This is a genomic window from Rubellimicrobium arenae (assembly GCF_017916275.1).
GTDB lineage: Bacteria > Pseudomonadota > Alphaproteobacteria > Rhodobacterales > Rhodobacteraceae > Rubellimicrobium > Rubellimicrobium arenae.
Genome location: NZ_JAFMST010000003.1, coordinates 115344 through 170791, shown reverse-complemented (window position 1 = coordinate 170791; position 55448 = coordinate 115344). Strand labels below are relative to the sequence as shown.

Below are 55448 nucleotides of genomic sequence, written 5' to 3'. Positions count from 1 at the left end.
ACTCGAGGTCGGCGCAGGCCGCGATGGGGAGAAGGGCGAAAAGGGGGAGGATGCGGGTGCTCATGCCCGGACGCTAGCCCATGCCCCCTTGCCGGCGCAACGTCCGCGAAAGCCCCGATCATCGCTTGCGGCGGAATGGTCCCAGGCCTACTTGAGAGATCATGGACGCTCTCGTCGATCCCTTCGGCCGGACGATCCGATACCTGCGGGTGTCGGTCACGGATCGTTGCGACTTCCGTTGCGTCTACTGCATGTCCGAGGACATGACCTTCCTGCCGAAGTCGGAGATCCTCACCCTCGAGGAACTCGACCGCCTGTGCTCCGCCTTCGTGCGCCATGGCGTCGAGAAGCTGCGCATCACCGGGGGCGAGCCTTTGGTCCGGCGCAACATCCTGAGCTTCTTCGAGGCGATGGGGCGGCATCTCCGGAGCGGCGCGCTTCGCGAGCTGACCCTGACGACCAATGGCAGCCAGCTGGAGCGCCATGCGGCCGACCTTGCCCGCGTGGGCGTGCGGCGGGTGAACGTCTCGCTCGACACCCTTGATCCCGAGCGGTTCCGCAGGCTCACCCGCTGGGGACGGCTGGAGCAGGTCCTTCGCGGCATCGAGGCCGCACGCGAGGCAGGCCTGCGGGTCAAGATCAACGCCGTGGCCCTGAAGGGCGACACCGAAGAGGAGATGTTCGACCTCGTCCAGTGGTGCGCGCGCGAGGGGCACGACCTGACCTTCATCGAGGTGATGCCGATGGGCGACATCGGCAACGAAATGCGCCTCGACCAGTTCTGGTCCCTGCGCGACCTGCGCGCCCGGCTGGCGGAACGCTACACCCTGACCGACCTTGCCGAGCGGACCGGCGGTCCGGCCCGTTACGTCCGGCTGGAGGAAACAGGGCAGAAGATCGGCTTCATCACGCCGCTGTCCCATAACTTCTGCGAATCCTGCAATCGCGTCCGGCTGACCTGCACGGGGCAGCTCCATACCTGCCTAGGCCAGGAAGGCGCGTCGGACCTCCGGGCGGCGCTGCGCGAATCCGGGAACGAGGATCTTCTGGACGACGCGATCCGGGCTGCGATCCGGCTCAAGCCCAAGGGGCATGACTTCGACTATTCGCGCGGGGTCGGCGGCCGCATCTCGCGCCACATGAGCCATACGGGCGGCTGACCTTGTCCGGATCACGGCCCTGGCCCGCCCCCTTGCGGCTCTACGGCTGGGCCGCCAACCTGCTGCAGGGCCAAGCCTTCCGTCGCGTGTCGGAGCGGCTTGGCTCGCAAGGGGTGGAGCCGGTGCGCCAGCGCGAACGCCTGGGCCATCCGACGCTGGTCCGCCCGCCCGGGCGGCTGGTCTGGTTCCATGCGGCCAGCGTGGGGGAAAGCCTGTCGATCCTGCCCCTCGTGCGGCTGCTCGCCCCCCGGGTCCAGGTGCTCGTGACCACCGTGACCGCAAGCTCGGCCGGGATCATGGCGCGGCGACTTCCCGCAGGCGTGCTGCACCAGTTCGCCCCGATTGATTCGGGACCGGCGGTGCGGCGGTTCCTCGATCACTGGCAGCCCGACCTGGCGGTCGTCGTCGAAAGCGAGATCTGGCCGCAGATGCTTCGGATGTCGGCGCACCGGGGCGTGCCGCTCGTCCTGATGAACGCGCGCTTCTCGCCCCGCTCGCTCCGGAACTGGGCCCGGGCGCCCCGGAGCGCGCGGGCGGTGCTGGGCCTGTTCGCGCGCATTGTGACCCAGACCGAGGGAATGCGCGAGGCGTTGGTCAGCCTGGGCGCCGACCCCACCCGTACGGTCGTCGGCGGCAACATGAAGGCCTCGGCCCCGCCCCCGCCCGACAACCCCGAGGAGCGGGCGCGCATTGCGGGCCTTCTGCAGGACGCTCCGGTATGGGCCGCCGTCTCCACCCATCCGGGCGAGGAGGAAGCCGTCCTGGCCGCGCACCTGCATCTGCGCGAACGGCTTCCCGGGACGCGGCTGATCCTCGTGCCGCGCCATCCGGAGCGGGCCGCGGAGATCGGAGCGCTGATCGACCGGACAGGACTGGCCTGGACCCGGCGCAGTGCCGGCGAATCGCCGGCCACCGCGGTCCATCTCGCGGATACGCTGGGCGAGACGGGCCTCTGGTTCCGGCTCGCGCCATTGGTATTCCTGGGCGGGTCCTTCGTGCCCGTCGGCGGTCACAACCCATGGGAGGCCGCGCAGTGCGGCGCGGCGCTGCTGATAGGCCCCTTGCGGGACACGGTGGCCGGCGACGTGGCAGCGCTCGAGGCGGTGGGGGCGGCGATGACCGTGCAGCGGCCCGAGGATCTGGGCCCGGTCGCGATGGACCTCCTCGGGCGGGCCGACCGTCTGGACGCGATGCGGGCCGCGGGACTCGGCCTCGCATCGGCGCAGATCGGGCGGACCGAGGCGATCGCGCGCGACCTCCTTGGGATGCTGGCCGATGCGTGACGCCAAGGACCCGGCGACGGTCCAGGTCATTGCCCCGAACTTCAAGCGCCGCCTGTCGGGAGTCACCTCGACGGTGTTCCGGCTGGTGCCGTTCCAGGCCCGCGACCTGAACGTGGTGGTGGCCGGACCGGTCGTGCCCGAGGGCATCCCGCAGATCCGGTTGCGCGACCTCGTCCTGATGCCGCGCCACGGCCCCGACGGCCCGCGTGTCTGGCACGCCCGGCGCAATGTCGAGATGCTGGGCGGGCTTGCCCTTCGCGCCCTGGGCAAGGACCTGCGGCTGCTGTTCACCTCGGCGTCGCAGAGGCGGCACACCGGGTTCACGAAATGGCTGATCCGGCGGATGGATGAGGTGGTCTCGACCTCGGCCCGGACCGCCGCCTATCTGGAGCGGCCTTCCGTGGTCGTGCATCATGGGATCGATACGGCGACGTTCCAGCCCCCGGCCGACCGTGCCGCGCTGCGGTCCGAGTTGGGCATGCCCGAAGGACCGATCGTGGGGTGCTTTGGCCGCATCCGCGCCCAGAAAGGGACGGACCTGTTCGTCGACGCCATGATCGGGGTCCTGTCGGAGCGGCCGGACGGCGGAGCGATCCTGCTTGGCCGCGCCACGTCCGAGCATCGAAGCTTCCAGCAAGGCCTTGAGACCCGGATTGCCGCAGCCGGGCTGTCGGACCGGATCCGCTTCCTGGGCGAGGTGCCGGTGGGCGACATGGCCCGCTGGTACCAGGCACTGGACCTATTCGTCGCGCCGCAGCGCTGGGAGGGGTTCGGCGTCACCCCCATCGAGGCCATGGCCTGCGGCGTGCCTGTCATCGCCACGCGCGTCGGCGCCTTCGAGGATCAGGTGGCGGACGGCGTTACGGGGCGGCTGATCCCTGCCGACGACCTGCCGGCCATGGCCCAGGCAATCCGCGACGCCCTGTCGGACCGGCCGCGGCTCGCCCGGTGGGGCGAGGCCGCGCGCGCGCATGTCCTGGGCCGATTCCGCATCGAGGACGAGGCCGCGGCGCTGAACGCGCTCTACCGAGACCTCCTCAGGCGCTGATCGGCATCCGCGTCTCGGCCACGCCCGCGAGCCAGGAGCATCCGGCCGGGATCGCTTCGTCGTTGAAGTCGTATTCCGGGTGGTGGACCGGCGCGGTCGCGCCATTGCCCAACAGGATATAGGCCCCCGGCCGCTCCTCGAGCATGTAGGCGAAGTCCTCGCCGCCCATGACCAGGGGGGCTTCGTCGCAGGAGCCCGAGACCATGCGGGCCACCTCGCGGGCGAACTCGGTCTGCGCCTCGTGGTTCGCCATCACCGGATAGCCGCGCATGTAGTTGACCCTGGCCGAGGCGCCGTAGGCCAGCGCCGTCGCCTCGGAGATGGCCTTGAGCCGTGCCTCGGCCATGTCGCGGTTTTCGCGGGACATGGTGCGGATGGTGCCCCGCAGGGTGACGCGGCTGGGGATGACGTTGAAGGCCTTGGACGAGGATTCGATGGAGGTGACCGAGACCACCACCTGCGACACGGGGTCCGAGTTGCGGCTCACGATGCTCTGGAGGGCGACGACCGTATGGCTCGCGGCCAGGGTCGGGTCCACGACCTCCTGCGGCTTGGCGGCGTGGCCGCCCTTACCTTCCACCACGATCTCGAACTGGTCCGTGGCGGCGAAGAAGGTTCCCGCCCGGATCGAGAAGCTGCCCAAAGGCCGCCCGGGCCAGTTGTGGAGCCCGTAGACCTCGGTCACGCGCCAGCGGTCCATGAGTCCGTCGGCGCACATCTCGCGTCCGCCGCCGCCGCCCTCCTCCGCGGGCTGGAAGATGACGATCACGGTGCCGTCGAAGTTGCGCGTCTCGCAGAGATATTTGGCGGTGCCGAGCAGCATCGCGGTGTGGCCGTCGTGGCCGCAGGCGTGCATCGCGCCCGGAGTCTTGGAGGCGTAGGCGACGCCGGTGGCCTCGTGGATGGGCAACGCGTCCATGTCGGCGCGCAGGCCGATCACCTTGCCGGAGGTCGTCGCCCTGCCCCTGATGACCCCCACGACGCCGGTGCGGCCGATGCCGGTGACCACCTCGTCGCAGCCGAACTCGCGCAGGCGGTCGGCCACCAGGGCCGAGGTCCGGTGGGTTTCGAACAGGATCTCAGGGTGTTCGTGGATGTCGCGGCGCCAGGCGGCGATCTCGGGCAGAAGCTCTGCGAAACGGTTCTTGGGCGGCATGGAGGACACTCTCGCTGGATGACCGATTGTTGCCCCAAGCCGGAGCCGGGGCAACCCCGGCTTCGACGAGGCCGAAGCCGATGCCCGGCCCTGTTCGGTTGCACTGAGGACTCGCCCCCCGAACCCCCACCGCAGATCCAACCCGAAGCTGGCCAGCCGTCGTGGCGCGTGCCGGATCCGGGCACTCAGGCATCGGGATGGCGCCACTTCGCAATCGTGTTCCTTCGTGGTCTGGCGCGTCGCATCATTTTGCCGTCGGCCCGACCAAAGATGCGGCGACCCGATCCCGAGCACGATGGAGGACGCCTGCCGGACCTTAAGGGGGCGATTGGCCGATGTCGTGCGTCTGAGGCCAGCCCGATGGATCGCCCACAAACCTTGCAGGGCGGATGCCCGGCCTTGGCTCCGGTGACGTCACTACCTCTCTTGGGTGAACGCGACGCTTGTTCCGTCTGTCGCCTTCGAGCCCCGGAAACGAAAAGGCCCGCCGTGAAGCGGGCCCTCCGGTCGTCAGATCGCCACGACGTCCAGTGGAGGAAAGCCGTTGAAGCAGACCGACGAATAGGTCGAGGTGTAGGCGCCCGTGTTGCGGATCAGCACCCGGTCCCCGGCCTTGAGAGCCAGCGGAAGCTGCATCGGACGCTTTTCGTAGAGCACGTCGGCCGAGTCGCAGGACGGGCCGGCAACGATGCAGGGCCCCGTGGCGTCACCGTCGTGGGGAGTCACGAACTGGTAACGGATCGCCTCGCCTTCGGTCTCGGCCAGACCGGAGAAGCGGCCGATCGACAGGTAGACCCAGCGGTGCAGGTCGCGCTCGCTCTTGCGGGAGGTCAGCACCACCTCGGCCACGATCATGCCAGCCTCGGCGACCAGGCCACGGCCCGGCTCCGCCATCAGGCGGGGCACATTGCCAAAGCGCTCGGTCACCATCGCCATGACGCCGGCCGCGTAATCGGTCGGAGCTTCGATGGCCTCGCCGTAGAAGGCCGGGAAGCCGCCGCCGATGTTGAGAAGCGTCAGCTCATGCCCGGCAACCTTGGCATCCGCCCAAAGCTGCGCCACGGCGTCCAGCGTGGGGCGCCACATCTCGGCCTTGCGGGTCTGCGAACCCACGTGGAACGAGAAGCCCACCGGGTCGAGACCCAGCTCCTTGGCGCGGTCCAGCAGGCGAAGCGCGGTATCGCGGTCGCAGCCGAACTTGCGGGTGAGCGGCCAATCGGCCATCGACACCTCGACGATCACGCGGATGTAGACCTGCGCGCCGGGGGCGTGTTCGGCGATCTTCTCCAGCTCCTCGTCGGCATCGGCCGCGAACAGGGTGATGCCGGCCTGATGCGCCCAGGCAATGTCGCCCACGCGCTTGATGGTGTTGCCGTACGAGATCTGGTGCGGCTGCGCGCCCTGGGCAAAGCACATCTCGATCTCCCCACGCGAGGCGGCGTCGAAATGCGCGCCAAGCCGGACGAGACGGCCCAGGATGGCCGGATGGGGGTTCGCCTTCACGGCATAGTGGATGTCGGCATGGCCCAGGCCCGCCTTGAGCGCATGGTATTGCGCTTCCATGCGGTCCACGTCGATGACCAGCGTCGGGCGGTCGAACTCCGCCGTGGCGCAGAACGCCTCGAGGCGGTTCTCGTCGAAAGCGCGGACGGCAAGAGATTGCGACGGGGCCATCGCCCCCGCGAATTGGACAGTCATCGGTCATCTCCGACAGAACAAAGAGGCCCCTTTCGGGGCCAGGCGATTCCAAGGGAGACGTTACCGTCGCTACGTAAACACGTGGGCGCGAAGCTGTCCGGCCAGAGGCGCGTGCGTTGGCGTCTATGGCCCCCATGTGGGGCATTTGCGGATTCGGATCAAGACCCTTTTTCGGCTGAGCCGACGGTTTTTTACAGAGCGGGCCAGCAGACCTAAGTTCTTGGCAAGTCTGAGGTTTGTTCCCGGACTCAGTGGATCGTTCCCCTTTGACGCCGGACCTTGGGCGTGGGAGCCTGGGGCACATGGCCCGTCTGATCCTTCTCAACAAACCTTACGGCGTTCTGTCACAATTCACCGACGCCAGGAGCCCGTCGCCCCGTCCGACCCTGTCCGGTCTCGTCGATCGGCCGGGCGTGTATCCGGCCGGGCGACTGGACCGTGACAGCGAAGGCCTGCTCCTTCTCACGGATGACGGCCGCCTGCAGGCGCGCATCGCGGATCCGCGTCACAAGATGGAGAAGACCTACCTGGCCCAGGTCGAGGGTGATCCCACCGAGGCGGACCTCGAGACGCTCCGCCGTGGCGTCACGCTCAACGACGGCCCCACCCGGCCCGCCACGGTGCGCCGGGTCGACCCGCCCGATCTCTGGCCCCGGGATCCGCCAATCCGGGTGCGGCAGAGCGTGCCGGACACCTGGCTGGAGATCACGATCACGGAAGGGCGCAACCGGCAGGTGCGCCGCATGACGGCTGCCGTGGGCCTGCCGACGCTGCGGCTGGTGCGATGGAGAATCGGCCCGTGGACCGTCGGGGATCTTGCTCCCGGGCAGTGGCGGGAGGTTCCGGTGCCCGATCCACGGATACGGTAGGGGGGCCGAAGCCCCCCGCCCCTTATGCCGCCAGCTTGGGCAGCAGGTCGTCCAGCGACTTCTTGGCGTCGCCGTAGAACATCCGCGTGTTGTCCTTGTAGAAGAGCGGGTTCTCGATCCCCGAATAGCCGGTGCCCTGCCCGCGCTTGGAGACGATGACGTGCTTGGCCTTCCAGACCTCGAGCACCGGCATCCCGGCGATGGGGGAGTTCGGGTCCTCCTGCGCGGCCGGGTTCACGATGTCGTTGGACCCGATGACGATGGCGACGTCCGTCTCGGGGAAGTCGTCGTTGATCTCGTCCATCTCCATCACGATGTCATAGGGGACCTTCGCCTCGGCGAGGAGCACGTTCATGTGGCCCGGCAGCCGCCCCGCGACGGGGTGGATCGCGAAGCGGACGTTCTTGCCCCGGGCGCGGAGCCGCTTGGTCAGTTCCGACACGGATTGCTGCGCCTGCGCGACGGCCATGCCGTAGCCGGGGATGATGACGATGTTCTGCGCATCGTCCAGCAGGGCCGCCACCCCGTCCGAGTCTATGGCCACCTGCTCGCCCGTGATCTCCATGGCCGGACCGGTCGTGGTGCCGAAGCCGCCCAGGATCACGCTGACGAAGCTGCGGTTCATCGCCTTGCACATGATGTAGCTCAGGATCGCCCCCGAGGAGCCCACGAGCGCGCCCGTCACGATCAGCAGGTCGTTCGACAGCGTGAAGCCGATCGCCGCCGCCGCCCAGCCCGAATAGCTGTTGAGCATCGACACCACCACCGGCATGTCGGCGCCGCCGATCCCCATGACGAGGTGGTAGCCGATGAACAGCGCCGCCGCCGTCATCAGCAGCAGCCAGATGAACCAGCCGGTGGAGACGTAGAGCACCAGCATCAGCAGCGAAAAGACCGCCGCCCCCGCGTTCAGCATGTGCCCGCCGGGCAGCTTCTCGGCCTTGCCGGTGATGCGGCCCGCCAGCTTGCCGAAGGCCACCACCGAGCCGGTGAAGGTCACCGCGCCGATGAACACGCCCAGGAACAGCTCCACGAGGAAGATGTTCACCTCCACGGGCGTCTTGTGCGCCAGCACGGCGGCAAAGCCGGTCAGGCCGGCGCGCGCTGTTTCGTCCATGGCCTGCACGCGGCCCAGTTCGATATGGCCGTTGAAGCCGATGAACACGGCGGCCAGGCCCACGAAGCTGTGGAGCGCCGCGACCAACTGCGGCATCTCGGTCATCTGGACGCGCTTGGCAACCATGGCGCCCGCGACCGAGCCGATGGCGACCATCAGGATCACCACCCACAGGTGCTGCACGTCCGGCCCGAAGACCGTGGCCAGCACGGCCAGGGCCATGCCCGCGATGCCGTACCAAACGGCGCGCTTGGCGCTTTCCTGCCCCGAAAGGCCGCCCAGCGACAGGATGAAGAGAATGGCAGCCGCGACATAGGCCGCGCCGACGAGTCCGATGGCCATGGCTCAGGACCTCTGGAACATGGCGAGCATCCGGCGCGTGACCAGGAAGCCGCCCACGATGTTGATGGTGGCGATCAGGATGGACAGCGCCGCCAGGATCACGATCAGCCAGTGGCCCGACCCGACCTGCAGCAGCGCGCCGAGGATGATGATCCCCGAGATCGCGTTCGTCACGGCCATCAGCGGCGTGTGCAGCGAATGCGACACGCTCCAGATCACCTGGAAGCCCACGAAGCAGGCCAGCGCGAAGACGATGAAGTGGCTCATGAATGAGGCGGGCGCGTAAAGGCCGATCAGGCCCAGCAGCACCGTCCCGGCCACCAGCAGGGCGACATGCCGGCGCGTCTCGCCCTTGAAGGCCAGAACCTCCTGTTCCCGCTTCTCGGCGGGCGTGAGCTCCCGGGGCTTGGGCTTGGCCGCGACGCTCGCGATGGCCTGGATCTTGGGCGGTGGCGGCGGCCAGGTGACGGCGCCCGCATGGACCACGGTCGCCCCCCGGATCACGTCGTCCTCCATGTTGTGGACCAGCACGCCGTCCTTGCCGGGCGTCAGGTCCGTCAGCATGTGCCGGATGTTGGTTGAATACAGCGTGGACGCCTGCGCCGCCATGCGCGAGGGGAAGTCGGTGTAGCCCACCACCGTGACGCCGTTGGGCGTCGTGACCTTCTGGTCGGGCACCGTCAGCTCGCAGTTGCCGCCCCGTTCCGCCGCGAGGTCCACGATGACCGAGCCGGGCTTCATCATCTCGACCATGTCGCGCGTCCAGAGCACCGGCGCGGGCCGGCCCGGGATCAGCGCGGTGGTGATGACGATGTCCATCTGCGGAGCCAGTTCGCGGAACTTGGCCAGCTGCTTCTCGCGGAACTCCGGCGAGGAGGGCGCGGCGTAGCCGCCGGTCGCGGCGCCGTCCTGGCCCGCCTCGAACTCCAGGAACACGAAGGACGCGCCCATGGATTCGATCTGCTCGGCCACCTCGGGCCGCACGTCGAAGGCGTGGACCACGGCGCCGAGGCTCACCGCCGTGCCGATGGCGGCAAGTCCCGCGACGCCCGCGCCGACCACGAGCACCTGCGCCGGGGGCACCTTGCCCGCCGCCGTGACCTGGCCCGTAAAGAAGCGGCCGAAGTTCGCGCCCGCCTCGATCACCGCGCGGTAGCCCGCGATGTTGGCCATGGACGACAGCGCATCCATCTTCTGCGCGCGGCTGATGCGGGGCACCATGTCCATCGCGATCACCGAGGCCCCCGTCGCCCGCGCCTGCTCGAGCAGGTCGGCGTTCTGGCCGGGGTAGAAGAAGGAGATGAGCGTCTGCCCCTCGCGCAGGAGCGCGACCTCGCCCGGCTCGGGCGGGCGAACCTTGGCGACCACATCGGCGCCCTCGACCAGCGCCCGCGCATCCGGGACGACCTCGACCCCCGCCGCGCGGTACATGTCGTCCGAAAAGCCCGACGCCTCGCCCGCGCCGGCCTCGACCAGGCAGGTGTGCCCCAGTTTGTGAATGTCCTGCGCCGAGGCCGGGGTCATCGCCACCCGTGCCTCGCCCGGCTGCACCTCGCGCAGAGCGCCGATCCTCATGGGCTGTCCCCTCCCCTTTTTGCGGCTGCAGAGAGGCATAACCCGGACATCTGCGCCTTCACAAGCGCAAGGGACCTAAGCCTTTCCGCTCAGATCCAGCGGCGGGTGTCCCGGCAGTACCGCACGAAGGCCGCCGGGAACCGTCGGGCCAGGGCCGCTTCCTCCGGAACGATGTAGCGGCGCTCGATCCACCAGGCGTAGATCGGAACCAGCGGCAGCGCGGAGGGCGACCCCAACCGGAGCGCCCAGCCCAGGAGCACCAGGACGAAGCCGAGGTAGATCGGATTGCGCGACAGCGCGAAGAGGCCCGAGGTGACGAGCTGGCTGGCCTCCCGGCGCGGCATGACGGCGGTGCGGGCGCGGCGCAGTTGCAGGACGGCCAGCAGTCCGACCAAGACTCCGCCGCCGACCAGGAGCCCCGCGAGCAGGTCGGTCTCCGGGCAGCTGAAGCTCAGGTTCCAGGGATCGCCGCGAGCGATCACCCAGGCCACGGCGCCGAACAGCACGAGCCAGAGCGGAGGAAGGTCGAGACGACGCATGAGCCCAGCCTGCCCCGGCTTCCGGAACCTGTCCATCCCTCGCCCTCGCCCGCGGGCTGGCCTATGCTGCGCCCGAGGGAGACGCATGATGACCGACTTCGCCGCCACCAAGGCACTCTTCGACCTGCCCGCGGGACTTGTATATCTCGACGGCAATTCGCTGGGCCCGCTGCCCAAGGCCGCTCCCGCCCGGATGGAGCAGGCGATGCGCGCGGAATGGGGCACGATGCTGATCGGCGGATGGAACCAGGCCAACTGGATGGCGCAGCCCCGGCGCCTGGGGGACCGCATCGGCCGCCTGATCGGGGCCGAGCCCGGCCATACGGTGATCGGCGACACCCTGTCGATCAAGGTGTTCCAGGCCCTGTCGGCATGCCTGGCCCTGCGGCCCGACCGCCTCGTGATCCTGTCGGACACCGGCAACTTTCCATCGGACCTTTACATGGCCGAGGGGCTCGTCCGGATGCTCGGCGGCCGGCACGAACTGCGGCTCGCGGAGCCGGAGGACCTCGAAGACGCGATCACCGAGGAGGTCGCCGTCCTCCTCGTGACCGAGGTGGACTACCGCACCGGGCGACGCCACGACATGGCTCGGCTGACGGCCCGGGCTCATGCGATGGGGGCGCTCGTCGTCTGGGACCTGGCCCATTCGGCGGGGGCGCTGCCCGTCGATGTGGCCGGGGGCGGGGCCGATTTCGCCGTCGGCTGCACCTACAAGTATCTCAATGGCGGCCCCGGCGCGCCCGCCTTCATCTACGTGGCGCCGCGCCATGCCCATGACGCCCCCCCGGCCCTCTCGGGCTGGCTCGGGCATCGCGCGCCCTTCGCCTTCGAGCTTTCCTATACGGCGGGTGACGGCATCGACCGGATGAGGGTCGGCACGCCGCCGGTTCTCGCGATGGCCTCGCTCGAGGCCGCGCTCGACATCTGGGACGCGGTCGAGATGGACGACCTTCGGCGCGCCTCTCTGGCGCTGACCGACCGGTTCATCGACGGGGTGGAGGCCGCCTGCCCCGACCTCGTCCTTGCCACCCCGCGCGACCACGAACGGCGCGGCAGTCAGGTCAGCTTCCGCCATCCCGACGGCTATGCCGCGATGCAGGCACTGATCGCCCGAGGGGTCGTCGGGGACTTCCGGGCCCCCGACATCATGCGCTTTGGCTTTGCCCCGCTCTATATCGGGTCGGCCGAGGTGGATCGCGCGATCGAGATCATCGCGGAGGTCATGAATGGCCGCCATTACGACGATGCGGCCTACCGCCAACGCGCCGCGGTGACCTGACGCGGGCGGGCCAAGGCCCGCCCTGCCATATTACATGAGCCACTGCCGGTAGTCGCTCACCAGGAGCCGCAGGGGCGCTTCGTCTTCCTCGATGTCGGCAAAGCGGCCGATCGGCTCACGGAAGACGTTGTCCGTCTCGTCGTCGTTCACGGTGGAGACCTCGCCGATCAGCACCGTCCCGCCCTGGCCCCAGAAGGCGTGCCAGTCCCCCGGCAGGAGGGTGATGCTCTCGCCCGGAGCGAGCAGGATCCGCTCCCCCGGCCCGTAGGGGCGCGGAAGGCCATCGGTGTAGACGGTGCCGCCGTGATTCTCGCTGAACCGCCCTTCCTCGTCCGAGCCGAAGAGCTCGATCACCAGCGTCGCGCCACCGCGATTGATGATGTCCTCGGCCTTGATGACATGGGTGTGGTGAGGAGACAGCTGATCCTCGTGGGAGATGAGCAGTTTCTCGGCGTAGCACATGCCCCGGCCCTGCTGGAGGTCGGCCAGGCGACCATTCCGCAGCGTGAACAGGAACAGGCCCATCCGGTCGTATTCGCCGCGCCCGTAATCCGTGATGTCCCACCCGCAGCGGGCATCGATGATGGCCTTCGCCTCGTCCTTGCGGGCCTTGAACTCCTCGGGCGTCCAGTTGGCGAAGGGCGGGAGGACGAAGCCATGGGAGCGGATGAACGCCTCCGACTCACGGATGATCTCGTTGATGCGGCTGCGCTTCATGGCTCCCCCCTTGGTTTGGAGCCCGACTATATCGCCAGCGCAGCCCCCCTCAAGCCCATGCGCTTCCGGAATCGGAAAGAACGAGACGGAGGGACGCGCGGTCGCGCGGCGCCTCCGAACCGGAGACCGGATCGCCCGGGCAGGCTCGGCCTCGGAAGCGCCTGGAGCCGGCCGCCGGCCGCGTGGCCGATCCGCTCGGCCGGAAGCTCGTCCGTGGCTGGCCGCTGCCGGTGAGTTGCCGGACCAAGTCCATGGAGGGCGGACCTGCTCCCGCCCGGCCCGCGCGCCGGTCTGCCCCCGGGCCATTGAAGAGTCAGCTCCCAAGGCCCGGCTGCGCGAAGGCCTCGACGCGCTACCCGCTGCAACCAAGGCTTCGACGCAAGCCGCCGTGAAGGTGATCAGCCCCCGGACTGAAGAGACGGGCGGCTGCGCCGGCTCACCAGGAGCCCAGTGTCGAACAGACCGGTCTTTGGGATCCTGGGCGAAGGGCCAACGATCGGCCACGATCACGCAGGCGATGCCGTTTCAGGCCTTGGCATCAGCCTTTCGATCACGCCAACGGGCTGATAGCGGCCAGGCCAACCACAACCGGCACCGCCAAACCGGCGCTGCCATTCAACTTGGAAACCAAGGCCCGGCCGCCCAACTCGGTAACCTGTCCCGCACATGAACGAGAGTAGGTTAACACGAATCGGGCGATTCGCCTAACGTTAGATTAAGCTCGATCAGGCTCGTCTGAGCGTCCTCTGCCGCCCCGCCGCCCAGTCGTGCACCGCGGCTCCGAAGGCCTGGAACAAGGGGCGCGAGACCGGGTCGTTCGCGGCATTCCACTCGGGGTGCCATTGCACGGCCAGCGTGAAGCCTGGCGCGCCCCGGACATAGATCGCCTCGGGCGTGCCATCGGGCGCGACGCCGTCGACGACGATGCGCGGCCCGGGGTTCTTGATGCCCTGGCCATGAAGCGTATTCGTCATCACCTCCCGCGCGCCCATGAGCCGGTGAAAGGGCCCCCCCTCGGTGAAGGACACCTTGTGACGAAGCGCGAACTTCTCCTCGAGGGTGCCGTTCGGGGGCATCCTGTGATTGTCGCGGCCCGGGAGGTCGCGGATCTCGGCATAGAGCGTGCCGCCGAGCGCGACGTTGACCTCCTGGAAGCCGCGGCACACGCCCAGGAAGGGCTGCCCCCGCTCCACGCAGGCGCGGATCAGCGGCAAGGTGACGGCATCGCGGGACCGGTCGAAGCTGCCGTGGGCCGGGGTCTCCTCCTCGCCATACTCCTCCGGGTGGACGTTGGGACGCCCGCCCGTCAGGAGGAAGCCGTCGCAGACGTCGAGCAGTTCCTCGACCGTGACCAGGGATGGATCGGCCGGGATGAGGAGCGGCAGGCAGTCGGAGACATGGGCCACCGCCGACGAGTTCATCGCCCCTCCGGCGTGCGCCGGGTATTCGTCGTTGATGAGGTGGCTGTTGGAGATGATCCCGACAACGGACCTGTGACGTGGCATGGCATGCATCCTGCTATCCTCCGGGAAGGTAAGCGCCCGGCCAGCCGTTAGGAAGACCATGGTGCCATCTTTGTCGCGCCCCGGCGCGTGCGGCACCCCTTTGACCAGAGCCAGGGCAGGATGCCGCGCCGATAGGCGTCCTAGCCCGGCACCAGCGCGCGGAAGCGCCGCATGGCCCCATGAGCCTTTCGGTTCAGCACCGCCAAGGCGTTCCGCCGGCGGACGTCGAGAGGGTTGAGCCGGGGGCTGACCTCGTCAGGGCCAAGGATCTGCTGGAACTGACGATCCAAGTAGCTGCCCCGCGGAGGCATGCGATTCACGTCGACACGCGCCCGCCGGAACAGCTCGTTGTACAGGTGGACCCCCAGGCTGCCGGCGCATTGGGCCTCGGCCTGGCGAAGGCGCGACGGCAGGAGGAGATCGGTGACCACCCGGCTCCAGTGAACCGGATAGAAGGCGCTGGGGTCCATGACGCGCACATCGAACTTCCCCGACGTCGCGAGGCTGGTGAGCAGAACCGGCCCGGCCAGTCCCCACGGCGCGTCGGGGCCCATGTCCCGGGCCCGTTCGTAGGCGTGCAGGAACATGGGGTCGCCGGCAGGCGCATAGATCACCGCATTATTGAGCCGGATCGCATCTTCCCGCCCGACCGTGACCGTATCGAAGGCCGGGAAGGGCTGCAGGCAAAGGACGTCGGTATCGACCCAGTAGCCGCCCCTCTCATGGAGCATCCGGTATCGGAACCAGTCGGAGAAGACAGCCACGCTGCCTTTCCCCAATCCCCGGTTGTAGATGAAGAGTTCGGACTTCGGGAGAATGGCATCTGCAGGCTCGACGCGAATGCCGTCCGGAACTTCCAGATCCCGATCGTAGGAGAACACGACGACATCATGGCGTTGATTGACGAATGACTTGAGACAGGCAGCGGCCCAGGCACTCAGACGCGGGCCGTGCCAGAAAGTCTGGATCGACGGGAGTTGACCAAACATGTTCCTAGTACTTTTGAACTGACGCCCAGATAATTTGGAGCGGGTTCAAGCCTATATCTTTTGTCCAGGATAGCACGTCGGTCGAAAACGCGACTCACCGTTTCTGGAATCACTGTTGCAGTTCGCCCCCCGAGGGCTCTGGAAGGCCGAACTGCGGATTATTCCAAGGCAGGAGTCGCCCGGGTTATGACCCGGCGAGTTTCCGTTCTGCGCGGCGCCGATGCAGCACCGGTTCCGTATAACCCGAAGGCTGGATCCGGCCCTTGAAGATCAGGTCGCAGGCTGCCTGGAACGCCACGCCGTCGAAATTCGGCGACATGGGCCGATACAGCGGATCACCCTCGTTCTGCCGGTCCACCACCACCGCCATTCGGCGCAGCGCCACCATGACACGCGGCTCGTCCACGAGGCCATGGTGAAGCCAGTTCGCCAGGGCCTGCGAGGAGATGCGGCAGGTTGCGCGGTCCTCCATCAGGCCGATGTCATGGATGTCCGGCACCTTGGAGCAACCGATGCCCTGGTCGATCCAGCGCACCACATAGCCCAGGATCCCTTGGACGTTGTTGTCGACCTCGGAGTCGACCTCGGCCTCGGACAGGTTGCGGCCGCCCAGGACGGGGATCGTCAGCAGATCGCGCAGCGTGCCCCGCGCGCCGCCTGCTGCGATCTCCTCCTGACGGGCGGCGACATCCACGATGTGATAGTGGGTCGCGTGCAGCGTCGCGGCCGTGGGCGACGGCACCCAGGCGCAATTCGCCCCGGCCTTCGGATGCGCGATCTTGTCCCGGAGCATCGCGGCCATGAGATCGGGCGCCGCCCACATGCCCTTGCCGATCTGCGCCTTGCCGCGCAAGCCGCAGGCCAGCCCGATATCGACGTTCCGCTCCTCGTAGGACCGGATCCAGGGCTGGGCCTTCATGTCCCCCTTGGGCACCATCGGGCCGGCTTCCATGGAGGTGTGGATCTCGTCCCCGGTGCGATCGAGGAAGCCCGTGTTGATGAAGGCCACGCGCTCCTTCGCGGCGCGGATGCACTCCTTGAGGTTGGCCGAGGTGCGGCGCTCCTCGTCCATGATGCCGAGCTTCACGGTCAGCCGCGGCAGGTCCAGCGTGGACTCGACCCGGTCGAAGATCTCGCAGGCGAAGGCGACCTCCTCGGGCCCGTGCATCTTGGGCTTCACCACGTAGACCGAGCCCGTCGACGTGTTGCGGGGCCCACCCTCGCGGCGGAGGTCGTGCAGCGCGCAAAGCACCGTCACCATCGCATCCATGAGACCCTCGTGGGCCTCCTGCCCGTCGCGGTCCAGGATCGCGGGCGTGGTCATGAGGTGGCCCACGTTCCGCACCAAAAGCAGCGAACGCCCCTTGGCCCGAAGCGGCTGTCCGTCCGCGCCGGTCCAGTGGCGATCGGGGTTCATCCGGCGGGTCATCATGCGCCCGCCCTTCTCGAAGGTTTCCTCGAGGTCACCGCGCATCAGGCCCAACCAGTTGCCATAGGCCAGGACCTTGTCCTCGGCGTCCACGCAGGCGACCGAGTCCTCGCAGTCCATGATGGTGGACAGCGCGGATTCGAGCACGACGTCGGACAGGCCCGCCGGGTCCGAAGCCCCGATCGGGGTCGCGGGGTCGACGACCAGCTCGATCAGGAGGCCGTTGGCCCGCAGGACCACCCGAACCGCGCCCTGATCCCCGGACCAGCCCGCGAACTGGCCCGGATCGGACAGGCCCACCGGGCGGCGCTGCCCGCCGTCGCCGGCCACCTCGATCCGCAGGCCCTGCGGATCCACGCCGAGGTGGACGACGTCGCGCCACGATGCGCCGGCCAGCGGCACGACACGGTCGAGGTGGTCCTTGGCCCAGGCCATCACCCGCGCGCCGCGTTCCGGGTCATAGGCCCCCTTGGCGGGCAGATCCCCAAGAGCGTCGGTCCCGTAGAGCGCATCATAGAGCGAGCCCCAGCGCGCATTGGCGGCGTTCAGGGCGAACCGCGCGTTGGTCACCGGCACCACGAGTTGCGGGCCCGCGACGCGGGCGATCTCGGGATCGGTCGGCGGGGTCTCGATCGTGAAGTCCGGTCCCTCGGGCACCAAGTAGCCGATCTCGCGGAGGAAGGTTTCGTAGTCCACAGGGTCGTGCTCGGCGCCGCCCTGGGCGATGTGCCAGTCGTCGATCTGCGACTGAAGCTGCTCCCGGCGGGCCAGCAGAGCCCGGTTTCGCGGCCCGAGTTCGTGAATCAGCCCTGACAGGCCGGCCCAGAACGCATCAGGCGAAACCTCTGTCCCGGGCAGAGCACGCTCCTCGATGAAGCGCGCCAGCACCTCGTCCACGCGAAGACCGGACCGTTCGACACGCTGCCCCATCGCTTCCCCCTGAGCCAATTCCCGCCGAATGGGTAGATCAGGACGGGCGGTCAGGCAACCTCGCGTCGAAACTTAGGCATACACCTCAGTTTCGGCTTGATCGCTTTTGGCCGGCATGATAGTTAGTCTCATGGCTAACAATCAGGAGCTCGACGCCCTTTTCCAGAACCTCGCCGATCCCACCCGGCGGGCGATCCTGGCCCGGCTGGCCCATGGGCCGGCGACGGTGACCGACCTGGCAGCTCCGTTCGACATGGCGCTGCCCTCCTTCCTTCAGCATCTTCGCAAGCTGGAGGATGGCGGCCTGATCGAGACGACCAAGCAGGGCCGGATCCGGACCTGCACGCTCAGGGTCGGGGCACTGGCCCCGGCACGCACCTGGATGGAGGAGCAGCGGCTCCTCTGGGAGGGCCGGCACGACCGGCTCGAAGACTACCTGGCCACCCTCACCAAAGGACCTGACGACCATGGCTGACCTGACCCTCACCCGCATCTTCAAGGCTCCACGCGCCAAGGTATGGGAGTGCTGGACCCAAGCCGAGCATCTCAAGAAGTGGTTCACCCCGCCCCCGGCCGAGACGGTCGAGGCGATCATCGATCCCCGCCCCGGCGGACGCTTCTTCACCGTGATCCGGTACATGGGCCAGGACATGCCCGGGGACGGCGTCATCCTCGAGGCCGTGCCGGGCGAACGCCTGGCCTTCACCAACCTCCTGATGGAGGGCTGGCGGCCCGCCACCGACGTGGACCTGCCCTTCACCGCGACGATCACCCTGCGCGATCACCCGGACGGCACGGAGTATCACGTCGTGGCCCGCCACCCGAACGAGGAGATCGCCCGCCGGCACGAGGAAATGGGCTTCTCCCAGGGCTGGGGAACCGCCGCCGACCAGCTCGGCCGGCTTGCAGAGACGCTCTGATGACGGCCGAGGACCTGAGCGTCACGCTCACCCGTCATTTCCGCGCCGGTCCTGTCCAGGTCTATGAGGCCTGGACGAATCCCGACGCGCTCCCCCGCTGGTTCGGCCCCGAGGGCTACTCCTGCCGGACCCATTCCATCGACGTGCGCGAGGGAGGCGAATGGCTGTTCGACATGATCGGCCACGGGATGACCTTTGCCAACCGCCATCGCTGGACCGAGCTTCGCCCCCATTCCCGGATCGCCTTCCTGATGGATGCCGGCGAAGGCTCTGGCGATCCTCTGGAGGTGGTGGTCACGCTGGATCCCGAAGGGGACGGCACGCGTCTTCGGCAGACCATGCGGTTCCCCTCGCCGGAACGTCTCGCGGAGGCCCGCAGCTATCAGTTCGAGGACCGGGGCCAGGAAACCTTGGCCAAGCTTGCCGCTAGCTTGGGCGAGTGACCTTCGACCGCCGCGACCGGCATCGGTCCGAGCAATAGACGACCTCCTCCCAGACCTTTTCCCACGCCTTGCGCCAGGTGAAGGGCCGTCCGCAGACCGGGCAGACCTTGCTGGGAAGGTCGGATTTCCTGCGCATCTTCGGCATCATGTCCCCATGCGGAAAGGGGCGGCACGGCGCCGCCCCTTCAGGATCGTCTCTTACGATTGCCTTATTGGTTCTGCGACTCTTCTTCGCTCGCGGCGCCGCCCTGGGCATCCACGGGGTTCGTGGGCTCGGCCGCCTGGCTTTCGCCCGGATCGGTGTCGGCCGGGTTGCCGGCCCCGGTGTCGGGCGAGGTCACGGTCTCGGGGGCGACCGTCACGGCCGAGGGGTCGGGCTGCGTCGTCGCCGTGCCGGCATTGGCGTCGTCATTGGCGAAATCGTTCGCGCTGGGTCCCGCCGTATCGGCCCCGGCCGGCGCCACGGTTCCGGTCGTGTCGTTCACCTGCGCCTCGGGCCCCTCGGGATCGCCCCCGCGCCCGAAGGCCCAGAAGGCCAAAAGGGCCAGCAGGATCAGGGCGAACAGCACCACGGCGAACATCCCCTGGAGCGGCCCCCGGTGATGCCGGGCTTGTTTCTCGAGATCTCCGTCGGGTGCGGACATCCTTGAATCCTCCTTCGCGAGCCCGCCTTGCGGGCCGGTTTCAAGCCCCCTAACGTCCGAGCCCTCGGATTTGTTCACCCGGAAGGGAGCGCAGCATGGCGGACGGCACGGCGGATCCACGCACGATCCACCTGAAGGACTACACTCCGTTCCCCTGGAGCATAGACGGCGTAGAACTGACCTTTGCGCTGGCCCCACGGGGAACGCGCGTCACCTCGCGCATCCGATTTCGTCCGAACGAAGGTGCCCAGCCCGCGCCCTTCTTCCTGCACGGCGAGGATCTTCGACTGGTCGAGGCCCGGATCGACGGCCGCGCCGTGACGCCGGCCGTCACCCCCGAGGGCCTGACCTGCGAGGTCCCCGCCGGGGCCTTCACCTGGGAGGCGGTGGTCGAGATCGACCCCGAGGACAACACACGCCTGGAAGGGCTTTATCTGTCCAGGGGCATGTACTGCACGCAATGCGAGGCCGAGGGCTTTCGCCGCATCACCTACTATCCCGACCGCCCCGACGTGATGGCCGTCTTCACCGTCCGGATCGAGAGCGACCTGCCGGTGCTGCTGTCGAACGGCAACCCAGGCCCCTCCGGCCCGGGCTTCGCCGAATGGCACGACCCCTGGCCCAAGCCGTCCTACCTGTTCGCCCTGGTGGCCGGGGAGCTTCTGGCCCATCGCGACAGCTTCACCACCATGTCCGGCCGCCCCGTGGACCTCGCCATCTGGGTTCGCCCCGGCGACGAGGGCAAGTGCGCCTGGGCCATGGAGTCGCTCAAGACCTCGATGCGCTGGGACGAGACGGCCTATGGGCGGGAGTACGACCTCGATGTCTTCAACATCGTGGCCGTGGACGACTTCAACATGGGCGCCATGGAGAACAAGGGGCTGAACATCTTCAACAGCTCCGCCGTCCTGGCCTCCCCCGATACCGCGACCGACGCCAATTACGAACGGATCGAGGCGATCGTCGCCCACGAGTACTTCCACAACTGGACGGGCAACCGGATCACCTGCCGCGACTGGTTCCAGCTGTCGCTGAAGGAAGGGCTGACCGTCTTCCGGGACGCGCAGTTCACCGGAGACCTGCGCGGCCGTGGCGTGAAGCGGATCCACGACGCGGCCTTCCTCCGGTCCGCCCAGTTCCGCGAGGACAACGGCCCCCTCGCCCATCCCGTCCGGCCCGAGAGCTTCGTCGAGATCAACAACTTCTATACCCTGACCGTCTATGAGAAGGGCGCCGAGGTCATCGGGATGCTCAGGCGCCTCGTGGGCGAGGACGGCTACCGCAAGGCGCTGGACCTCTACTTCGAGCGGCACGACGGCCAGGCCGCCACCATCGAGGACTGGCTCAGGGTGTTCGAGGACGCCACGGGCCGCGACCTTGCGCAGTTCAAGCTCTGGTACTCCCAGGCCGGCACGCCGCGCGTCAGGGTCGAGGAGTCCTACGAGAACGGCACCTACCGGCTCGATCTGACGCAGACCCTTCCTCCGAGCCCGGGCCAGCCCGGCAAGCAGCCGATGGTGATCCCGGTCGCCGTCGGGCTGCTGAACCCGAACGGCGACGAGGTCGTGCCCACCACGGTCCTCGAGCTGACCGAGCCCCGGCAGAGCTTTACCTTCAAAGGCCTGGCGGCTCGGCCCGTGCTGTCGATCCTGCGCGATTTCTCGGCTCCGGTCATGCTCGACCGACAGGCGTCCGAGGGGGAAGCCGCCTTCCTCCTCGCCCACGACACCGACGAGTTCAATCGCTGGGAGGCGGGCCAGACCCTTGCCCGCCGGGCGATCCGGGCGGCGCTAGACGGGCGGAGCATCGATGCGGCCTGGGCCGAGTCGCTCCGTGCCGTCCTGCGGGACACGACTCTCTCCCCAGCCTATCGGGCGACCATCCTGGCCCGGCCCTCCCAGGAGGAAACGGCCCAAGCCCTCTTCGATGAGGGTCAGACCCCCGACCCTGTCGCCATCTTCCACGCCCACGAGGCGGTCGACCTGCATCTCGCGCGGTCCCTGCCCGATCTGCTGCCCGCGCTCTTCGAGGAAGGGCAGGTCCCGGGCCCCTATTCGCCGGACCCGGACGCGGTCGGCCGGCGGTCGCTGGCCAACGCCGCCCTGGCGCTCTTGTCCCGCGTGGACGACGGCGCCCGCGCCCGCGCGCAGTTCGCGGCGGCCGACAACATGACCCAGAGCGTGGCCGCGCTCGCTTCGCTTCTGGCCATCGGCAAGGGAGCGGAGGAGCTTCGGATCTTCCACGACCGCTGGGGTCATGACCGGCTGGTCATGGACAAGTGGTTCGCGCTGCAGGTGGGCCAGGCCCGGCCCGAGGTGGCGGTCGCGACGGCAGAGCGGCTGACCCGGCACCCGGCCTTCGACTGGAAGAACCCGAACCGCTTCCGTTCGGTCTTTGGCGCGCTGTCCGGGAACCCCGCCGGGTTCCACGATCCCACGGGCGCGGGCTACCGGCTTCTGGCCGACTGGCTGATCCGGCTGGACGGAGCCAACCCGCTGTCCGCCGCGCGGATGTCCTCGGCCTTCAGCACCTGGCGTCGGCTTGACGCAGCCCGTCAGGGCCTTATCGCCGCGGAACTCCAGCGAATTCAGGCCACCCCCGGCCTGTCGCGGGACCTGTCCGAGATGGTCGGCCGCATGATCGCCTGACGGAACTCGGCAAGCTCCTGCCTCATTTCCGGGCAGGGCTTGCCGAAGTTCGCCGGCCAGAATACCTGTGCAATCACAGATACGTGGGCCGGCCCTGTCACGGGTGAGCCACTTCATCACTCGGTGACAAGGCATGAGAGACCGCATCGACCCCCTCATCGAGGAACGCGCGCCGTGGCTCGCCAAAGGGAGTCCCCTGGTCAAGCCGGCCAGGTTCCTGCTCGACAAGGCGCTGTCCTACGACAAGACCATCGCCATCGGCGAGAAGTTCGAGGACAAGACGACCGCCGAGCTGATGGGTGAGCTCGGCCGCATGCTCGCGCGCGAGGTGACGGTCTCGGGGCTCCACAACATCCCGCGCCACGGCCCGGCGATGATCGTGGCCAACCACCCGACCGGCATCGCCGACGGCATCGTGCTCTGGCATCTGCTGCACCCGATCCGGCCCGACCTGTACGTGTTCGCCAACCGGGACATCCTCCGCGTCCTCCCGCAGATGGAGGACTCGATCGCGCCGGTGGAATGGCGGCTGGAGAAGCGCAGCCACGCCAAGACGCGCGAGACGATGGCCTACACCAAGAAGGCCGTCGAGGAAGGGCGCCTCGGCATCATCTTCCCCTCGGGCCGCCTCGCCAAGCGCGAGGGACTGCGCCTGCACGAACGGCCCTGGATGGCCTCGGCGGCGATGCTCGCGCGCAAGTTCGACCTGCCGGTGATCCCGGTGAACATCCGGGCGCGCAATTCGGTGCTGTTCTACCTGTTCGACCTGATCCACCCGACGCTGCGCGACATCACCCTGTTCCACGAGATGCTGAACAAGGCCAAGCAGCCCTATGTCGTCACCGTGGGCGAGGAAATCTCCCCTGCCGCCATCCCCGCCTCGTCCGAGGAGGGCATCGAGATGCTGCGCCGCGCCACGCTCGCGCTCGGGGGCCGCGAGGATCAGACGGTCAGCATGCTGTCGGCGACGCGAAAGCCCGCTCTACGGTTCTGACACCTCCGGACGGCCCAGCCGCGGCAGAGCCCCGGGAGTGATAGGGGGACGTCGGCGCGTTGGGCGGGCCCAGCGCGCCGAAGCTCATTTCTCTTGCGACCCCCGGCCTCAATCGGGATGACGGCAGGCGTCTTGCCCAGGCTTGCCCGGCAGAACAAGCTCGTGGCGTTCGGTTCCTTCCTGTCTCGGCCCTGCGATTGGCTCGCCTTGGCCGGACCGCGGCCTGCCGTTCGATCGGCGAAACGCTGGGACGAAGTCCCGGCAGGCGTCTTCGGCAGCCGGGATCGCGCCCGGGGTCCGGGGCTGGTAGGAAGGCCGTGCCGGTGACATCCGCATCGGGGGAGGACGTCATGACCATCACCATCTACCACAATCCCGCATGCAGCACCTCCCGCAACGTGCTGGCCATCATCCGTGCCAGCGGCGAGGAGCCGCGGATCGTCGAATATCTGAAGGATCCGCCTGACCGGGAGCGCTTACGATCGCTCATCGCGGCCGCCGGCCTGAGCGTGCGCGAGGCCATGCGGCAGAGCGGGACGCCCTACGCAGAGCTGGGCCTGGACGACCCGGGCCTTGGCGATGAGCAGCTCCTCGACGCCATGATGGCACATCCCATCCTGATCAATCGACCCTTCGTCGAGACGCCCAAGGGCGTGCGCCTCGCCCGCCCGTCGGAGGTCGTGTTGGAGATCCTGCCCAACATCGACATCGGAGATGTCCGCAAGGAGGATGGCCAAGCGGTCCGCCGAACTGGCCCACGTCCCGAATAGACCGGCGGTCGCCAGAGCCCCAGCCCGGACCTGCCCAGAGCATCTTACGGCGGTTGATCGCACGGATGGCCCGACCTCGTCGGAATCCGCTCGATCCACCTGAATGCACTGGCCTTGGTCCGCAAACCTTTCTTGTGGATCAGGCGACAGGAACGCCCATCCAGAATGATCGGGGGGCGGCGCTGCTGCGCCGCCCCTCTGTCAGTCCGGTAGGGTCGCTTGTCAGGCCTGCCACAACGTCCGGGTCGGCCCGGGCTTCTGGCGGGTCAGCGAACCGGCGAGCTTTCCAATCGGGGATCGAGCGCCAGAGACGCCACGGCATAGGACTGCTCGGGGGGCAGCGTGCCCGGCCGAACCGGCGGGATCAACGAAGCCATGACGGCCAGCACAGGCTTGCAGTAGCTCTGGTCCTGCACCCATTCACGGATGTTCTCACGCAGTTCCGGGTTGGACATGGGTCCCCAGTCGGCGGCGATGCCCCGATCGTTCGCGGCGACGACGCCATCGCGGCTCACGGTGCGGGACATGATCCGGATGGCGCACTGGAGGTTGGCCTCGCCATCCCGCAAGGCCTCAGCCGAGGTGGCGTCGCAGCCGTAATGCCGCGCTGTCGCCGGCGAGATCTGGAGCAGTCCCTGCCAGGCTCCGCCGCCGCCCTGGGCGCGAGGGTTGAAGTTGCTTTCGTAGCGGGCCAGCGCGGAGACCGTGCCCACCCAGAAGGCCGCCCGCAGATGAGCCGGGTTCCGTTCGTAACCCGGGCACCAGCTCTCGATGTCGGCAGGCACCAGGTCGGTCAGGTTGTGCGGGGCCGAGTCGATGGCCTTCATGGCCGCCTCGCTCCAGGCGTCGGCCTCACCATGACCATCCCATCGTGCGGCTGCCGTGAACACGGGCCGGGGCTCGGGACGGATCTTGGCGCCGCTCTGGACGGTGATCTCGACCGGGATGCTGCCCAGCGCACGAACCGGCGGCCGTTCGGGCACCTGGGCGGCCGGTGCCGTCGTCCGTTCCAGATCCGCGTGAACAGGCCCGGTAAGGTCCGCCTGGAACGAGACGGGTTGCAGGCCGGGTCCTGTCGGGGCCAGCGGCTCGGCAGAAGCCGCCAGCCCCGCGATCACGGCGAAGGTCCCCCCCAGGGTCCAACGTGCCACGTGCAGCGCACTCAACATGTCAAACACCTCCCGATTCGCCAAACCGATATTTGTTTAGCATTTACAGAGACTTGGATGCCAAGCCTCACCTGGATTGGAAAGTCATCCGCGGCAGTAGCTCTGGCTTGACACCCATCCGGCCATCTGCTGGCGCTTGTCGGCCGAGGCGAACGGCCCCCAGTCGGCGGCGAATCCCCCGCCTCCGGCAGCCACCACGCCATCGCGCGTCACCGTCCGCGCGGCGATCTGCACCGCGCATTCCAAGTTTGCCGCGCCATCCGTCAGTTCGGACCCCGAGTCGGCATCGCAGCCGTAGCTCCGGGCGGTTCCGGGCGCGATCTGCACGAGACCGAACCATTGCCCTCCCCCGCCGACCGCATGGGGGTTCCAGGTGCTTTCGAAGCGGGCCAGCGCCGAGAGGAGCCCCGCCCAGAAGGCCGCGCGCTCCTGCGGAGCGGCCTCCGCATAGCCCGGGCACCAGGTTCCGATGTCCCCTGGAACCTCGGACAGCAGAGCCACGCCCTTTGTATGGATCGCGTCCAGCGTGGCCTCGGTCCATTGGTCCGTTTGCGGCCCCTGCTGGTCCCAGGCCATCGCCGGAAGGACCTCGGGCGCTGGCGCAACTACCGGTTGCGACGCACAGGCCCCCAGAAGTGAAAGGGCAAGGAACGGAACCGCAACGCCAAGCGTTGCACATCTGACACGTGGTGTGTTTTCTTCGTCTTGCATGGCTGCATGACGAACCCTGTGCGTGGCCGGGGTAAACCCATGCTGACGCCAGACCCCGACTCTCGGCAGATTCCGGCCAGAGTCGCGGGGTCGTGATAAGCGGACTGTCGCCGGTCGAGGCCGAAAACCGGTCCTGCTTGCAGATTCCCGGCCATCCTCCTACGACGCTTGACGATTCTCGGAGGGAGGCTCCCGATGCTTGATCTGTCGTCCGTTCCGGCGCCCAAGGCCAAAGTCATCGAAGGCGTGACAGGCCCGTGGGAAATCGTGATCGGCCTTGAGGTGCACGCTCAGGTTGCGACGGCCGCCAAGTTGTTCTCGGGCGCGTCGACCGCGGTGGGGGCCGAACCGAACTCCCAGGTGTCGTTCATCGACGCTGGGATGCCCGGGATGCTGCCCGTCATCAACGAAGGCTGCGTGGCGCAGGCCGTCCGCACCGGGCTGGGCCTCAGGGCTCAGATCAACCTGGTCTCGGCCTTCGACCGGAAGAACTACTTCTATCCGGACCTGCCGCAGGGCTACCAGATCAGCCAACTGTACCACCCGCTGGTCGGAGAGGGCGAGGTGATCGTCGAGATGCCGGGCGGCACGGCCCGCCGTGTCCGGATCGAGCGCATCCATCTCGAACAGGATGCGGGCAAGTCGATCCACGACATGGACCCGACCATGTCCTTCGTGGACCTCAACCGGACGGGCGTCGCCCTCATGGAGATCGTCTCGCGCCCCGACATCCGGGGCCCTGAGGAGGCCGCCGCCTACGTCTCCAAGCTGCGGCAGATCATGCGGTACCTCGGCACCTGCGACGGCGACATGCAGCACGGCAACCTGCGGGCCGACGTGAACGTGTCCGTCTGCCGCCCCGGCGCCTGGGAGGCGTTCATGGCCGGCGACCCCTCGGGCCTCGGCACCCGTTGCGAGATCAAGAACATGAACTCGCTCCGCTTCATCCAGGCCGCCATCGACCACGAGGCGCGTCGCCAGATCGCGATCCTCGAGGATGGCGGGTCCGTCGTGCAGGAAACGCGACTTTACGATCCCGACAGGGGCGAGACCCGCTCGATGCGCTCCAAGGAAGAGGCGCATGACTACCGCTACTTCCCGGACCCCGACCTCCTGCCGCTCGAGATCGAGCAGGCCTGGGTGGACGATCTCGCGGCCAACCTGCCGGAACTTCCCGACGAGAAGAAGGCCCGCTTCATCCGCGACTTCGGGCTGTCGGACTACGACGCCTCGGTCCTGACCGCCGACACCTCCGACGCCGCCTTCTTCGAGGCGGTGGCGCAAGGGCGCGACGGCAAGATGGCCGCGAACTGGGTCATCAACGACCTCTTCGGCCGCCTCAAGAAGGAAGGGCACGAACTGTCCGACAGCCCGGTCTCGCCCGCGCAGCTCGGCGGCATCATCGACCTGATCGCCAGCGGCGACATCTCGGGCAAGATCGCCAAGGACCTCTTCGAGATCATCTACACCGAAGGTGGCGACCCGCGGGAGATCGTCGAGTCGCGCGGCATGCGGCAGGTCACCGACGCCGGCGCCATCGAGAAGGCCGTCGACGAGGTCATCGCGGCCAATCCCGCGCAGGTCGAGAAGGCCAAGGCCAATCCCAAGCTGGCCGGATGGTTCGTAGGCCAGGTCATGAAGGTGACCGGCGGCAAGGCCAATCCGGCGGCCGTCAACGCGCTGGTCAACGCAAGGCTCGGCCTCTGAACTGCTGATCTCGTTGGACGAACCCCGACGGCCCGCTATCCTTTGGCGGGTCCAGGGGGTGCGACCGATGCAGAGCCATGAATACCGTGTCATCCCGGCTCCGCGCCGCGGCGTGAAGGTCAAGGGCGCAAGGACGCCCGAGGACCGGTTCGCCCGCGCGGTCGAGGCCGAGATGAACCGCATGGCGCAGGACGGATGGGAGTTCGTCCGTTCGGACACCCTTCCCTGCGAACAGCGTCAGGGCTGGTTCGGAGGTCGCGTGACGGTGTTCCAGACCATGCTGGTGTTCCGCCGCGTGGCGCACGAGGCGGACCGCCTTGGCGCGGGGCAGCCGGTTCCGTTGCCTGCGCTGGTGCACTCCGTCCCCACGGCTCCAGTCTCGCCCATGGTGGCGCAACGGACGCCGCCCTTGGTGCGCGAAGCTGTCGTGGCCTCGCCCCTTGGGGCCGAGCCGGCCCTGTCCGAATCGGTGCGCGACTCCCGCCTCGCGGCCGAGTAGCCGTCAGGCCTCCACCTCGATCGCGAGGGCATGGATCCGGTCCATCACCTCGGACCCCAGCGCGGCGTGGATCGCGCGGTGGCGCTGGACCCGGCTCATGGAGGCGAAGGCAGGTGCGCCGATGCGGATGCGCCAATGAGTCTCGCCCCCTTCCCGCCAGCCGCCATGCCCCCTATGTCCCTCGCTCTCGTCGAGAACATCGAGCCGGGTGGGCTGGAAGGCGTCCACCAATCGTTGGCGCATTTCGTCTCCGATCCGCATCTTTTTCCTCAAGCCCCCTTCTATCCGCCGTCCCGATGACTAAACTCGCGCGTCCGGGACGGAAAGAGCAGGACAGCGAGCGAGCGTTACGTGAGCATGGCAAAGAACGATCCCTTCGGCTTCGACATGTCAGTGTCGGCCTCCAAGAAGAAGAACCCGCGGGGCCGTCGCGGCATGACCGGGGCGTCGGAGACGTCGACCCGGGTCTGCGACCACGCCGGCTGCCAGGAGCGCGGTGCATTCCGCGCACCCAAGTCACCGGATTCACTCGACGACTTCTGGTGGTTCTGCAAGGACCACGTCCGCGAGTACAATCTCAAGTGGAACTTCTTCCAGGGTGCTACCGAGCAGGAGTTCATCGACCAGGTCCAGAGCGACCGCGTCTGGGGCCGGGAAACCAAGCCCTTCGGCAAGAAGAGCGAGGAGCAGCGCGCCTGGGCCCGGCTCGGCATCGACGACCCCCATCAGGTCCTGGGGGAGAACGCGACCCGCAACGCCGGTCGGGCGGCCACGGCCGGCAGCCGCCGCCTTCCTCCGACCGAGCGCCGCGCCTGCGAGATTCTCGACGTGCGAGACACCGCGACCAAGACCGAGATCCGCAAGGCTTACAAAGCCCTGGTGAAGGTCCTGCACCCCGACATGAACGGCGGGGACCGAAGCCAGGAGGAGCAGCTCTCCGAAGTGGTCTGGGCCTGGGATCAGATCAAGGAAAGCCGCAACTTCAAGGACTGACGCCCGTCAGGAGGCGGCCGGGAGAGGTGCGAGCCGTAGGGCTCAAGCCTCCTTCCCGACCGCAGGCCGCCCCGTCCGACCGGGGCCGCCCAGCCAAGGATAAGGCGAAGCGAGCTGGAGTCCCGCGCCGGTCCGTCACAGGCCTGTGATCGGTCCGATCGCAACGACGGGTCCGGTGGCCTGCCCGGTCGGAGAGCCTCCGAGCGGCTCGATCGAGACCGCGAGGGCATTGTCCTCGAACTGCGGGATCAGATCGGCACGCACTTCGATGACGCCCGCCGCGTCGCGCGGCAGGACGCCCAAGGAGGTGGTCGAGTTGTCGTCGACATGAACCAGCCAGAGTTCGAGATCCCGTCCTTCGGGCACGGTTCCTGCCGTGCGCTCGACCTCGAGGCGACCGGTCTCGCGGTCGAAGGCGGCCTGCACGACCAAGGAGTCATCCTCGGCCGCGATCCGGGCGGTCAGGTCGGGGGTCCCCTGTGCCGTCCACAGGTTGGGCCCGAGGGCCAGGATGGCCAGCCCGGCCGCGGCGAGCCCGCCCAGCAGCCAGGGCCAAACGCCAAGGCGCTGCAGCAGGCCAGCCGGTCTTTCGTCCGGGAACAGCCTTCGGGTGACGCGTTCCTGCAGGTCCCTGGGGGGCGTCACGGGCGCGATGTCCTCGGCCAGGGCCGCGAAGTGCTCGGTCCAGTCCCGCACCATCTCCCGGAAGGCAGGATCCTCGACAAGCCGGTCCTCGGCCGCGGACCGCTCCGCGGGATCGAGGAGGCCCAGGACGTATTCGGCAGCCAGACCGACGTCGTCCTCCCGTTCCGCATCCCATCCGCTCATGACGCCAGACACTCCCGAAGCTTCAGGAGACCGCGCCGGAGCCAGGTGCGGATGGTGTTCAACGGCACGTCGTACCGATGGGCGAGGTCGACATAGGCTTCGCCCCCCAGATAGCAGCGGCGGATGGCGTCCGCCCGGTCTGGTGGCAACGTCCGAAGGCAATCTCCGATCCGTCCGCGGACCGAAGCGGCGACCACGGCCTCCTCGGGGTTCGGCGCGCCGTCCGCAACCTCGATCACCTCGTCGATGGGGGCGGCCCGCTGACTGCGCCGGGCCCGCAGGCGGTCGATGGCATGGTTCCGCGCGACCGTGATCAGCCAGGTCATGGGGCTCAGCCCATTCGACCTGTAGCGGTCCGCGTTGTGCCAAAGCTTCACGAAGATCTCCTGGAGTGCGTCCTCGGCCTCTGCCCGATCATCCAAGACACGCAGGACCACTCCGAAGAGTTTCGCGGACGTGGCTTCATAGAGCGCCGTCAGCGCCCGCCGGTCGCCGATCGCCATGCGGGCGATCATGTTCTCGATCTCCGTCAGGCTGTTCATGTCGCCTCCCCGCGCCACATTGCCCATGACGCCGCGCAAGGCAATCATCTCCTGAGCGAAGCGGACAGGATGCGGCGTTCAGGCCGCCCGATGGGGTGACATCCACGCTGGCCTGACGAACGATGCCGTCCAACGCAGGACCATCTGAGCCCGGGCATCCGGCCATCGCCCTGAGGGGATCGGCTGGGTCGCCCATGAACAGTCCCAGGTTCCCCGCCCCCTTGCGGCGGGGGAGGAACAGAATAAGAAAGCCCTGACCCGCAACGTCGCCGCGCTATGTCGGCAGACGACTGAGGAGATGGGAAACGATGACCGATCCGAACGCCAGGCCCACCGAGGAAATCTCCGTCCGGGAGGTCTTCGGCATCGAAACCGACATGAAGGCCAAGGGCTTTGCGGAACGGACCGACCGCGTTCCCGAGATCGACCCGACCTACAAGTTCGACCCTGACACGACGCTCGCCATCCTGGCGGGGTTTGCCTACAACCGGCGCGTCATGATCCAGGGCTACCACGGCACCGGGAAGTCCACGCATATCGAACAGGTGGCCGCACGGCTCAACTGGCCCACGGTGCGCGTGAACCTCGACAGCCACATCAGCCGGATCGACCTGATCGGCAAGGACGCGATCCGACTGCATGACGGCAAGCAGGTCACCGAGTTCCAGGAAGGCATCCTGCCCTGGGCGCTGCGGAACCCCTGCGCCATCGTCTTTGACGAATACGACGCCGGCCGCCCCGACGTGATGTTCGTGATCCAGCGCGTGCTGGAAACCGACGGCAAGCTCACGCTCATGGACCAGAACCAGATCCTGAACCCGCACCCGTCCTTCCGCCTGTTCGCGACCGCGAACACGGTCGGCCTGGGCGACACGACGGGCCTTTACCACGGTACGCAGCAGATCAACCAGGCGCAGATGGACCGCTGGTCCCTGGTCGCCACGCTCAACTACCTCAGCCATGACGCAGAAGCCGCGATCGTGCTGGCCAAGAACCCGCATTACAACACCGACAAGGGCCGCAAGGTCATCAACCAGATGGTGACCGTCGCGGACCTGACCCGGACGGCCTTCATGAACGGCGACCTGTCCACCGTGATGTCCCCCCGGACCGTGATCAACTGGGCCCAGAACGCCGAGATCTTCCGCAACGTGGGCTACGCGTTCCGGCTCTCGTTCCTCAACAAATGCGACGAACTCGAACGCCAGACGGTGGCCGAGTTCTACCAGCGCTGCTTTGCCGAGGAGCTTCCCGAAAGCGCCGTCGCCATGGCGATGCGGTGACCCCTCGGGCGTCCCTCTGCGGGGCGCCCCTGGCCGGCCTGATGGTCGGCCTCCTTGCTGCTGGCGACGGACGCGCGGACACCATCCCGCCCTACCCTCCCTCGACCTGCGCGGCACTGTGGGAGGGCTATGCCGACGTGCTGGGCGACGAGGGAGAACGCGCCCTGGCCGCGCGGTTCAGGGCCGCATCGGTCAAGCTGATCGGCGCGACCGAAACCGATGCCCTGATCGACGAACGTAGGCCGTGGATGCGCGATCTGCTGGCCGCTTACGTCTATGATCAGGATGACCAGAGCCGGGACCTCTTCGAACGGCTCGTCACGGGCTGCGGACGGCTCGAAGCCGACCTGCCCTACCTCGGCCCCTGACGCCGCCATCCAGCGACCAGTCCGCCCAGGATCAGCACGCCGCCATAGAGCGGCAATCCTGCCGGGAGCGGCACGGGCGCGACATCGTCCCCTCTGGGCGCGTCGGGAATGGCCTGAAAGTTGTCGATCCTGCCGTCGATGCAGCTGGAGGACTCGAACAGCTCGTAGCCACAGGCGTAGACGAACCCATCCTCGCGCAGAGCCGGAAATTCGAACTCCTCCCCCAGAAGCAGGATGTTGAGGCTCGAGATCCCGGCGAAGTCGGACGAGACCTCGTATACGCCCGAGAAGGAGGGCGTATCGGCCCCGAACAGCGCCTGGGCGACAAGGGCGCCGTCGCGGTATCCCGTAATGCGGACATGGTTGTAGGCGAAAGGTTCGAAGCCGACGTCCTGTCCTCTGGCAGCCGCCGTGACCAGCGCCTCGACCTCGTCGGACGTGCAAGCGGGACAAGGTGCCCTGACCACGCTCCGGCTGGCCGAAAGCTCGAACGCCAATGGCGTGAAATAGGTGCCGGGGTCCGCGGTGAAGGTGGTTTCGGGAACAAAGTCCCAGTTGTCCAGCGTGAGGTAGGGCCGGATCAGGCCATAGAGGCCCCAGTTCCGATCCTGGTAGGCGATATTGCCCACCTGTCCGTAGCCGAAGCTGTCCGGATCGAGCAGATCGTCGAAGTTGATCGTCACGGTGGCGGCCTGGGCCAGACCTGGCCCCAGCAGCATCGCGGCGAGAAGCGTGACCGTCCAGGCCATGGCATCCTCCTGCGCGTGAGCATGGCTGATGCTCGGGCGACCGGGACGCTGACGCAACGGTTACGATGTAGAACGGCAACCTCGGCCGAGTTCCGCCGACCCATAGGTTCAACTGCGGACTGGCCCCAGAGCCAGGCCGCCCGGAATGGACCCGGGCGGCCTGTCAGCCCTCCGACCTGGGCCGGATAGCCGAGAGAGGGCTCAGGCCTCGGCGCGCGCGGTCTTGAGAACCTTGGCGTACCAGGTCACCTGATCCAGCATGTCGTTGAGCGAGCCGCCGATGACCGGCTCCAGCGCTTCCATGGGTTCGGCATTCGGGTTGTAGGCGCTGACCCGGTAGAAGTCCGAGCCGCCGATATGCACGCCGGCGCGAACCGGAACCATCTGCAGTTCGACCGCGATCAGGCGGAGATGCTCGACGGCGCGCGCGCCGCCGACCGAACCGTAGGCGACCACGCCCATCGGCTTGCGGCCCCAGTTCACATAGTCCTGGTCGAGCGCGTTCTTGAGCGCCCCGGTGATCGAGCGGTTGTATTCGGCCACCAGGAAGACATAGCCGTCGAAGCCTGCGACCGTTTCCTGCCAGCGGACGGCGTGGGGGTCCTGCGACGGGACATAGGCGTTCGAGGCAACCTCGTTGAAGAAGGGGAGGTCGAAGTCGCGCAGGTCCACGAGCTCGACATCGATGTCGCCCCGTTCCTGCATCTTCTTGAGCGCCCACTGCGCGGGCTTGTCGGCCCAGCGGGCCTGGCGGGTCGAACCGATGATGAGGGCGATCTTGGGCTTGTCGGCCATGGCGGGCTCTCCGGAGTTGGCAATCGCGCGGAACCTGGGGCCAACCCGCGCCAAGAGCAAGCCAGGGCGTCGCGCGCCGCTGCACAGGGCCTGCGCGATGGGGCAAGGGCAGCACGGGAATGGCCCCTGCCCTTGCCGTGCCCCCCTCTCGGTGCTTTATCAGGCTCATGCCCCAGCCGACCCCCAGATCCCGCTGCCCGGCGCTCGCCGCAACGCCCCGGGTCTCCGACCGGCATGGCACGCCCGGTCAAGCGTCCAGCCAGGACGGGCATCGTTCGGCGGCAGGCTGCGGCCCTTGGGGCCGCTTCTCGGGGCCGCCTCCCCTCTCCCAGGTCGGCGCCATGCGTGGCGACGTCCAGATCAGCGCCTGGTGACGTCCATGTCCAAACCCACCGACAACCCCGCCGACCCGTTCAAGAAGGCCCTGGCGGAGGCCACCAAGGTCATGGCCGACGATCCGGAGCTGACGGTCAGCTATTCCGTCGATCCGCCGGGGCTTTCGGCGGATACGATGCGCCTGCCGCAGGTGTCGCGCCGCCTTACCAAGGACGAGATCCTGCTGGCCCGCGGCACGGCGGACAGCCTCGCGCTGAGGCGGAGGCTTCACGATCCCACGGTGGCGGACCGCTATCGGCCGCAGGGCCAGATGGCTCGCGACCTGATGGACGCCATGGAAACCGCCCGCGTCGAGGCGCTCGGGGCCGAGCACATGCCCGGCACGGCCGGGAACATCGACGCCCGCATCGCGAGCGAGGCCCGGCGCAAGGGTTACGACCAGATCCGGCAGCCCCAGGACGCGCCTCTGGCCATCGCGGCCGGCTACCTCATCCGTCACCTTGCCACCGGGCGGCCGCTGCCGCCGGGGGCCGACAATGTCATGGGGCTTTGGCGCGGCTTCATCGAGAACATGGCCGGCGAGCGCCTGAACGACATCCCCGACCTCCTGTCGGACCAGAAGGCCTTTGCCCGCTTTGCCCGCGACGTGATCCGTGACCTGGGTTACGGCGACCAGTTGGGCGACGACCCCGACGACATGGAGGACCAGTCCGAGGAGGACGCCCAGCAGGACCCGGACGAGGATCAGGAGGACGCGGGCGGCGAGCAGGAGAGCGAGAGCGAGGAGGCCGAGGCCTCGCCGGAGCGCTCCCAGGAGCAGGAGCAGGACGCCTCTCAGGCCCAGGTCTCGATGGAGGCCGACTCCGACGCCGAGGAGATGGACGCCGAGGAGCTGCCCGAAGGCGAAGCGCCGCATGAGCCGCCGCCCCCCGCGCCCTACAGCGACGCCGACCCGACCTACAAGGTCTTCATCACCCAGTTCGACGAGATCATCGGCGCCGAGGAGCTGGCCGAGCCTGCCGAGCTCGACCGCCTGCGGGCCTACCTCGACCAGCAGCTCGAACCTCTGAAGGGCGCGGTGTCGCGGCTCGCCAACAAGCTGCAGCGCCGCCTTCAGGCCCAGCAGAACCGGAGCTGGGAGTTCGACCGCGAGGAGGGCATCCTCGACGCCGGACGCCTTGCCCGGGTGGTCGCGAACCCGACGACGCCGCTGTCGTTCAAGGTCGAGAAGGACACCGAATTCCGCGACACCGTGGTGACGCTTCTCCTCGACAACTCCGGATCCATGCGCGGGCGGCCCATTTCCATCGCCGCCATCTGCGCCGACGTGCTGGCCCGGACGCTGGAGCGCTGCCAGGTCAAGGTGGAGATCCTGGGCTTTACCACCCGCGCCTGGAAGGGCGGGCAGAGCCGGGAGAAATGGCTGGCCGAGGGGCGCCCGCCGATGCCCGGCCGCCTGAACGACCTGCGCCACATCGTCTACAAGTCCGCCGACGCCCCTTGGCGGCGGGTGCGGCCGAACCTCGGGCTGATGATGAAGGAGGGCCTCCTGAAGGAGAACATCGACGGCGAGGCGCTGGAATGGGCGCACCGCCGGATGGTGGGCCGCCCCGAGGCGCGCAAGATCCTCATGGTCATCTCGGACGGCGCGCCGGTGGACGACTCGACGCTCTCCGTGAACCCGGCGAATACGCTGGAGAAGCACCTGCGCGACGTGATCGCCATGGTGGAGCGGCGCAAGGCAGTGGAGCTCATTGCCATTGGCATCGGCCACGACGTCACGCGCTACTACCAGCGCGCCGTCACGATCACCGACGTGGAGCAGCTGGCCGGCGCCATCACAGAGCAACTCGCGAGCCTCTTCGAGCCCGACCCCCGGAAGCGCGCGCGGATCGAGCGGAGACGGGCCTGATGTTCCAAAGCTTCGATGTGACAGCCGATCCGTCGCACGGTCCCGCCCGTCTGGCCGCCCTGCGCGAATTGATGAGCCGCGAAGGAGTGGATGCCGTGCTGGTGCCGCGTTCGGACCGGTTCCAGGGCGAGTATGTCGCCCCGAGCGATGAGCGTCTGGCCTGGCTCACCGGATTCACCGGATCGGCGGGCTTCTGCGCCGTCACCCGCGACGAGGCGGGGGTCTTCATCGACGGACGCTACCGGGTCCAGGTCCGGTCGCAGGTCGCGCCCGTCTTCACCCCGGTCCCCTGGCCCGAGACCAAGCTGGCCGACTGGCTGCTGGATCGCCTCGGAACCGGGCAGGCCGTCGGTTTCGATCCCTGGCTCCATACCGTCGAGGAGATCGAGAAACTTCGCGAAAGGCTTGGCCCCAAGGGCGTGGGACTCGTGCCCATCGACAATCCCATCGACCGGCTCTGGGCCGATCGTCCCGCATCACCGACGGTGCCCTTCACGACCTTCCCCGAGGAGATCGCGGGCGAGAGCCATGCCAGCAAGCGTGGCCGCATCGCCGCCGCTCTTCGCGAGGCGGGGGAACGGGCCTGCGTCCTGACCCTTCCCGACTCCATCGCCTGGCTCCTCAACATCCGGGGCGGCGACGTGGCGTGCAACCCCGTCCCCCAGGCCTATGCCGTCCTGCACGAGGATGGAACCTGCGACCTTTACTGCCCGCCCGGCAAGGCCGAGTCGGTCCGGGATGACCTGGGCCAGGACGTCCGCGTCCACCCCGAGACCTCGTTCGTGCCCGGCCTCGACTTTCTGCCTTCACCGACCCGGATCGACCCCAAGAGCTGTCCGGAGGCGGTGCACGCGTTCCTGGTAGCCCGAGGGATCACCGTCTCGCGGGGGGTGGATCCTTGCATCCTGCCCAAGGCCCGCAAGACCGCGGCCGAGATCGCCGCCACGGTCGAGGCCCATCTGCGCGACGGCGCGGCAATGGCGAACTTCCTGGCCTGGCTGGACCGGGAGGCGCCCCAGGGCGGCCTGACCGAGATCGCCGTGGTGAAGGCCCTCGAAGGCTTCCGGCGGGCCACCAACGCGCTGCGTGACATCAGCTTCGACACGATCTGCGGCGCGGGGGCGCATGGCGCCATCGTCCATTACCGCGTGACCGAGGCCACCGATGCGCCCGTGCGGCCAGGGGAGCTGCTGCTCGTGGATTCGGGCGGGCAGTACCTCGATGGGACGACCGACATCACCCGAACGGTCGCGATCGGTCCGGCCCCCGACGGGGCCGCCGAGGCCTACACCCGGGTCCTCCAGGGCATGATCGCGATCAGCCGGGCGCGCTTTCCCAGGGGGGTCGCGGGCCAGCATCTCGATGCGCTCGCGCGTTATCCGCTGTGGCTCGCGGGGCAGGACTACGATCATGGCACCGGTCACGGCGTGGGCGTCTATCTCAGCGTTCATGAGGGACCGCAGCGGCTGTCGCGCCTGTCGGACGTGCCGCTCGAGCCCGGCATGATCCTGTCCAACGAGCCCGGCTACTACCGCGAAGGGGCGTTCGGCATCCGGATCGAGAACCTGATCCTCGTCGAGGACGCGCCGCCGGTTCCGGGCGGCGACAGCCGGGCGATGCTGTCCTTCCGGACCCTGACCTGGGTCCCGTTCGACCGGCGGCTGATCGTCGGGACAATGCTGTCCCAGGATGAACGCGCCTGGATCGACGCCTATCATGCGGGCGTGCTGGACCGGATCGGTCCCCGAACCGAGGGCGAAACGCTCGCCTGGCTTCGGTCAGCCTGCGCGCCGCTCTGACGGGCTTGCCTGGCATCCCTTGGCGCGGCCATGATCCAGCTGGGACACGCAAGGGAACACGCCATGTCAGAGCACATCACGATCCGTCCGTCCGGCGGCACCTGGGTCGTCCGCGCAGGAGGGGCGGTGCTGGCCGAGACCGGCCGGGCGCTGGAGCTCCGGGAGGGAGGCTACCCTCCCGTCATCTACATCCCGCGCGAGGATGTCGCGATGGCCTTCTTCGAACCGTCGGCCACGCGCTCGGTCTGCCCCCACAAGGGGGAGGCCAGCTACTTTTCCTTCGTCGGCAAGAGCGGAACGGTAAAGGACGCGGCCTGGATCTATGAGACGCCCAAGGCCGACGTGACGCCGATCGCCGGCCACCTCGCCTTCTACCTGACCAAGGTGACGCTGGAGCACGTCTGAGCGACAGCCTCCCGGGGCTCCTGGAAGGCGGCGCAGCGGACCTGCGTCAGGCCGCGTCCGCACCCTCCAGGAGGACCCGGGCCGCGCCCCGGGCTGCCTCGGTCACGGTCTCGCCCGCCAGCATCCGGGCGATCTCGTCGACCCGATCCGAGGGACCGAGCGGAACCACACGCGACGTCGTCGTGCCGTCGCGGACCGCCTTCTCCACCCGCCAGTGATGCGAGCCCAGCGCCGCCACCTGCGGCGAATGGGTGACGACCAGCACCTGCCCCCCATGCGCGAGGTCGGCCAGACGCCGCCCCACGGCCGCCGCGGTGGCCCCACCGACGCCGCGGTCGATCTCGTCGAAGATCATGGTCTTGGCGTCGCCCTCGCGCACGAGGCAGACCTTGAGAGCGAGAAGGAAGCGCGACAGCTCCCCGCCCGACGCGATGCGGTCGAGAGGACCGGCCGGCGCCCCCGGGTTGGTGGCCGCCACGAAGCGCACCTCGTCCTGGCCCTCGGGACCGGGGTCGCCGGACGTGACCTCGACCGAGAAGACCGCCCGCTCCATCCGAAGCGGAGGAAGCTCGGCCGCCATGGCCGCGGAGAGGCGCCCCGCCGCGCTTTGCCGGAAGGCCGACAGCTCGTCCGCTGCCTCCTGGTAGGTCGCGTCCGCGGCGCGGACGGCCGACTGCAGGCGGCCCTGGTCCGCTTCGGAAGCGTCGAGCGTCGCAAGCCGCCGGCCCATGTCCTCGGCCAGCGCCGGAAGGTCGTCGGGCAGGACGTTGTGCTTGCGGGCCAGCGCCCGGATGGCAAAAAGGCGTTCCTCGGTCTCTTCCAGCGCGCGGGGATCGAACGTCAGCGCATCCAGGAAGTCCCGCACCCCGGCTTCGGCCTCGGAAAGCGCCTCCTGCGAGCGTTCGAGCGCGGCCAGCGGCTCGTCCAGGCGACCCTCGGCCTGATCGACGGCGGCATCCAGGCGGCGCATCGCCTCGGAGATCAGGCCTTCGGCCCCTTGGGACGAAATGGCATTGAGGGCCTTGGCGATCCCCTCGCGGATCTTCTCGCCCGCCTGCATCAGACGGCGCTGGGCGTCGAGCTGCGCTTCCTCCCCCGGCTGGGGATCAAGCTTGGACATCTCCTCCACGGCGTGGCGGAGGAAGTCCTCTTCGGTCTTCAGCTTCTCGCGGGCCGCGTCCGCCTCGGCCAAAGCGCGGCGGGCCTCGCGCCGGGCGGTCCAGGCCTCCCTCACGCGGACCAGCAGCGGCTCGGCCCCGGCGAAATCGTCAAGCAGCGACCGGTGCACGCGGGGGTTCAGCAGGCCCTTGTCGTCCTGCTGTCCGTGAAGCTCCACGAGCGTGTCGGACAGCGCCCGCAGCGTCTCGCCCGAGGCGCGGCGGTCGTTGATCCAGGCGGTCTTGCGGCCGTCGGTGTAGTTCACCCGGCGCAGGATCAGTTCGGACGGATCGTCCTCGTTGGGCTCGATGCCGGCTTCGGCCAGGACGGCATGGGCCGGATGGCCGGGGGGCAGCTCGAAGACAGCCGTGACCTCGCCCCGGTCGGCCCCCGTGCGCACCAGCTCGGCCCGGCCCCGCCAGCCCAGCACGAAGCCCAATGAGTCGAGCAGGATCGACTTGCCCGCCCCCGTCTCTCCGGTCAGGACGTTCAGCCCGGGCCGGAAGGCGAGATCAAGTCGCTCAATGATCAGCATGTCGCGTATCTCGAGCGCGCGCAGCATCCCCGTCTCCCGCCTGTCCCGCTCAGGATGTGGCTCCTGTTCCGGAAGGGGTCAACCCTCCTCCGGAGGGATGAGGCCCTGCGACGCAAGGTCGGACCAGAGCGCCTCGGGGAGGGTCGCACGGGCCGCCTGCAGGTTGTCCTCCATCTCCTCGACCGTCTGGCTTCCCGGGATCACCGACAGCACGGCCGGGTGGCGCAGGGGATAGCGGAACGCGGCATGGACAAGCCGCACGCCGTGGCTGTCGCAGACGGCCCGGAGCCGTCGCGCGCGGTCGGCCACCTCGGGAGGGACCCGGTCGTAGTCGTAGTGCTCCTGCCCGGCGAGGACCCCGGAATTGTAGGGGCCGCCGATGATGACGCCGATCCCCTTCTGGACGCAGAGCGGCAGGAACGATGCGGCCGCCTCCTGTTCCAGCAGCGTGTAGCGCCCCGCCAGGAGGATGACGTCCAGGTCCGCGCGCTCGGCCAGCCATTGGGCGATGCGCCAGTCGTTGACGCCCAAGCCGATGGCGCGGATCATCCCTTGGGCGCGCATCTCGTGCAGCGCCCGATGCCCGCCCGAGATGAACTGGTCGAGCCAGCCATCCAGCGCCTCCTGCGAGCCGTGGGTCCACACATCGAGATCATGGGCGTGCAGGATGTCGATCCGGTCCACGCCCAACCGCTCGAGCGAGAACTCCACCGAGCGCCTCACGCCATCATAGGAGTAGTCGTAGACGCCCGTCCGGGACGGAACCTCGAACCATCTGCCGTGGCCTTCGCGCTGGTCGTAGGTCGTGGGGCGCAGCCAGCGCCCGACCTTGCTGGCCAGGACGAACTCCTCGCGCGGCTTGCCCCGGAGGAATGGATTGAGACGGGTTTCGGCCAGACCGGGCCCGTAGAGCGGCGCCGTGTCGAAGTGGCGCACGCCACCGGCCCAGGCGGTCTCCATGACGGCGCGCGCATCCTCGTCGGGGATGGCGCGGTACAGGTTGGCAAGGGGCGCGGTGCCCAGCCCCAGTTCGGTGAAGGTCAGTCCGCTCTTGGCGTGGTGTCGCGTGGTCAGTTGCATCCCGTCCCCCCTCATGCTGACATGCTAGTCACCGCAGGGGAGGCGAGTAAAGCATATGACCGAAACGTTCCGCCGGGTCTTTGGTCCGGGCAAGCCGGTGATCGCCATGGTGCATCTGGGCGCGTTGCCGGGCGCTCCCCTCCACGATGAATCGCGCGGGGTCGAGGGCCTGATCGAGGATGCCCGGGCCGACCTTCAGGCCCTGCAGGCGGCAGGCGTGGACGCGGTGATGTTCGGCAACGAGAACGACCGCCCCTACGAGTTCAAGGTGGACACCGCATCGACCGCCACCATGGCCTATGTCATCGGCCGCCTGAGGCCCGAGATCACGGTGCCTTTCGGCGTGAACGTGCTCTGGGATCCGATGTCGACGGTCGCGCTCGCCGCCGCGACGGGGGCCTCCTTCGTGCGCGAGATCTTCACCGGCACCTATGCCTCGGACATGGGCGTCTGGGCGCCCGACGCCGGCCAAGCCATGCGCTACCGCAACCGCCTGGGCCGGCCTGACTGCGCCATGCTCTACAACGTCAGCGCCGAGTTCGCCGACAGCCAGGACCGCCGTCCCCTGCCCGACCGGGCGCGGTCCGCGGTGTTCTCCTCCATCCCCGACGCGGTGCTCGTGTCCGGCCAGATCACCGGCGAGGCCGCGCGGATGGAGGACCTCGAGGGCGTGAAGCGCGTGCTGCCGACCACCCCCGTCCTGGCCAACACGGGCGTCAGGCACGACACCGTGGCCGAGGTGCTGCGGATCGCCGACGGCTGCGTCGTGGGCTCCGCGCTCAAGGTGGACGGGCACACCTGGAACGCGGTGGATCCCGACCGCGCCCGGGCCTTCATGGACCGTGCCCGGGCCGCCCGATGAGCCCGGCGCCCTCGACCCTGCGCGAGGACGTGACGGCGCTCTGCCTCCTGCCTGGCCTGTCAGGGCATGAAGAGCGGGTGGCGGCCTGGCTGCGGGAACGGCTCGGGGCGCTGCACATGGCGTCGCACACCGACCGCCTGGGCAACCTCATCGTCACGCTGGAGGGGGACCCGACGCTGCCGTCGGTCATGGTCTTCACCCACATGGATCAGCTCGGGTTCTTCGTTCGCAAGGTCGAACCCGACGGGATGATCCGGGTGGAGCGGATGGGCGGCGTCGCCGAGAAGGCCATGCTGGCGCAGGCCGTCCTTCTTTGTCCTGCCGGCCACCCGGACGTGCCGGGGGTCATCACGGTCAAATCCCACCACGCCACCCCGCCCGGCGAAAAGTACGCCGTCCCCACGACGCCCGAGATCCGCATCGACACCGGGCACGGGTCCAAGGCGGCGGTCGAGGCCGCGGGCATCCGCATCGGCACCCCAGTGGTCTACCTGCCGCGCGTCCTGCCGCTGGCCAACGATCGCCTCGCCGGGACGGCGGTGGACGACCGCGCCGGCTGCGCCGTCCTCCTCGATGTGACGCGGGTCCTGAAGGATCGGCGGGGCGGTCCCACCGTCCATCTGGTCTGGTCCGTGCAGGAGGAGTTCAACCTCCGCGGCGCCGTGGTCGCGGCGCAGGTCCTTCAGCCCGATATCGCCATCCAGATCGACCTCATGCTCGCCACCGACACCCCCGACATGGCCGACCGGGGCGAGATGGCGCTGGGCGGCGGCCCGGGCATGTCGCTCTATTCCTTCCATGGGCGCGGGACGCTGAACGGAGTCATCCCGCACCCGGCGCTGGTGCGGCTGATGGAGCGGACGGCCGAGGCCGAGGGGATGCCTCTCCAGCGGTCGGCGCAGGTCGGGGTGCTGACGGACCTGAGCTACGTCCAGACCGTCGGCGGGGGCGTGGCGTCGATCGACTTGGGCTTTCCCATGCGGCATTCCCATTCGGCGCTGGAGGTCTGCGACCTGCGCGATCTCGACGCGCTGGCCCGGCTGATCGTGGCGGCGCTGGGCCGCATCGATCCCGACCTCAGGCTGGAGCGCGACGCATGACCGTCACCATGGGCATCGATATCGGCACCTTCGAATCGAAGGGCGTGCTGGTCGAGGACGGGCGCATCCTTGCCCAGGCCCGGCGCCCTCACGACATGCTGGTTCCCCGCCCGGGGTGGGCCGAGCATCGGGCCGAGGAGGATTGGTGGGGCGATACGGTGGCCCTGTCGCGCGCGCTTCTTGCCCAGGCTCCGGACGCGCGGGTGGCGGCTCTGGCGATCAGCGCCATCGGCCCCTGCTGCCTGCCCGTGGATGCGGGGGGCGTCCCGCTCCGCAACGGCATCCTTTATGGTGTCGACACACGAGCCAGCGCCGAGATCGACGAACTGACCGCTCGGATCGGGGCCGAGGCCATCCTGTCCCGCGCGGGAACCTCCCTCACGTCGCAGGCGGTCGGCCCCAAAGTCCTGTGGCTTCAAAGGAACGAGCCCGAAACCTGGGTCCGCACCGCGCGCCTCCACACCTCGACCTCGTTCATCTTGGAGCGCCTGACCGGCGTCCATGCCATGGATCGCTATTCGGCGGCCAGTTGGGCGCCTCTTTACGACATGGAGGCTGGCGACTGGGGCGAGGACCTGTTCGGCATCTGCCACCGAAGACAGTTGCCGCGGCTTCTCTGGACGACCGAGATCGCGGGCGGCGTGAGGCGCGACGCGGCCGAAGCCACGGGACTTCCCGAAGGCACTCCGGTCACCGTGGGAACCATCGATGCCGCCGCCGAGGCCGTTTCGGTCGGGGTGACCCGTCCGGGCGACCTGATGCTGATGTACGGCTCGACCGTCTATGTCATCGAGATCACGGCGGAACGGGTCCGGGACGCCCGGCTCTGGACGTCGCCCTGGCTGTTCCCGGGCCCGTGGGCCGCTCAGGCCGGATTGGCCACCTCCGGCACCCTGACCCAATGGTTTCGCGAGGTCATCGCACCCGGCCTTCCCCGCGACGAAGCCTTCACCACCCTGGCGGCGGAGGCCGAAGCCTCGCCGCCCGGCGCGCGGGGGCTCATCTGCCTGCCCTACTTCTCGGGCGAGCGGACTCCGATCCATGACCCAAGGGCGCGTGGCGTGTTCTTCGGGATGGACCTGACGCATACGCGCGGCGATTTGTACCGCGCCTGCCTCGAGGGGATCGCTGCGGCGACCCGGCATATCGTGGACACCTATCGCGAGGCCGGAGCCGCCCCGTCGCGCGTCATGGCCGTGGGTGGCGGCACCAGGACGGGCGTCTGGCTCCAGGCGACCTCGGACCTGACCGGCCTTCCGCAGGACCTTCGCGCCGTGACCACCGGGGCGGCTTATGGCGATGCGTTCCTGGCTGCCCTGGCCATCGGCGCGGCCGAGCCGGCGGACATCGACCTCTGGAATCCGGCCGAGCGCGTGGTGCAGCCGCGCGATCTTCCGGAGTACGCGAGGCTCTATCCGCTGTTCCGTCGCCTTTACGACCAGACCAAGGACATCATGAGGGACCTCAGCGCCTGACTCCGGCAGGTCGCACACCCCAAGACGTCAGCCCCGCAGACGTCAGCTGCCCAAAGGGCGGGGGCGCTGGCGGATGCGGGAACCGGCACGCACCTGTTCGCCTGCCTTGCGGAGAATGGCTCCCGCAGCGACCCGTCCCCCGAGAGGACGGGCGAACTCCGCAGGGCCGGATCCGCCCGGGCTCAGGCGAACAGGTCCGACCGCTCCGACACGAGTGATTCCAACCGTGTGACGAGCTGGTTCAGGTGCACGCGCGTGGCCTCGCGCGCGGCCACCGGATCGCGCGCCTCGAGGGCCGCGACGATGGCGCGGTGCTCCTCGAGGGTCTCCTGGACACGCCCGGGCGTCGGCAGCAGGAGCCGACGCGCGCGGTCCACGTGAACCCAGGCCGTCCGGGACAGCGCCGGCAACCTCCGATGTCCGGTGAAGGACAGGATCAGTTCATGGAACTGCGCGTCTGCAACGTAGAATCCCTTGAAGTCGCCGTCCTCGACGGCGCCCTCCTGAAGACGCAGGTTCCGACGGAGCAGGATGAGTTGCTCCTCGGTCGCGGTGCGGGCCACCAGTTCGATGGCGGCCAGTTCAAAGGCTTCGCGGAGGAAGGCTCCCTCGCGCACCTCCTCCATGGACAGCTTCGCCACGAAGGTCCCCGCCTGCGGCACGACATCCACAAGCGCCTCGGTCGCCAGGCGGGCCACGGCCTCGGAAACCGGGCTGCGCGACACGCCCAGCACGTCGCAGACCTCTCCCTTCCGCAGGATCGCGCCCGGACGCAGCGAGAGATCGAGGATCGCCTCCTTGAGCGAGGCGTAGACCTTCTGTGACAACGACCCTGGAAAGGCATCCAGGGGACGAAGGAGCGGGGCTTCCTTGCGAAGCGGCGTTTCAAGGACGACTTGCGGCATGCTAGCATGTTAGCTACAGGCCGAATCAAGTCAACGTTCCGGCTCCAGAGGGGGAGGACCCATGCTCGACCAGATGACATCCGCCACGATCCGCCTTCATCCGGCCGACAACGTGGTGATCGCGCTTGCCGACCTCGCAGCCGGAACGGTCCTGCCCGAACTGGGCCTGCCCCTCCCCGGCCCGGTGCCGCGCGGCCACAAGATCGCGGTCGCGCCTATCGCGCCCGGGGGCAATGTGATCCGCTACGGCCAGATCATCGGCGCGGCCACGCAGCCCATCCATCCCGGCGAGCATGTGCATAGCCACAACCTCGGCATGGGGGCGCACGACACCGATTACGCCTTTGGCACCGACATCCGCCCCCTCCCCCTTGTGACCGAAACACGGACCTTCGACGGCTATCATCGCGCCGACGGGCAGGTGGGCACGCGGAACTACCTGGGCGTCATCACCTCTGTGAACTGCTCTGGCTCGGTCGCCCGCTTCATCGCCGAAGCCTGCGAGCGGGAGCCGTGGCTGCGCGACAACCCGGCCATCGACGGCGTCGTGCCGATCGTCCACGGCACCGGCTGCGGGATGAGCGGCAAGGACGAAGGTTACGAGACGCTGTTCCGCACGCTGCAGGGCTATTCGAGGAACCCGAACTTCGCGGGCATCCTCCTGGTCGGCCTGGGCTGCGAGGTGATGCAGGTGCCGGACCTCATCGGCAAGGGCCGGATGCGGGGCGATGGGGCCTTCCGCTATATGACGATCCAGCAGACCGGCGGCACCCGCCGCACCGTCGAGAAGGGCGTGGCGATCCTGCGCGAGATGGCCGAGTCGGCGGCCAAGGCCGTGCGCGAGCCCGCGGGGCTGGAGCACCTCGTGATCGGGATGCAGTGCGGCGGATCGGACGGCTATTCCGGCATCACCGCGAACCCGGCGCTGGGCGCGGCCTCGGACCTGCTGGTGGCCCATGGCGGCACCACGATCCTGAGCGAGACGCCCGAGATCTACGGGGCCGAGCACCTGCTGACCCGCCGCGCCGTCTCCCGCGAGGTGGGCGAGAAGATCGTCGAACGCATCAAGTGGTGGGAGGACTACACCGCCCGCAACGGCGGCGAGATGGACAACAACCCCTCCCCCGGCAACAAGAAGGGCGGCCTGACCACGATCCTTGAAAAATCGCTGGGCGCCGTCGCCAAGGGCGGCACGGCCCCGCTGACCGAGGTCTACAAGTTCGGCGAGCCCATCACCAAGCGCGGCTTCGTCTACATGGATTCGCCCGGCTACGACCCTTGCTCGGTCACCGGGCAGATCGCCTCGGGCGCGAACCTGATCGTGTTCACGACAGGACGCGGCTCGGTGTCGGGCTACAAACCGGTGCCCTGCATCAAGCTCGCCACCAACAGCGAGATGTACGGCCGGATGAGCGAGGACATGGACGTCAACTGCGGCGACATCGTCTCTGAAGGCGTGTCGCTGGAGGAGAAGGGCCGCGAGATCTTCGAAAAGTTCATCGCGACGGCCAGCGGCCAGCACACCAAGTCCGAGGAGCTGGGCTTTGGCGGAGCCGAGTTCGTGCCGTGGCAGATGGGCGCCGTAATGTAGCGCAGGCTGGAGCGGTCGAACCGAAAGGTCCAGGAGGTCCGAGCCATATTGGCCCGGACCTTTGTTCCATCACGACCGACCTCCGTCCCCAAGGCGGTCCGGGTGTTCGGCGCGGCTGCTCGTAATCTCCGGGCCGTCCTATGACGCCGGAGCCATGACGGCCCAATTTCTGCTGATGCCGGAACGTTCGCCGTCCCGTCCGCCCGGACGACAGGTGCTCCTGTCGCCCGATCCGGTTCGCATCTCAGATCCAGTTGCCTTGGACGACCTGCCGGTAGATGGCTGACAGCCAGTTGTCGCCAGCGGCTTCGGGGCGCAGGCCGCGCCCGGTCAACAGGGCATAGCTGTCACGATACCAGTCCGTATCCTGATAGTTGTAGCCCAGGATTGCCCCGGCCGACTGTGCCTCGTCCGTCAGGCCAAGGGCCAGATAGGCCTCGACCAGGCGGTGCAACGCTTCGGGCGTGTGGCGGGTCGTCTGATAATCCTCAACGACGACACGGAACCGGTTGATGGCCGCCGTATAATGTTCGCGGCCAAGGTAGTAGCGGCCGATCTCCATCTCCTTGGCCGCCAAGTGGTCGAACGCCAGGTCGAACTTGACCATCGCATCCGCGGCATAAGGGCTGTCCGGATAGACCTCGATCAGGGTGCGGAGCGCCTGAAGCGCCTGGAATGTCAGGCCTTGGTCACGACCCACGTCATCGATCTGGTCATAGTAGCTGAGCGCGAGGAGATACTGCGCATAAGCCGCGTCCTCCTCGGCCGGATAGAAGTCGAGGTATCGTTGCGCGGCGGCCCTCGCCTCCTCGTAGTCGCGGTCGCGGTGAAAGGAGAACGCCGCCATGATGAGCCCGCGTTTGGCCCATTCAGAGTACGGATAAAGGCGTTCGATCTCCGAGAAATAGAACGCCGCATCATCCTCGCGCCCGTCCTCGAGCATCGATTCCCCGCGCAGGTAGATCTGCTCGGGAGTCAGCGAGTCGAGCGCGCCAGATTCACGAAAGCCATCACCTGCCGTCTTGCCGCACGCCGACAGGCCGACCGCCATCGCGATCCACAATGCTGCCCGTCCCCACCCTCTCGCCATCCCGCGCCTCGCCGCAGTTTGTGATTGGAGGACCGCCAGAGTCCCCGTCCCGGCTCGATTAGCACGCTTTCAGAGGGGGCAAAATCCACATTCGCCCACGACCGTGCGACTCACGCCACGGCTTGCAAGTCGGCCAGTCCCGCATCGACGACGCCCGCGCCCAGAATCCGGCTGCGCGTAGCCTCGTCGCAGGGGACCCGCCGCCAAGCCTCGGGCCTGGAGAACAGAGCCCGCAGAAGACGGTTGGTGATCGCATGACCAGCCCGCACGCCGACATAGCGTCCCAGGATCGGAGACCCGGCCGTGTAAAGGTCCCCCACGGCATCCAGCATCTTGTGCCGCACGGCTTCGTCCGGGTGGCGCAGCCCCCCTGGCGTCAGGACCCGAGCTCCGTCGACGACGACCGCATTGAGGAAGGTGCCGCCCAGCGCCAGACCCTGCTTGCGCATAGCTTCCACGTCCGAGGCCCTGCAGAAGGTCCGGCTGTCGGACAGTTCGCGCAGGAAGGCGTTGCCGATCAGGTCGAGTGTCCGTTCCTGATGGCCGATGGCGGCGTCCGGGAAATCGATGACGAAGGCCATGCTCTGGTGGTCCGAGGGCTCCAGCCGGGCCATCGCGGCTCCGTCCCGCACCTCGACCGGCTCCAGAACCTCGATCAGTTCCAGCGGCTCACTCGACGCGATGAGGCCTGCCCGGAGAATCGCCTGGACCCAAGGCGCCGCGGATCCATCGAGGATCGGCACCTCGGGCGCATCGATCTCGACCAAGGCATTCGTCACCCCCGTCCCCGCGAAGGCCGCCATCAGATGCTCGATGGTCGAGATGCTGACGCCGTCGGCGTTGATGATCCGCGTGTTGAGAGGAGAGACCTGCACACGATCCCAGCTGGCCGGGATCACCGCGACCCTGTCCGTGATGTCCACGCGACGGAACGTGATGCCGGTCCCGGGCGTTGCCGCCCGGAGTGTGACGCGCACCGGCGCGCCGGAATGAAGCCCGATTCCCGCAACGGTGACGGGCTGGAGGAGAGTCGTCTGCACGGCCTTGGCCTTCGTTCTGCTCGGATCCATGAGATAAGAACCCGGCCCCGAGTCGCCAATTCACGTATTCTGACTCTTTGAAACAGTCCGCTGGCCCGGAATCCCAAAGGGCCGCCCTTGCGGACGGCCCTTCAGATCTTGCTGGGCCAAAGGCTCAGTTCGCCTGGCGACGAAGGAAGGCGGGAATGTCGGCCCGCTCCTGCTCGGCCTCGGGCTGCGCCTCGTAGGACGGGCGCGGCGCACGCTGGACGGCGGATCCGCCGTTGCCTTCGGCCGCGGGCTGCCCCGTCATGCGGTTGATGAGGGAGTTGATCCCGAAACGCGCCTTGTCGGCCTGCGGCGCGCTGGGCGCGGCACGGGAGTCGGACTGACGCGGATCGGCGGCGCGGGCCTCGGCGGCGCGCGTCGCCATGTTGCGCAGACGGGCAAGCGCCTCGGGCGTCGGCGTCCCGGCCGGAGCGCGGGATGTGGCCTGGGGCAGCGGGGCCTGAGCCGCGGGTTCCGGGCGCGGCCGGTAGGCCGGGGGCGGAAGATCGTCGGCTTCGGGCGCGTCGTACTGCTCGACAGCCGGGGTCGGCTGGACGAAGGAACGCGCCTCGTAGTCCGGTTCCTCGGCGACGGGCTGCACCGGCGCGGGGATCGGCCGGGCCGTGGGGGCCGGCGCCGTCCGGGCAACGACCGGCTGCGGCTGGGGCGCAGGCCGGGCGGCGGGCGGGGCCGCGGCGGGCGCTTCGCTCCGCAGCGGTTCCTTCATCGAACGACGGGGCATCGGCGGCTCGAGACGGCTGGCCGAGGCGTCGATCCCGGTCGCCACGACGGACACGCGCATCTTGCCGCCCATGTCGGTATCGAGCGTGGAGCCCACGATGATGTTGGCGTCTTCGTCGACCATCTCGCGGATCTTGTTCGCGGCCTCGTCGAGCTCGAAGAGGGTCATGTCGTAGCCGCCGGTGATGTTGATCAGCACGCCCTTGGCGCCCTTGAGGCTGATCTCGTCGAGGAGCGGGTTCGCGATGGCCTTTTCGGCGGCATGGGTGGCGCGGTCCGGCCCCTCGGCCTCGCCGGTGCCCATCATCGCCTTGCCCATCTCGTCCATCACGGCGCGGACATCCGCGAAGTCGAGGTTGATGAGACCCGGACGGACCATCAGGTCGGTCACGCCCTTCACGCCCTGGTACAGGACGTCGTCGGCCAGCGCGAAGGCCTCGGTGAAGGTCGTGTTCTCGGTGGCGAGGCGGAACAGGTTCTGGTTCGGGATGATGATCAGCGTATCCACGACCTTCTGGAGGGCTTCGAGCCCGTCCTCGGCCTGGCGCATCCGCTTGGCGCCCTCGAACTGGAAGGGCTTGGTCACGACGCCGACGGTCAGCACGCCCATCTCGCGGGCGGCCTGCGCGATGATCGGCGCGGCGCCGGTGCCGGTGCCGCCGCCCATGCCGGCGGTGATGAAGCACATATGCGCCCCGGCGAGGTGGTCCACGATCTGCTGGATCGATTCCTCGGCGGCGGCGGCGCCGACGGAGGGACGCGCGCCCGCGCCCAAGCCCTCGGTGACCTTCACGCCCATCTGGATCTTGGCGGGCGCGTTGGACTGCTTGAGCGCCTGCGCATCCGTGTTGGCGACGACGAACTCGACCCCTTCGAGCTGCTTGTCGATCATGTTGTTCACCGCGTTTCCGCCGGCGCCGCCCACGCCGAACACGGTGATCCGGGGCTTGAGGTCTTCCTGCCCTGGCAGGGAGAGGTTGAGTGCCATCGCGCTGTCCGCCTGTTTGATTCGTGTTATCGAGCCGCTGTCCGAACGGCCGCCGCCCTGTTCCGATCCGGTCCCGTTCCGGACTTCGCTGACGGTGCCCACCATCCTACTGGGGCCCTCTCGCGCCGTCACGCCAAAAACACACTCGCCGTACAATCTCCATGGGGATAATCATACGCATCCCGCGTGTCGCTGGCGCATCGGCGGGAACTTGCCCGTCACCAGTTATCCTTGAACCACTTCACGGCACGGCGGAAGGATCGGGCGGACTGGCGGTCGGGCGGGATCTCGAAGTCCCACCATTCGTCCTGTGGATTCGCCGCGAACAGCGTGAGCCCGACGGACGCGGAAAAGGCCGCCCCGGTTGCGGCCTGCGGAAGGCCCTGCACGCGCAGCGGCCGCCCCAGCCTGACCTTGCGGCCCAGGATCCGCGCGGCGAGCCCGTCCAGCCCCGGAATGAGGCTGCCGCCCCCCGTGAGGACGATGCTCTGCGACGGAAGCTTGTCGAAGCCCGCCACGTCGAGCCGCGCCCGGACTTCCTCCAGGATCTCCTCGACGCGCGGGCGCATGATGCCGATCAGCTCGGTGCGCGAGACCACGCGGCGGTCATGCTCCCAGTCGCCGGTGTCGCCGCCGATGGGGATGAGCTCCCGGTCGTCCTTGCCGGTGGCCACGACCCCGCCGTAGAGGGTCTTGATCCGCTCCGCCATCGCCATGGGGATCTGGAGACCCATGGAGATGTCCGCCGTGACATGCTCCCCGCCCATGCGGACCGAGTCGGCGTAGACCATGTGCTTGCGCATGAAGACCGACAGCCCGGTCGTCCCGCCGCCCATGTCGATGCAGACCGCGCCCAGCTCCTGCTCGTCCTCGACAAGGCTCGCGATGCCGGACACGTAGGCGGACGAGGCGATCCCCGCGCATTCCAGGTCGCACCGCTTGAGGCAGAGGAGCAGCGTCTCGATCGCGGCGCCGTCGACGGCGAGCAGATGGAGATCCGAGGACAGTCGCTGCCCGACCTGCCCGCGCGGATCGGCCAAGCCGGACCGGTGATCCAGCGACCAGTTCACGGGTTGCGCGTGCAGCACCTCGCGGCCATGGCCGATGTCCGGCGCGTCGCAGGATGCGAGGACACGCCCGATGTCCCAGCCGTCCACCGTCGCCCCTTCGACCTCGGCCTCGCCGAAGAGGCCAAAGCTTTCGGGCCGCGCGCCGGAGAAGCAGACGATGACATGGTCCACCCGCACCTGCGCGTCCTTCTGCGCGGCCTGCACGGCGGTGCGGATCGCCCGCTCGGTCTCGCCCATCGAGTCGACTTCGCCATAGCGCACGCCGCGGGACCGGGTCACGGCGTGGCCGATCACCTTGAACTGCGATTGCCCGGCCATCGGCCCGACCCCGTCGACGGGCTGCGACCGCTGCGGCCCGTCGAACCGAAGCACCAGGCACGCCGTCTTGGAAGTTCCAAGGTCAAGGATGGCGATGACGCCCCGCTGGAGCGCGGCCCGCCGAATGCCGCGCATGAGTCGCTGGGTTTCGTAAAGGGGGCGCATCAGTGATCCTCGAAGACGGGCGCGGCGGCGGCGGTGGTTGCGACGGCTGCCGCAGCGGCGCGGAGCGTCGCCAAGGCAGGGGGGTTCAGGCGGACGGTCGGGCGGTCGCCCAGCCGCATGTCCACGACCGCGACGTCGCGGTCGAGCAGTTCCTGCGCCTGGTGCAGCGCGATCACCCGCTCGAGTGCCTGGACGGGCTGCTCGGTCGGGAGGAGGATCCGGAGATCGTTGTCGAGCACCATGTCCCAGCGCCGTTCGCCCATGCGGACGAGCCCCCGGACCCTCGGCGCGATCGGGGCGGCGGCGGCAAAGAGCGCCAGCGCCTCGTCGATGGCGTCCTTGGCCCCGTCCCCGGCGATCAGCGGCAGGTCGGACCGGTCGGCCCGCTCGGCGATCATGCCGGTCATGACGCCCTCGGCGTCGATCAGGCGAAGGCCGTCGGCATAGCGCCAGACCGCGACGGGGTTGCGCTGCGCCACCGCGATCTCGAGGGTGCCGCCGGGATTCACGCGGACCTGGGCCGATCGCACGGCGGTCAGGTCGGTGATCCGCAGCCGCAGAGCATCCACGTCCAGATCGAAGGAGGACAGCGGCAGGTCGAGCCGGGCCACCTCCCGGATGGCGGCCATGAGCGCACGGTCCGCGCCGGTCACCTCGATCTTCGTGACCATGAACTCGGGGCGGTCTTGGACGGCGTCCTTCCAGGCCTCGAACCGCGCCGAGAGCGCAGCCCGATTGTCAGCCGAGGCGAGCCACAGAAGTGCGATCAGCGTCACGAGGCCGGCGGGCAGCCCCACATGGAACAGGCGCCGGTAGAACGGCGTGAGCATCAGCCGCTGGTAACGGTAGGACCAGACCGAGGGGGCGGGATCGCGGCGTCCGCCCGACGGGGGCACCATGGGCACCCGCAGGAGCGATGGAAGCGTCAGACGCCAGAGCAGGATCAGCGTCCGCATGACGCATCCTCCACCAGCCAGCGGCACAGATCCGGGAAGCTCATGCCGATCGCCTGGGCCTGCTCGGGCGCCAGCGACGTGGGCGTCATGCCGGGCTGGGTGTTCAACTCCAGGACGACGAGCCCGTCCCGGCCCTTGCGCTCATCCCAGCGGAAGTCGGTGCGGGACAGGCCCCGGCAGCCCAGCGCGCGATGGGCCCGCAAGGCAACGTCCAGACAGGCGTCGAAGATGTCCCGAGGCACCTCGGCCGGCACCACATGGCGGGAGCCGCCCGGCGCATACTTGGCGTCGTAGTCGTACCAGCCGTCCGTCAGGATGTCGGTCACGGTCAGGGCCCGGTCGCCAAGGACGGCGGTCGTCAACTCGCGCCCGGGGGCGAATGCCTCGACCATGACGGTGTCCGGCATCGACGTGGACAGCCGTGGAGGAGAGTTCGCCCCTTCCGGCACGATATAGACGCCGACCGACGAGCCCTCGTTGTTGGGTTTCACCACGTAGGGCGGCGGCATGAGGTGACGCGACGCCGCCTCGTCCCGGGGGGCGAGCCTGCTTTCCACGACCGGCAGCCCGGCCGCGCGGAACGCATCCTTGGCGCGCTGCTTGTCCATGGCAAGGGCCGAGGCCAGCACGCCCGAGTGGGTGTAGGGAATGCGGAGCCATTCCAGCAGGCCCTGGACGCAGCCATCCTCGCCCCAGCGGCCGTGAAGCGCGTTGAACGCGACCTCCGGCCGCAGCTCCATGAGCTGCCGCGCCAGGTCGAGCCCGGCGTCCACCTCGACGGCATCGTATCCTGCGTCCCGCAGCGCCGCGGCGCATTGCCGCCCGGACGAGAGCGAAACTTCGCGCTCGGCCGATGGGCCGCCCATAAGGACGGCGACTCTGGGACCTGTCCTGCCCGACATGCCCGCTTCTGCCCCATTCGCGGACTCTTCGGTCCGTCTTGTTACACTTTGGCCCCTATCCGGAGCCGCACCGCCTTGCCGTCCAAACACGTGTCACGCGGGCTCGCCGACCCGCATGATTTCCCACTCTAGCCTCACTCCGGCGTGATCGTAAACCGCTTTCCGCACATCCTCGCCCAAGGCTTCGAGCTCGGCGGCGGTCGCGCCGCCGGCGTTGGTGAGAAAGTTGGCGTGCATCGGGTTCATGATGGCCCCGCCCCGCCGCGCGCCCCGCATCCCGGCGTCGTCGATCAGCTTCCAGGCCTTCAGGTCGTGCCTGTCGTCGGCGCGGCCGGTGCTGGAATATCCGGCCGGATTCCGGAACGTGGAGCCTGCGGTCCGGTCCCGCGTGGGCTGCGTCGCGTCCCTCTTGCCGATCTGGTCCTCCATGCGGGCGGCCAGCATCGCCGGATCGCCCACCCCAGCCTCGAACAGGGCTTCGACGATCACGGCGCCTTCGGGAAGCTGGCTGGACCTGTAGGCCAGACCAAGCGCGGCGGCGGGCAGGGTCACAACTTCCCCGCTCCGCAGAACGGCCGTCACCTCGACAAGCACGTCGGCGACATAGGCTCCGTAGCAGCCGGCATTCATCCGCACGGCCCCGCCCACCGTGCCCGGGATGGTCCGCAGGAAGGTCAGATCGCGGCCGCCCTCTGCCGCCTTGCGGGCGACGTGGGCGTCCAGGGCTGCCGCCCCTGCCCTGATCCGTCCGCCTTCGACGGAGATGGCGTTGAACCCCCGGCCCAGCCGGATCACCACGCCACGCACCCCGCCGTCCCGGACGATCAGGTTCGAACCCACGCCCATCGGGAAGACCGGCACTTCGACCGGGAGAGCCGCCAGGAACGTGCTCAGGTCAGCGACATCGGCCGGCTGCACGAGGGCGTCTGCCGGGCCACCGACGCGCAGCCAGGTGAGGTCAGCCAGAGGCCGATCCTCGGTCAGGGTGCCGCGCAAACCGGGCCAGTGCCTCATTCGGCAGGGTCCCGGTGCAGCGCGTGACCAGGATGACGCGACCGCAGCATCAGGCCAAGGAAGGGCCAGCGCAGGATCGCCGCTCCGGCGGCCAAGGTCATCATCCCCAGCACAGGCCCATGCTCCACGGTGAGCCATCCCAGAAGCGGTACGCCGCAGGCCACCAGCAGCGCATCGGCCTTCCACTGGGCGGGACGCGTGGGCATCATGACCGCCAGATTGGCCGCCAGGAACCAGAAGGCCGCCAGGATCAGGGCACCGCTCACGATAACCTCCT

The 55448-nt window shown here is 68.5% G+C and carries 53 protein-coding genes (1 of these 53 only partly in view); 23 read left to right on the top strand and 30 right to left on the bottom strand.

Annotated elements, in window-relative coordinates; translation table 11 throughout:
• Positions 1-64 carry the 5' end (the start) of a D-galactarate dehydratase gene (locus J3P31_RS21815; RefSeq protein ID WP_210527415.1) on the bottom strand. 458 nt of this gene lie to the left of the window's left edge, so 64 of the gene's 522 nt are visible here — the first part of the coding sequence; its start codon is at positions 62-64; the stop codon falls past the left edge of the window.
• 97 nt (positions 65-161) lie between these two features.
• On the opposite strand from J3P31_RS21815, the gene moaA reads away from it, so the two are divergent.
• From moaA to J3P31_RS05540, 3 genes are read left to right on the top strand one after another with little or no spacing between them, the layout of a single operon-like run.
• A complete protein-coding gene (gene moaA, locus J3P31_RS05550; RefSeq protein WP_210527414.1) occupies positions 162-1160 on the top strand; it encodes a GTP 3',8-cyclase MoaA in 999 nt (332 codons plus the stop codon).
• Positions 1161-1162: 2 nt separating this feature from the next.
• Entirely contained in the window at positions 1163-2443 is a 1281-nt protein-coding gene (locus J3P31_RS05545; protein WP_210527413.1) for a 3-deoxy-D-manno-octulosonic acid transferase, read from the top strand.
• Positions 2436-3491 (top strand): glycosyltransferase family 4 protein, encoded by a 1056-nt coding sequence (locus J3P31_RS05540; RefSeq protein WP_210527412.1) that lies wholly within the window; start codon positions 2436-2438, stop codon positions 3489-3491. The genes J3P31_RS05545 and J3P31_RS05540 overlap by 8 nt, the downstream gene beginning before the upstream one ends.
• On the opposite strand, the gene J3P31_RS05535 is transcribed toward J3P31_RS05540, so the two are convergent.
• Both J3P31_RS05535 and J3P31_RS05530 read right to left on the bottom strand, forming a co-directional pair.
• On the bottom strand, positions 3481-4647 hold the full coding sequence (locus J3P31_RS05535) for a M20 aminoacylase family protein (RefSeq protein WP_210527411.1): 1167 nt from the start codon (positions 4645-4647) through the stop codon (positions 3481-3483). The genes J3P31_RS05540 and J3P31_RS05535 overlap by 11 nt on opposite strands.
• A gap of 510 nt (positions 4648-5157) precedes the next feature.
• Positions 5158-6345 carry a type III PLP-dependent enzyme gene (locus J3P31_RS05530; protein ID WP_210527410.1) on the bottom strand — a complete coding sequence of 396 codons (1188 nt, stop codon included), beginning with the start codon at positions 6343-6345 and terminating at the stop codon, positions 5158-5160.
• Between the two features lie 302 nt (positions 6346-6647).
• Here J3P31_RS05530 and J3P31_RS05525 point away from each other — a divergent pair, with 302 nt between their 5' ends.
• Positions 6648-7214, top strand: a complete 567-nt coding sequence (locus J3P31_RS05525; protein WP_210527409.1) for a pseudouridine synthase — start codon at positions 6648-6650, stop codon at positions 7212-7214.
• Positions 7215-7236: 22 nt separating this feature from the next.
• On the opposite strand, the gene pntB is transcribed toward J3P31_RS05525, so the two are convergent.
• The 3 genes from pntB to J3P31_RS05510 form a co-directional block, all read right to left on the bottom strand.
• Positions 7237-8673 (bottom strand): Re/Si-specific NAD(P)(+) transhydrogenase subunit beta, encoded by a 1437-nt coding sequence (gene pntB, locus J3P31_RS05520; protein WP_210527408.1) that lies wholly within the window; start codon positions 8671-8673, stop codon positions 7237-7239.
• Between the two features lie 3 nt (positions 8674-8676).
• Entirely contained in the window at positions 8677-10248 is a 1572-nt protein-coding gene (locus J3P31_RS05515; protein ID WP_210527407.1) for a Re/Si-specific NAD(P)(+) transhydrogenase subunit alpha, read from the bottom strand.
• Positions 10249-10337: 89 nt separating this feature from the next.
• Positions 10338-10787 carry a methyltransferase family protein gene (locus J3P31_RS05510; RefSeq protein WP_210527406.1) on the bottom strand — a complete coding sequence of 150 codons (450 nt, stop codon included), beginning with the start codon at positions 10785-10787 and terminating at the stop codon, positions 10338-10340.
• Positions 10788-10875: 88 nt separating this feature from the next.
• Here J3P31_RS05510 and kynU point away from each other — a divergent pair, with 88 nt between their 5' ends.
• On the top strand, positions 10876-12069 hold the full coding sequence (gene kynU, locus J3P31_RS05505) for a kynureninase (protein WP_210527405.1): 1194 nt from the start codon (positions 10876-10878) through the stop codon (positions 12067-12069).
• A 30-nt stretch (positions 12070-12099) separates the two neighbouring features.
• Here kynU and J3P31_RS05500 read toward each other — a convergent pair whose 3' ends face one another.
• The 4 genes from J3P31_RS05500 to J3P31_RS05485 form a co-directional block, all read right to left on the bottom strand.
• Positions 12100-12786 (bottom strand): D-lyxose/D-mannose family sugar isomerase, encoded by a 687-nt coding sequence (locus J3P31_RS05500; RefSeq protein ID WP_210527404.1) that lies wholly within the window; start codon positions 12784-12786, stop codon positions 12100-12102.
• 725 nt (positions 12787-13511) lie between these two features.
• Positions 13512-14291 (bottom strand): gamma-glutamyl-gamma-aminobutyrate hydrolase family protein, encoded by a 780-nt coding sequence (locus J3P31_RS05495; protein WP_210527403.1) that lies wholly within the window; start codon positions 14289-14291, stop codon positions 13512-13514.
• Positions 14292-14431: 140 nt separating this feature from the next.
• Positions 14432-15172, bottom strand: a complete 741-nt coding sequence (locus tag J3P31_RS05490; RefSeq protein WP_210527402.1) for a glycosyltransferase — start codon at positions 15170-15172, stop codon at positions 14432-14434.
• A gap of 292 nt (positions 15173-15464) precedes the next feature.
• A complete protein-coding gene (locus J3P31_RS05485; protein WP_210527401.1) occupies positions 15465-17639 on the bottom strand; it encodes a malate synthase G in 2175 nt (724 codons plus the stop codon).
• A 130-nt stretch (positions 17640-17769) separates the two neighbouring features.
• On the opposite strand from J3P31_RS05485, the gene J3P31_RS05480 reads away from it, so the two are divergent.
• Genes J3P31_RS05480 through J3P31_RS05470 form a run of 3 tightly spaced genes read left to right on the top strand, consistent with a single transcriptional unit; the run spans position 17770 to position 19002 of the window.
• A complete protein-coding gene (locus J3P31_RS05480) occupies positions 17770-18114 on the top strand; it encodes an ArsR/SmtB family transcription factor (RefSeq protein ID WP_210527400.1) in 345 nt (114 codons plus the stop codon).
• A complete protein-coding gene (locus tag J3P31_RS05475; protein ID WP_210527399.1) occupies positions 18107-18559 on the top strand; it encodes an SRPBCC family protein in 453 nt (150 codons plus the stop codon). Before J3P31_RS05480 ends, J3P31_RS05475 begins: the two co-directional genes overlap by 8 nt.
• The gene (locus tag J3P31_RS05470) at positions 18559-19002 is read left to right on the top strand and encodes an SRPBCC domain-containing protein (protein ID WP_210527398.1); all 444 of its coding nucleotides are present in this window, start codon (positions 18559-18561) and stop codon (positions 19000-19002) included. Before J3P31_RS05475 ends, J3P31_RS05470 begins: the two co-directional genes overlap by 1 nt.
• On the opposite strand, the gene J3P31_RS05465 is transcribed toward J3P31_RS05470, so the two are convergent.
• Both J3P31_RS05465 and J3P31_RS05460 read right to left on the bottom strand, forming a co-directional pair.
• Positions 18986-19138 carry a DUF2256 domain-containing protein gene (locus J3P31_RS05465; protein ID WP_438270287.1) on the bottom strand — a complete coding sequence of 51 codons (153 nt, stop codon included), beginning with the start codon at positions 19136-19138 and terminating at the stop codon, positions 18986-18988. The genes J3P31_RS05470 and J3P31_RS05465 overlap by 17 nt on opposite strands.
• 73 nt (positions 19139-19211) lie before the next feature.
• Positions 19212-19646, bottom strand: a complete 435-nt coding sequence (locus tag J3P31_RS05460) for a hypothetical protein (protein WP_210527397.1) — start codon at positions 19644-19646, stop codon at positions 19212-19214.
• Between the two features lie 95 nt (positions 19647-19741).
• Between J3P31_RS05460 and pepN the strand changes: the two genes are divergently transcribed.
• From pepN to arsC, 3 genes are all read left to right on the top strand, one after another.
• Positions 19742-22294 carry an aminopeptidase N gene (gene pepN, locus J3P31_RS05455; RefSeq protein WP_210527396.1) on the top strand — a complete coding sequence of 851 codons (2553 nt, stop codon included), beginning with the start codon at positions 19742-19744 and terminating at the stop codon, positions 22292-22294.
• A 133-nt stretch (positions 22295-22427) separates the two neighbouring features.
• Positions 22428-23288 (top strand): lysophospholipid acyltransferase family protein, encoded by an 861-nt coding sequence (locus J3P31_RS05450; RefSeq protein WP_210527395.1) that lies wholly within the window; start codon positions 22428-22430, stop codon positions 23286-23288.
• 350 nt (positions 23289-23638) lie between these two features.
• Complete coding sequence (gene arsC / locus J3P31_RS05445; RefSeq protein ID WP_210527394.1) at positions 23639-24058, top strand: arsenate reductase (glutaredoxin); 420 nt, start codon at positions 23639-23641, stop codon at positions 24056-24058.
• Positions 24059-24324: 266 nt separating this feature from the next.
• Here arsC and J3P31_RS21325 read toward each other — a convergent pair whose 3' ends face one another.
• Together J3P31_RS21325 and J3P31_RS05435 are read right to left on the bottom strand one after the other, a co-directional pair.
• Entirely contained in the window at positions 24325-25227 is a 903-nt protein-coding gene (locus tag J3P31_RS21325; protein ID WP_246849310.1) for a transglycosylase SLT domain-containing protein, read from the bottom strand.
• A gap of 84 nt (positions 25228-25311) precedes the next feature.
• A complete protein-coding gene (locus tag J3P31_RS05435) occupies positions 25312-25803 on the bottom strand; it encodes a transglycosylase SLT domain-containing protein (RefSeq protein WP_368373023.1) in 492 nt (163 codons plus the stop codon).
• 330 nt (positions 25804-26133) lie between these two features.
• Between J3P31_RS05435 and gatB the strand changes: the two genes are divergently transcribed.
• Both gatB and J3P31_RS05425 read left to right on the top strand, forming a co-directional pair.
• Positions 26134-27645, top strand: a complete 1512-nt coding sequence (gene gatB, locus J3P31_RS05430; protein ID WP_210527392.1) for an Asp-tRNA(Asn)/Glu-tRNA(Gln) amidotransferase subunit GatB — start codon at positions 26134-26136, stop codon at positions 27643-27645.
• Positions 27646-27712: 67 nt separating this feature from the next.
• Positions 27713-28144 (top strand): DUF4177 domain-containing protein, encoded by a 432-nt coding sequence (locus J3P31_RS05425; RefSeq protein ID WP_210527391.1) that lies wholly within the window; start codon positions 27713-27715, stop codon positions 28142-28144.
• Positions 28145-28147: 3 nt separating this feature from the next.
• Here J3P31_RS05425 and J3P31_RS05420 read toward each other — a convergent pair whose 3' ends face one another.
• Entirely contained in the window at positions 28148-28405 is a 258-nt protein-coding gene (locus J3P31_RS05420) for a BolA family protein (RefSeq protein WP_210527390.1), read from the bottom strand.
• A 96-nt stretch (positions 28406-28501) separates the two neighbouring features.
• Between J3P31_RS05420 and J3P31_RS05415 the strand changes: the two genes are divergently transcribed.
• The gene (locus J3P31_RS05415; RefSeq protein WP_210527675.1) at positions 28502-29137 is read left to right on the top strand and encodes a J domain-containing protein; all 636 of its coding nucleotides are present in this window, start codon (positions 28502-28504) and stop codon (positions 29135-29137) included.
• Between the two features lie 135 nt (positions 29138-29272).
• Here J3P31_RS05415 and J3P31_RS05410 read toward each other — a convergent pair whose 3' ends face one another.
• Positions 29273-29965, bottom strand: coding sequence for an anti-sigma factor (locus tag J3P31_RS05410; RefSeq protein WP_210527389.1), 693 nt, complete (start codon positions 29963-29965; stop codon positions 29273-29275).
• Complete coding sequence (locus J3P31_RS05405; RefSeq protein WP_210527388.1) at positions 29962-30507, bottom strand: sigma-70 family RNA polymerase sigma factor; 546 nt, start codon at positions 30505-30507, stop codon at positions 29962-29964. Before J3P31_RS05405 ends, J3P31_RS05410 begins: the two co-directional genes overlap by 4 nt.
• Positions 30508-30815: 308 nt before the next feature.
• On the opposite strand from J3P31_RS05405, the gene cobS reads away from it, so the two are divergent.
• A complete protein-coding gene (gene cobS, locus J3P31_RS05400; RefSeq protein ID WP_210527387.1) occupies positions 30816-31790 on the top strand; it encodes a cobaltochelatase subunit CobS in 975 nt (324 codons plus the stop codon).
• On the top strand, positions 31787-32158 hold the full coding sequence (locus tag J3P31_RS05395) for a hypothetical protein (RefSeq protein ID WP_210527386.1): 372 nt from the start codon (positions 31787-31789) through the stop codon (positions 32156-32158). The genes cobS and J3P31_RS05395 overlap by 4 nt, the downstream gene beginning before the upstream one ends.
• Here the strand turns inward: J3P31_RS05395 and J3P31_RS05390 are convergent.
• A complete protein-coding gene (locus J3P31_RS05390; protein WP_210527385.1) occupies positions 32143-32907 on the bottom strand; it encodes a hypothetical protein in 765 nt (254 codons plus the stop codon). The two genes, J3P31_RS05395 and J3P31_RS05390, sit on opposite strands and share 16 nt — an antisense overlap.
• 201 nt (positions 32908-33108) lie before the next feature.
• Positions 33109-33702 carry an NADPH-dependent FMN reductase gene (locus J3P31_RS05385; RefSeq protein ID WP_210527384.1) on the bottom strand — a complete coding sequence of 198 codons (594 nt, stop codon included), beginning with the start codon at positions 33700-33702 and terminating at the stop codon, positions 33109-33111.
• Positions 33703-34081: 379 nt separating this feature from the next.
• Here J3P31_RS05385 and cobT point away from each other — a divergent pair, with 379 nt between their 5' ends.
• From cobT to J3P31_RS05370, 3 genes are all read left to right on the top strand, one after another.
• Positions 34082-35950 (top strand): cobaltochelatase subunit CobT, encoded by a 1869-nt coding sequence (gene cobT, locus J3P31_RS05380; RefSeq protein ID WP_210527383.1) that lies wholly within the window; start codon positions 34082-34084, stop codon positions 35948-35950.
• Positions 35950-37749 (top strand): aminopeptidase P family protein, encoded by a 1800-nt coding sequence (locus J3P31_RS05375; protein ID WP_210527382.1) that lies wholly within the window; start codon positions 35950-35952, stop codon positions 37747-37749. Before cobT ends, J3P31_RS05375 begins: the two co-directional genes overlap by 1 nt.
• 63 nt (positions 37750-37812) lie before the next feature.
• Complete coding sequence (locus J3P31_RS05370) at positions 37813-38154, top strand: DUF427 domain-containing protein (protein ID WP_210527381.1); 342 nt, start codon at positions 37813-37815, stop codon at positions 38152-38154.
• Positions 38155-38200: 46 nt separating this feature from the next.
• On the opposite strand, the gene recN is transcribed toward J3P31_RS05370, so the two are convergent.
• Positions 38201-39874, bottom strand: a complete 1674-nt coding sequence (recN, locus tag J3P31_RS05365; protein WP_210527380.1) for a DNA repair protein RecN — start codon at positions 39872-39874, stop codon at positions 38201-38203.
• A 51-nt stretch (positions 39875-39925) separates the two neighbouring features.
• Complete coding sequence (locus J3P31_RS05360; protein ID WP_210527379.1) at positions 39926-40927, bottom strand: aldo/keto reductase; 1002 nt, start codon at positions 40925-40927, stop codon at positions 39926-39928.
• A 55-nt stretch (positions 40928-40982) separates the two neighbouring features.
• Between J3P31_RS05360 and J3P31_RS05355 the strand changes: the two genes are divergently transcribed.
• From J3P31_RS05355 to J3P31_RS05345, 3 genes are read left to right on the top strand one after another with little or no spacing between them, the layout of a single operon-like run.
• On the top strand, positions 40983-41789 hold the full coding sequence (locus J3P31_RS05355) for a BtpA/SgcQ family protein (protein ID WP_210527378.1): 807 nt from the start codon (positions 40983-40985) through the stop codon (positions 41787-41789).
• Complete coding sequence (locus J3P31_RS05350) at positions 41786-42889, top strand: zinc-binding metallopeptidase family protein (RefSeq protein WP_210527377.1); 1104 nt, start codon at positions 41786-41788, stop codon at positions 42887-42889. The genes J3P31_RS05355 and J3P31_RS05350 overlap by 4 nt, the downstream gene beginning before the upstream one ends.
• A complete protein-coding gene (locus J3P31_RS05345; protein ID WP_210527376.1) occupies positions 42886-44364 on the top strand; it encodes an FGGY-family carbohydrate kinase in 1479 nt (492 codons plus the stop codon). Before J3P31_RS05350 ends, J3P31_RS05345 begins: the two co-directional genes overlap by 4 nt.
• 182 nt (positions 44365-44546) lie before the next feature.
• Here the strand turns inward: J3P31_RS05345 and J3P31_RS05340 are convergent, their stop codons facing one another.
• Positions 44547-45269 (bottom strand): GntR family transcriptional regulator, encoded by a 723-nt coding sequence (locus J3P31_RS05340; RefSeq protein WP_210527375.1) that lies wholly within the window; start codon positions 45267-45269, stop codon positions 44547-44549.
• Positions 45270-45330: 61 nt separating this feature from the next.
• Between J3P31_RS05340 and J3P31_RS05335 the strand changes: the two genes are divergently transcribed.
• The gene (locus J3P31_RS05335; protein ID WP_246849311.1) at positions 45331-46860 is read left to right on the top strand and encodes a UxaA family hydrolase; all 1530 of its coding nucleotides are present in this window, start codon (positions 45331-45333) and stop codon (positions 46858-46860) included.
• 244 nt (positions 46861-47104) lie between these two features.
• Here J3P31_RS05335 and J3P31_RS05330 read toward each other — a convergent pair whose 3' ends face one another.
• The 8 genes from J3P31_RS05330 to J3P31_RS21595 all read right to left on the bottom strand — a co-directional run bounded on the left by J3P31_RS05330 (position 47105) and on the right by J3P31_RS21595 (position 55437).
• Positions 47105-47950, bottom strand: coding sequence for an outer membrane protein assembly factor BamD (locus J3P31_RS05330; protein ID WP_210527374.1), 846 nt, complete (start codon positions 47948-47950; stop codon positions 47105-47107).
• 110 nt (positions 47951-48060) lie between these two features.
• Positions 48061-48990, bottom strand: a complete 930-nt coding sequence (gene lpxC / locus J3P31_RS05325; RefSeq protein WP_210527373.1) for a UDP-3-O-acyl-N-acetylglucosamine deacetylase — start codon at positions 48988-48990, stop codon at positions 48061-48063.
• A 154-nt stretch (positions 48991-49144) separates the two neighbouring features.
• Positions 49145-50746, bottom strand: coding sequence for a cell division protein FtsZ (ftsZ, locus tag J3P31_RS05320; RefSeq protein ID WP_210527372.1), 1602 nt, complete (start codon positions 50744-50746; stop codon positions 49145-49147).
• Between the two features lie 218 nt (positions 50747-50964).
• Positions 50965-52299 carry a cell division protein FtsA gene (gene ftsA, locus J3P31_RS05315; protein ID WP_210527371.1) on the bottom strand — a complete coding sequence of 445 codons (1335 nt, stop codon included), beginning with the start codon at positions 52297-52299 and terminating at the stop codon, positions 50965-50967.
• Complete coding sequence (locus tag J3P31_RS05310) at positions 52299-53255, bottom strand: cell division protein FtsQ/DivIB (RefSeq protein ID WP_246849312.1); 957 nt, start codon at positions 53253-53255, stop codon at positions 52299-52301. Before J3P31_RS05310 ends, ftsA begins: the two co-directional genes overlap by 1 nt.
• Positions 53243-54157 (bottom strand): D-alanine--D-alanine ligase, encoded by a 915-nt coding sequence (locus J3P31_RS05305; protein WP_210527370.1) that lies wholly within the window; start codon positions 54155-54157, stop codon positions 53243-53245. Before J3P31_RS05305 ends, J3P31_RS05310 begins: the two co-directional genes overlap by 13 nt.
• Positions 54158-54250: 93 nt before the next feature.
• A complete protein-coding gene (gene murB / locus J3P31_RS05300; RefSeq protein WP_210527369.1) occupies positions 54251-55171 on the bottom strand; it encodes a UDP-N-acetylmuramate dehydrogenase in 921 nt (306 codons plus the stop codon).
• Complete coding sequence (locus J3P31_RS21595) at positions 55168-55437, bottom strand: DUF2484 family protein (protein ID WP_210527368.1); 270 nt, start codon at positions 55435-55437, stop codon at positions 55168-55170. Before J3P31_RS21595 ends, murB begins: the two co-directional genes overlap by 4 nt.
• Between the last annotated feature and the right edge of the window lie 11 nt (positions 55438-55448).

Coding starts and splice junctions, on each gene's coding strand:
- J3P31_RS05350 (WP_210527377.1), top strand. CDS start 41,786: ATGAGCCCGGCGCCCTCGACCCTGCGCGAGGACGTGACGGCGCTCTGC.
- J3P31_RS05405 (WP_210527388.1), bottom strand. CDS start 30,507: ATGAACAGCCTGACGGAGATCGAGAACATGATCGCCCGCATGGCGATC.
- J3P31_RS05515 (WP_210527407.1), bottom strand. CDS start 10,248: ATGAGGATCGGCGCTCTGCGCGAGGTGCAGCCGGGCGAGGCACGGGTG.
- pepN (WP_210527396.1), top strand. CDS start 19,742: ATGGCGGACGGCACGGCGGATCCACGCACGATCCACCTGAAGGACTAC.
- J3P31_RS05355 (WP_210527378.1), top strand. CDS start 40,983: ATGACCGAAACGTTCCGCCGGGTCTTTGGTCCGGGCAAGCCGGTGATC.
- J3P31_RS05510 (WP_210527406.1), bottom strand. CDS start 10,787: ATGCGTCGTCTCGACCTTCCTCCGCTCTGGCTCGTGCTGTTCGGCGCC.
- cobS (WP_210527387.1), top strand. CDS start 30,816: ATGACCGATCCGAACGCCAGGCCCACCGAGGAAATCTCCGTCCGGGAG.
- J3P31_RS05385 (WP_210527384.1), bottom strand. CDS start 33,702: ATGGCCGACAAGCCCAAGATCGCCCTCATCATCGGTTCGACCCGCCAG.
- kynU (WP_210527405.1), top strand. CDS start 10,876: ATGACCGACTTCGCCGCCACCAAGGCACTCTTCGACCTGCCCGCGGGA.
- J3P31_RS05485 (WP_210527401.1), bottom strand. CDS start 17,639: ATGGGGCAGCGTGTCGAACGGTCCGGTCTTCGCGTGGACGAGGTGCTG.
- J3P31_RS05360 (WP_210527379.1), bottom strand. CDS start 40,927: ATGCAACTGACCACGCGACACCACGCCAAGAGCGGACTGACCTTCACC.
- J3P31_RS05500 (WP_210527404.1), bottom strand. CDS start 12,786: ATGAAGCGCAGCCGCATCAACGAGATCATCCGTGAGTCGGAGGCGTTC.
- J3P31_RS05530 (WP_210527410.1), bottom strand. CDS start 6,345: ATGACTGTCCAATTCGCGGGGGCGATGGCCCCGTCGCAATCTCTTGCC.
- moaA (WP_210527414.1), top strand. CDS start 162: ATGGACGCTCTCGTCGATCCCTTCGGCCGGACGATCCGATACCTGCGG.
- J3P31_RS21325 (WP_246849310.1), bottom strand. CDS start 25,227: ATGTTGAGTGCGCTGCACGTGGCACGTTGGACCCTGGGGGGGACCTTC.
- J3P31_RS05335 (WP_246849311.1), top strand. CDS start 45,331: ATGCTCGACCAGATGACATCCGCCACGATCCGCCTTCATCCGGCCGAC.
- ftsZ (WP_210527372.1), bottom strand. CDS start 50,746: ATGGCACTCAACCTCTCCCTGCCAGGGCAGGAAGACCTCAAGCCCCGG.
- gatB (WP_210527392.1), top strand. CDS start 26,134: ATGCTTGATCTGTCGTCCGTTCCGGCGCCCAAGGCCAAAGTCATCGAA.
- J3P31_RS05480 (WP_210527400.1), top strand. CDS start 17,770: ATGGCTAACAATCAGGAGCTCGACGCCCTTTTCCAGAACCTCGCCGAT.
- J3P31_RS05345 (WP_210527376.1), top strand. CDS start 42,886: ATGACCGTCACCATGGGCATCGATATCGGCACCTTCGAATCGAAGGGC.
- J3P31_RS05310 (WP_246849312.1), bottom strand. CDS start 53,255: ATGCGGACGCTGATCCTGCTCTGGCGTCTGACGCTTCCATCGCTCCTG.
- recN (WP_210527380.1), bottom strand. CDS start 39,874: ATGCTGCGCGCGCTCGAGATACGCGACATGCTGATCATTGAGCGACTT.
- J3P31_RS05535 (WP_210527411.1), bottom strand. CDS start 4,647: ATGCCGCCCAAGAACCGTTTCGCAGAGCTTCTGCCCGAGATCGCCGCC.
- J3P31_RS05470 (WP_210527398.1), top strand. CDS start 18,559: ATGACGGCCGAGGACCTGAGCGTCACGCTCACCCGTCATTTCCGCGCC.
- J3P31_RS05390 (WP_210527385.1), bottom strand. CDS start 32,907: ATGGCCTGGACGGTCACGCTTCTCGCCGCGATGCTGCTGGGGCCAGGT.
- J3P31_RS05525 (WP_210527409.1), top strand. CDS start 6,648: ATGGCCCGTCTGATCCTTCTCAACAAACCTTACGGCGTTCTGTCACAA.
- cobT (WP_210527383.1), top strand. CDS start 34,082: ATGTCCAAACCCACCGACAACCCCGCCGACCCGTTCAAGAAGGCCCTG.
- J3P31_RS05375 (WP_210527382.1), top strand. CDS start 35,950: ATGTTCCAAAGCTTCGATGTGACAGCCGATCCGTCGCACGGTCCCGCC.
- J3P31_RS05540 (WP_210527412.1), top strand. CDS start 2,436: ATGCGTGACGCCAAGGACCCGGCGACGGTCCAGGTCATTGCCCCGAAC.
- J3P31_RS05370 (WP_210527381.1), top strand. CDS start 37,813: ATGTCAGAGCACATCACGATCCGTCCGTCCGGCGGCACCTGGGTCGTC.
- J3P31_RS05305 (WP_210527370.1), bottom strand. CDS start 54,157: ATGTCGGGCAGGACAGGTCCCAGAGTCGCCGTCCTTATGGGCGGCCCA.
- ftsA (WP_210527371.1), bottom strand. CDS start 52,299: ATGCGCCCCCTTTACGAAACCCAGCGACTCATGCGCGGCATTCGGCGG.
- J3P31_RS05415 (WP_210527675.1), top strand. CDS start 28,502: ATGGCAAAGAACGATCCCTTCGGCTTCGACATGTCAGTGTCGGCCTCC.
- J3P31_RS05410 (WP_210527389.1), bottom strand. CDS start 29,965: ATGAGCGGATGGGATGCGGAACGGGAGGACGACGTCGGTCTGGCTGCC.
- J3P31_RS05330 (WP_210527374.1), bottom strand. CDS start 47,950: ATGGCGAGAGGGTGGGGACGGGCAGCATTGTGGATCGCGATGGCGGTC.
- J3P31_RS05495 (WP_210527403.1), bottom strand. CDS start 14,291: ATGCCACGTCACAGGTCCGTTGTCGGGATCATCTCCAACAGCCACCTC.
- arsC (WP_210527394.1), top strand. CDS start 23,639: ATGACCATCACCATCTACCACAATCCCGCATGCAGCACCTCCCGCAAC.
- J3P31_RS05475 (WP_210527399.1), top strand. CDS start 18,107: ATGGCTGACCTGACCCTCACCCGCATCTTCAAGGCTCCACGCGCCAAG.
- murB (WP_210527369.1), bottom strand. CDS start 55,171: ATGAGGCACTGGCCCGGTTTGCGCGGCACCCTGACCGAGGATCGGCCT.
- J3P31_RS05435 (WP_368373023.1), bottom strand. CDS start 25,803: ATGGCCTGGGACCAGCAGGGGCCGCAAACGGACCAATGGACCGAGGCC.
- J3P31_RS05465 (WP_438270287.1), bottom strand. CDS start 19,138: ATGCGCAGGAAATCCGACCTTCCCAGCAAGGTCTGCCCGGTCTGCGGA.
- J3P31_RS05450 (WP_210527395.1), top strand. CDS start 22,428: ATGAGAGACCGCATCGACCCCCTCATCGAGGAACGCGCGCCGTGGCTC.
- pntB (WP_210527408.1), bottom strand. CDS start 8,673: ATGGCCATCGGACTCGTCGGCGCGGCCTATGTCGCGGCTGCCATTCTC.
- J3P31_RS05420 (WP_210527390.1), bottom strand. CDS start 28,405: ATGCGGATCGGAGACGAAATGCGCCAACGATTGGTGGACGCCTTCCAG.
- J3P31_RS05460 (WP_210527397.1), bottom strand. CDS start 19,646: ATGTCCGCACCCGACGGAGATCTCGAGAAACAAGCCCGGCATCACCGG.
- J3P31_RS05340 (WP_210527375.1), bottom strand. CDS start 45,269: ATGCCGCAAGTCGTCCTTGAAACGCCGCTTCGCAAGGAAGCCCCGCTC.
- J3P31_RS05425 (WP_210527391.1), top strand. CDS start 27,713: ATGCAGAGCCATGAATACCGTGTCATCCCGGCTCCGCGCCGCGGCGTG.